Consider the following 55,280-nt stretch of genomic DNA (forward strand, 5'->3'; position numbering starts at 1 on the left):
AGGCACGCACGCTGATGACCAAGCTGATCGGCGGCTAGTCCGAGCCCCGCTCCGGCAGGTCGAACTTGCCTTCCTTCACATCATCGAGGAAGGCGCCGAACGCGTCGTCATCGAAGTCGAGCACGGGGCCGGAGCGGTCCTTGGTGTCGCGCATCAGGGCCCGCTCGCCGTCTCTGTTGATCTCGACGCAGTTCCCTCCGGCGCTCCTCGTGCTCTTGCGCCATCCAGGCGCGATCCCGTTGTCCACTGTGCCTCCCGTGAACGGTCGCCCATGGAATCGAACGGCCATGTCGCATGGGCGGCGTAGTGGCGTAGTTGAACGCCTTGAACTGTGCTCAGGCTCGACTGCCTGAACGCAGTCGGCCGATCACTCACAGTACCTGAGATTCAGCTCTTTGGATCCTTCGGAGCGGCAACAGCGGCACCATTCGGCCTGTGGCGATAATTGACATCAATCCCATGCGGTAGGATTCTGCGGGTGGGCTTCGGCCACCTGCATATTGCAGATTCGAGCCGTGACTAGTTGCGGTCTCCGGGAGGGTGCTGGCATGTCGGATGCTTCTGACCAGTCCGTCATGCCGTCCGAAGAGGTCGGGCCGAAGATTGCCCGAGCGAACGTGGCGCTGCGCCTGAAGTCCTTGCGCGAGGGGCTGGGTCTCAACGTCGCCGGGGTCGCCAAGATCATGGACTGGTCGGTCTCGAAATTGACCAGAATCGAAAAAGGCGAGGTGACGGTCCAGCCTTTGGAGGTGCGTGCACTTCTGGGGCATTACCACATCACCGACGAAGCGGTCGTCGCCGAATTGTCGCGGCTCGCCCGCACGTCGCGCTCTCGTCAGTGGTACAGCCGGCACCGGCTGACCGGCGCTTTCGCCGATTTTGTCGCGTACGAGAACGAAGCTTCCCGCATTCATACCTGGCAATTGCTGTTTGTCCCCGGACTTTTGCAGACCAAGGAGTACGCGCGGGCTATTACGGCGCGCACATTGCGCACCGACCCGAACGACGAGCAGGTAAGGGCGCGGGTGGATCTGCGGGTCGACCGCCAGCAGGCCCTGTTCGAGCGGCAGCGCGGCGAGAACCCTCCGCAAATGACGATGATGATCGACGAGTCGGCGCTTCGGCGCCCCACCGGCGGACGAGAGGTCATGGCCCGTCAACTCGACCATCTCCTGACGCTGGCCGAAGACCCCGACCGATTCGTCTTCGGCGTGGCCCCACTCGACCTCGAACACCACTCCGGCCTCGGCGGTTCCTTCGAGATTCTCAAGTTCTCCGGCAACACGCACGACGACGTGATGTTCGTGGAGGCCGCCGCCGGATACGACTTTCTCGTCTTCGACCGCGAGGTCACCGACCGGCACAACGCCCTCTTCAAGGATCTGCTCGACTACGGCCGCACCGGTGATCGCGCTCTGCAGATGATCCGGTCCATCCGGGACGAGATGCGGGCGGGCTGAGCCGCGCCGGCCGCCGCCTCCGATCATCGCCATGCGGCGCGACCGGAGCAGCGGCCGGTGATCAGGGCGTCGGCGGGCCGTTGGCCTCGACGGCGCGGACGACTGCCCGGCGGACCTGTTCGAAGACGCGCTGATTGTCCGAAGTGAACAGCACGACTCGGCGCCCCCGATGCATGGCGGTCAGTTCCATGTTGCGCGGGTTGCGGTAGTCGTCGATCCAGATCGCCCCGCCCAGGCCCATGGCGGCGAACACGCCGGCCGCGCAGAGCAGCCATGCCGCCGAGCCGTTGATGGCGGCGACGCCGAGGGTCAGCAGCAGCTCGAGAGCTCCGCAGTAGAGGGCCACCGCTCGCGCCGGGTGGGCGTACAGGTAGGTGGGGTCCTCGACGACGAGATCGCGAACCCGGTAGATCGAGTCTTCCGTCTCGATGTACGTGCGGGTGACCACGATGCCCGGGCCCGGGTAGTAGATCGGCCGACCGGTTGCTGAGGTGTCTGAGTTCAGTGTCATGACGATCCTCCTGACTGTTATCGTCAGGCGTCTGTCGGCCATCAGCAACCCTCTGTCCTGTTCGGGCCGTCGGCAGGACGCTATCTGCGGTTAGCAGATAAGGCAGTATGAGGGCTTTCACCCAGGTTTGAAGCAAAGCAGTTTGTCCGCTTGGCGGTACTTCGCCTCTTGCAACACTGAACGAACGCTAAGTGGCATCGTGCCAACTTGCCAGAGTGTGGCGCCCAGCTGAGTCAAAGCCGCCTGGCAGTCAGAAGCGCGCCAGGCAGAAGCGCGCCCGGCAGGATTCGAACCTGCGACCGACGGATTAGAAGTCCGTTGCTCTATCCGCTGAGCTACGAGCGCATGGGGCCCACAGCTTATCTTGCCGAAGGCGGCCCAGGGGTAACCGCCGTCCGGCCGTTGCCGGAGCGGGCGCGGCTATGTTGACGGGTCGTCAACAGGGGTGCCGGCGGCGTAGGGCGGGCGGTGTCCGGCCGCCGACGTGGGGTCGCCCGCGGCCTCGTACAACGCGGCCAAGCCGGCGTGGGCGCGGGCCTGCTCGGCCGGGTCATCGATCAGACGGGCGGTGCCCAGGGCCACCTGGAAGGTCGTGAAGGCTTCCTCGTTGCGGCCCGCGGCGGCCAAAGCTTCGCCGCGGCCGTTCAGCGCGCACGTCTGCCCATACCGTTCGCCCAGCTCGCCGAAGATCGCGATGGCCTTGTCGTACGAATCGAGCGCGGCCGCGTTGTTGCCCAGCTCGGTGTCGGCGTCGCCCAGGTTGGTCAGGGCCGTCGCCTCGCCGCCGCGGTGCTGCAGGTCGCGGAACAGGGCCAGGGCGCGGCGGTGGTGTTCGGCCGCCTCCGGCACGCGGCCCATCCGCACGTACACGTCGCCCAGGTTGGTCAAGGTGTTCGCCTCGCCCACCCGGTCGCCGATCGCCGCGAACTGTTCGAGCGCCTGCGCGTGATGTGCGGCCGACTGCTCGTGGTTGCCGAACGCGTTGTGCACCACGCCCAGATTGCCGAGCGCGCGCGCCTGACCGCGGCCGTCGCCCAGCCGGCGGAACAGGGTCAGCGCCTCGGTCAACTGCTCGAGCGCCTCCGGATGCCGGCCCAGCTGCCAGTGCACGACGGCCAGGTTGACCAGCGCGTTCGCCTCACCCGCGTGGTCGTCGACGCGCGCTGCGGCATGCCGGGCCTCGGAATGCACGGCGATCGCCGCCGAGGGATAGCCGCCGTTGTCGAGATACGTGTACAACGTCGCGGCCAGACGCACACTGTGTGACGGCCAGCCGTTGCGCGCCGCGTGCAGGCAGATGGCCACCAGGGTCGCGCGTTCGGTGTCCAACCAGTGCAGCGCCGCCTTCGGATCAGACAGATCGGGTCCCCGTACGTCGTGAGGTTCGAGCACGGGACGGCGGTGCTTCTCGGCCGGGTGCAGGGCGTCCATCGCGGCCGAGGCGGCGTACAGGTAATGGTCGAAAAGTCTGGTGAGAGCCGCGCGGCGATCGGCGGGACGCTCCTCGTCGGCGGCCCGTTCGGTCGCGTACGCCCGCACCAGGTCGTGCAGCACGAAACGGCCCGGCACCGGTTGCTGGATCAAATGCTCGGCCGTCAGGCGCCGCAGATGCTCCTCGGTCTCGCCGAGCTCGGCGTCGAGCAGCGCGGCGGCCGCGTACGCGTCAAGATCCTGACCTGGATGACCGGCCAGCCGGCGCAGCAGAATCCGCCGGCGCTCGGGCAACCCCTGCTCGGACAGGTGCAGGGCGAGCTGGACACCGTCGTCGAGCCGATGGTTGCGACGCCGCTCGTCGAGCCGGTCGGCGTGGTCGGCCACCGACCAGCCCGGCGTCGCCGCCATCTGACCGGCAACCACCGTCAGCGCCAGCGGCAGATAACCGCACCGCTGCGCGACCCGCTCGACCGCATCCGAGTCGGCGTCCGGCGGCACCGCGCCCGCCAGCAGCTCGGACGCCTCCTCCGACGAGAACACGTCCAGGTCGATCCGGGTCGCCGGGCCCAGACCGCCGAGGTCGCGACGCGACGTGACCAGCGTCAGCGCATCCGGCGTCAGCAGCGGGCGCACCTGCTCCTCGTCGACGGCGTTGTCCAGGATCACCAGCGCCTGCCGGCCGGCGACCTGATCGCGGAACAACGCGGACCGCGACCGGAGATCGTGCGGAATCTGCCGCGCGGGCACCCCCAGAACGCGCAGAAACCCGTCGAGCACGGCCCCGGGCTCGGCCGGTGGCTGGCTCTCGTCGGGATGGAAGCCGCGCAGATCAACGAAGAGCGTGGTTTCCGCCGTACGCCGGTGACCGGCATGAACGGCCAGCTGAGTCTTGCCGACACCGGCCATTCCGGTGATCACGCAGACCCCGGCGGCCCGCTCGATCGAGGCGAGGTGCGGCTCCCGGCCCACGAACGAGGACGCCTCGGTGGGCAGACCGGCAAGGACGCGTACGTTGGCCGCGGCCTCCCGCTCGGCCAGCAGAACCCGGATCGCCTGCCGCCAGCGGGCCAGATAGGCCTCGTCGTCGTGCAGCGCCGCGGCCACCGCGACCACCAGCTCCGGATTGATGCGGCGGCGGCCGTCGCGGAAACAGTCGACGACCGTGCCCCGGCCCGCCGGCCCGTGACTCGCATTGACGCGCCTCGTGATCGTGTCGTACGAGGGATCGCCCGCCCAGGCCTTGAGCGAGCGCAGGGCCGCGGCCAATTCGTCCAGGCTGCGGCAACCGGCCGGGTCGGGCCGCGGCGAATCCTGTCCGGTACGTCCGTCATCCATCAATCGCGAACGATAGCAATCGATGTTCGGAATCGTTCGGATTTTCCGGCTCGCACTCCGGCCGGAGGACGGAGGGCTATTCCCGTGATCCGCCGCCGTCCTCGGGGGCCGGCGGCACGTCGATCTCGGGGGTGCCCACAGGCGGCACAAACGCGTCGACCCACCGGGCGAGCTCGCGGAAGACTTCGACCCGAACCTCCTTGCCGGAAAGCGTCAAATCGTGCATGCCGCCGTCGAAGCGGGCGATCGTGACCCGCGGTCCGAGGCGCGGCGCCCACCGCACGATGTGCTCGACGTCCAGCACGGAATCGCTGACGTGCAGATCGTCGTGCCAGTCGCGGCCCCGGAACGTACGGGTGGAACAGGCGACCATCACCGGGGCGTCGATGCCCAGCCCGGCCCGCAACCGCCGCTGACCCCGGCGGATCGCCTCCAGCCAGCCGGCCGTGACCGGGAATCCGAACACCGGCTTCCACGCCAGGTCGTATGTCCACTCACCACGGTGGTCGCTGTGCAGGCTCTGCCCGTAAAGGCCCAGTGACGCCATCGGGATCTTCCGATACGGCGTACGGCGGGTGGCCGCGATCGTCGCCGCCATCAGCGGGCGCTTCACCAGCCAGGGCACGTTGAAATCGAAGAACGGGCTGTTCAGGAATAGTCCGTCGACGATGCCCTGCCGCTGGCGCGCGTGCGACCACAACGACGTGATCAGGCCGCCCGTCGAATGGCCGGCCACCAGCAGCTGATCGTGGCCGTCCTGCTCGCGGATGATCCGCGCCGACTCGTCCAGCTCGGGAAAATAGTCGGTCAGGCTGCGGGCGAAGTTCGGCGTCTGATGGGGCAGCAGGCTCCGGCCGTACTTGCGCAGATCGAGCGCATAGAAATCCCATCCGCGCTCGACGAAGAAATCGGCCAGATGGGTCTGAAAGAAGTAGTCCACGAAACCGTGGACATAAAGAACGGCCCGGCGCGACGGGCTCTCGGCGCGCCGCCGCACCAGCGTGGCCACCACCTCGCCCTCGTCGTCACTGCCCAGGTCGATCGTGTGCCGCTCATAGGGCGGTCCCAGGACGTCGATCTCCACGCGACCAGGCTACCGACCGGTACGCGCCCGCGCTCCTTATCAGAAACAGCCCCGGCCCCGGCCGTTGTCCACAGGCCCCCGCCTTGTCCACAGCCCCGGCCCGGAGATCCCCACGACCAGCCCCCGAGCGGCGAAGCTTCCGTCCTCACCGACACACCCCTGGAGGTCACCAGATGTTCGACACCAACCTCGTCGTCGTGGGCAACGTCCTGGCCGCTCCCGAATGGCGGCGCTTCGAGAGCTCCGGCTCCGTCGTGGCCAACTTCCGGATCGCGTCCACGGCACGCCGCTTCGACCGCGAGAGCAACAGCTGGGTCGACGGCAACAGCCTGCGAGTCCGCGTGACCGCATGGCGGCGGCTCGCCGAGGGAGTGATCTCGTCGATCTCCGTCGGCGACCCCGTGATCGTGTACGGGCGCCTCTACACCCGGGACTGGAAGGACGACAGCGGCAACAACCGGATCTCGTACGAGATGGAAGCGTTCTCGATCGGTCACGACCTCGCTCGCGGCCGGGCCAAGTTCGCGCGCAACCGCACCGCGGCCCTGGGCGTCAGCGCGGTCGACGACAACGAGGAGGAGATGTTCGTCGGCGGCGAGATGTCGCTGCCGGTGCCGGCCGACGAGGCGCCGGTCACCTTCGGCGAGGGCGTCCCCGAGGAGGAGGCGCCCGCGTTCGCCGAGGTGGAGGCGGCCGCCGAGGCCGAGTCGCCGGAGCCGGGCGAACCGCCCTCCGACGAGGAGATCGCCCTCGAGGTCGAGCGGCTGACCGCCGAACAGCCGGCTCCGGCCCGCCGCACCCGCCGCACCCGGAAGGAGACCGTCGCAGTCTGACCCGGTCAGGTCCCATGGTCCGGCCGTCGCGCGGCGGCCGGACCGACCCGGGCTGAATCTTTTTCCCGGGCGCTTCCCCCTGACGGATGACACGCCCCCGAACGGGGTGGTCCGATCGTGCCCGAGTTACCGGCCGCCCGGCCGACCTGCCCGGTTGGTCCCCGGCCGGGTCCGACCGGCAGACTGGGGCGCGTGCTGTTGAAGGAGATCCGCGCGATCGCGGGCGAGACGCTGGTGCTCGCCCCGCACGACCAGGACACCGAGACCGCCAACACCAGCTGGTTCGGCGCTCCGCCGCACGAGCGCATGGGCCTGTCGGCCGAGGAAGTGGTCAACGCCTTCGAGGAGACGGTCGCGCAACTGCGCGGTCAGGTCGCCGGCATGGGGCATGCCGGGCCGGCGACGTTCTATGTGTGGCACGACCTGCAGGCGGGGCAGTTGCGCTGCTCGACGGCCTCCTGCGGGCGTGACGAGCTGCCGTTCACGCAGAAGTACCGGACGACCGACGACCTGCGGCCGATCGTCGTGGAGTTCCTGGAGGACCGGGCGCCGGGCGCGATCGTCTGGGGCCAGTTCGACCCTGTGCCGATTCCGGACGGGCCCGGCGCCGGGTCACCGGAAATCCCGGTATGGGTGTGCGACCTGTGCGCATGATCAAGTAGCCGGAGCAGCAATCACGAAAGGATCCAAGGCGTGGCGGGGGCGGGGGCGGGGCCCTGGACAGGGCCCTGGATGGGGCGCGCGGCCCGATGGGCTGGATCTTCGGCCCGGGTGGCGGCTTCGGTCGCGGGGCGGGCGGCGACCCGGCCCGGGACGGCGGACGCGGCGGGACTGGTGACCGGATATCTGCTCGACGCGGTGCTCGGCGACCCTCGGCGGTTCCACCCGGTGGCCGGCTTCGGGACGGCCGCGGCGGCCCTCGAGAAGCGGCTCTACCGGGACAACCGGACCGCCGGCCTCGCGTTCACGGTGATCGCCGTGGGGGTGCCGGCCCTGGCCGGAGTGGCGGCGGCCGCGGCCACCAAGCGGGTGCCTCTGCTCCGGACGGCGCTGGTAGCCGGCGCCACCTGGGCCGTGCTGGGCGGCCGGACGCTACGACGGGAGTCGCGGATCATGGCCGGGCACCTGGCCGGTGACGATCTCGAGTCGGCCCGCGGGCGGCTCAACCACCTGTGCGGGCGGGATCCTTCGGGGCTGGACGAGAGCGAGCTGGCCCGGGCGACCGTGGAGTCGGTGGCCGAGAACACATCGGACGCGGTCGTGGCGCCGCTGCTGTGGGGTGGGGTGTTCGGGCTTCCGGGGCTGCTCGCCTACCGGGCGGCCAACACGCTCGACGCGATGGTCGGGCACCGGTCACCGAGGTACGCGCGGTTCGGGACGGCCTCGGCCCGCCTCGACGACGGGCTCAATCTGCTGCCGTCGCGGCTGACGGGGGTGCTGACGATCGCGGCCGCGCCGGTGGCGGGCGGGTCGCCGCGGGAGACGTCGCGGGTCTGGCGCCGCGATCGCAACGATCATCCGTCGCCCAACGCGGGGCAGTGCGAGTCGGCCATGGCGGGGGCTCTGGGCGTACGGCTGGGGGGTCGCAATGTCTATTTCGGACGCAGCGAGACCCGGCCCTTTCTGGGGGACGGCCCTCGTCCGTCGGCCGTGCACCTGCGCCGGGCCGCCCGCGTCTCCGGCACGGTCGGAGTCGCCGCCGCCGGGATCGCCGCGGGGATCGCGGTGCTGAGGGGCGCGCTCGCCGGGCGAAAGCGGCCGAGGTCATGAGCACCCAGCGGCGAGGGCGACGATCAACGGCCGAGGTCATGAGCACCCAGCGGCGAGGGCGGCGATCAACGGCCGAGGTCATGAGCACTGGGCGGCGATCAACGGCCGACGTCATGGGCACCCGGCAGCGAGGGTTGCGATGAGCGGCGGGCTGCTGGTGGCCGGCACCACCTCGGATGCGGGCAAGAGCATCGTCACGGCGGGCATCTGCCGCTGGCTGCACCGCCGGGGTGTGAAGGTCGCTCCGTTCAAGGCGCAGAACATGTCGAACAACTCGGTTGTCGTGGTCGGGCCGGACGGGCGCGGCGGGGAGATCGGCCGGGCGCAGGCGATGCAGGCGGCCGCGGCCGGGATCGGGCCCGACCTGCGGTTCAATCCGGTGCTGCTCAAGCCGGGCAGCGACCGGGAAAGCCAGGTGGTGCTGCTCGGCGAGGCGATCGACACGGTCACCGCGGGCAACTACCGCTCGATGAAACCCCGGCTGGCCGAGACCGCGTACGCCGCCCTGGACGGACTTCGCACCGAGTACGACGCGGTGATCTGCGAGGGCGCCGGCAGCCCGGCCGAGATCAATCTGCGCGACGGCGACTTCGTCAACATGGGGCTGGCCCGGCAGGCCGGCTTCCCGGCGATCGTGGTCGGCGACATCGACCGGGGCGGCGTGTTCGCGGCCTTCCTCGGCACGGTCGCCCTGCTCAGTCGTGAGGATCAGGCCCTGGTGGCCGGCTTCGTGATCAACAAGTTCCGGGGCAGCCTGGAGATCCTCCGGCCGGGCCTCGACATGATCACCGGCGTCACCGGCCGCCCGGTTCACGGCGTCCTGCCGTTCCACGAGGGAGTGTGGGTCGACGGCGAGGATTCCCTGGCGTACCACAATGTGATCGGGCGGGCCAAGAGTCCGAACGGGACCGAGTGGCTGCGGGTGGCGGTCATCCGGCTGCCACGGATCTCCAACGCCACCGACGCCGAGGCTCTGGCCTCCGAGCCCGGCGTCCGGGTGCATCTGACCACCGACCCGGCCGAGATCATCGACGCCGATCTGGTGGTCCTCCCGGGTTCGAAGGCGACCGTCACCGACCTGGCCTGGCTGCGCGACACGGGTCTGGCCGACGCGGTCCGCACCCACGCCGCCGCCGGGAAACCGCTGCTCGGCATCTGCGGCGGCTTCCAGATGCTGGCCGAGTCGATCCACGACGAGGTCGAGAGCCGCCGGGGAACCGTACGGGGGATGGGTCTTCTGCCCGTCGAAATCACCTTCGAGCGGGTCAAAACGCTCGCCCGCTCGTACGGTGCGGCCCTGGGTGCTCCGGTCAGCGGTTACGAGATCCACCACGGCGTCGTCACCAAGTCCAGTTCCACACCCTTGCTCCGGTACGCCGATGGCCGCCCCGAGGGTGCCGCGGAGGGTAACGTCTTCGGCACTCACTGGCACGGCGCCTTCGAGTCCGACGAGTTCCGCCGCCGGTTCCTCACCACGGCCGCGCGCCTGGCCGGCCGGTCCGGTTTCACCGTCGCTCCCGGCACGCGCTTTACGGCCGTACGGGAAAAGGCTCTTGATCTGCTGGGTGATCTCGTCGAGGAGCATCTCGACACCGGCGCGCTCTGGCGGTTGATCGAGGGCGGGCCGGGAGCCGACCTGCCGTTCCTGCCGCCCGGGGCCCCGACGAGTGCCTGAGCCGAGCTTTCGCGAGCTGGCCGGGCACGTGATGACCCGGAAGCCCCGCCTCGGGAGTACCCGCCTGATCGCCGTGGACGGGCCGAGTGGCGCGGGAAAGACCCGGTTCGCCGATCAGCTCGCCGCGGCGCTGAACTGCCCGGTCGTGCACACCGACGACCTGCTCAATGGCTGGGACGACCAGTTCACCTTCTGGACCCGGCTCGAAGAAAACGTGCTCGCTCCGCTGCGCGAGGGCGTGAGCGCCACCTACCGGCCCTACGACTGGGGCAAAGGCCAATTTTCCGGTACGCCGGTGACGGTGCCCGCCGGGGAAGTCGTCATGTTGGAGGGGGTGAGTGCCGCCCGGCGCGACATTCGTCCCGAACTGAGCCTGGCCGTCTTCGTCCACGCGCCCGCCGGACTTCGCTGGGAGCGCGCGATCACACGCGACGGGGACGACAGCCTTGCCTATCGGAAGTACCTTGAGCGCTGGCGGGCCGCCGAGAACCGGCACTTCGCCACCGACGAGACGGCCGCGCACGCCGACCTGATCGTCGACGGCGCGACATACGCCGCACCGGGCTATTTCTCGAAGGGGTAGGCATGACCGACGAAGAGAACCGCCCGGTCCGCCGGCGGATCACGCTGACCGGCATCAGCTCGCGGGCCTGGGAACACCCGGCCGATCGCGGCGCGCTGACCGCCCTGCGCGAACTGCGCGGCTTCGACGACGTGGTCAAGGCGTTCTTCGGCATGTGGAACGAGCGCGGCTTCCGGCTGCAGTACCTGGCCGGCTCGATCCGCGTCGACCACCGGCAGTACCCGCGGGTCTACCAGCGCTTCACCGAGGCCGCGACCACCCTCGACGTGGTCGAGCTGCCCGAGCTCTACGTCACTCAGGATCCCATCATCAACGGCTCCGCGATCGGCCTCGACAAGCCGTTCATCGTGATCACGACCGGGGCCGTCGAGCGGCTGGACGACGACGAGCTGCGCGCGATGCTCGGTCACGAGATCGGCCACGTCCGCAGCGGTCACGCCGTCTACAAGACGATCATGATGATTCTGACCCGCTGGGCCGCCAGCCTGAGCTGGCTGCCGGTCGGCGCGATCGCGCTGCGGGCGATCATCACGGCGATGTTCGAGTGGTGGCGCAAGGCAGAGCTCTCCGCCGACCGCGCCGGGCTGCTCGCCGGTCAGGATCCGGCCGCGTCCACGCGCCTGCTGATGAAGCTGGCCGGCGGCGGCGACCTGTCGCAGATCGACACCGCGGCCTTCCTCGAGCAGGCGGCGGAGTACGAGAGCGGCGGCGATCTGCGCGACAGCATCCACAAGATCGGCATGACGGCCTGGAGCACCCACCCCGTCCCCGTGGCCCGCGCCTCCGAACTGCGCAAGTGGGTCGACTCCGGGGCGTACGCGGAGATTCTCGGTGGCGACTACCCGCGCCGCGACGGCGACGGCGACGCCTCGATGGCCGACGACGTCAAGGCGGCCGCGAACTCCTACCGCGAGACCTTCAACAACTCGCAGGACCCGCTGGTCGGGCTTTTGCGCAAACTGGGCGACGGCGCGGCCGACCTGGCCGGATCCGCAGCTCGCGGCGCGCGCGGCTGGGTTGGCGACGCGTCCCGTCGCGGCCGCACGGACGGCACCGACTCCTGAACGACCCTTAGGATCACTCCTATGAGCTTGAGTGAGACCGATCTGCGTGCCGCTATCGCGCGGGAGATGCCCGGAGTCCGTGCCGACCTGGAAGGGCTGGTCCGCATTCCGGGCATCGCCTTCGAGGGCTTCGATCACTCCCACGTCGAGCGGTCGGCCGAGGCGGTGGCCGGGCTGCTGCGCGGCTGCGGGCTCGACACGCAGGTCGTCCGGCGTGGCGGCCAGCCCGCCGTGATCGGTCGCAAGGCCGCCCCGGCGGGCGCGCCTACCGTGCTGCTCTACGCCCATCACGACGTGCAGCCCGCGGGCGACGTGGCTCAGTGGGCCAGCGACCCGTTCGAGCCGGTCGAGCGGGACGGCCGGCTCTACGGCCGCGGCGCCGCCGACGACAAGGCCGGCGTGATGGCCCACGTGGCCGCGCTGCGGGCGTTCGGCGACCAGCTGCCGGTCGGCGTGGTCGTCTTCGTCGAGGGCGAGGAGGAGTACGGCTCCGATTCGCTCGACGCGATCCTCGAGGAGTTCCGCGAGGAACTGCGGTCCGACGTGATCGTCATCGCCGACTCCGGCAACTGGGACATCGGGCAGCCCGCCCTGACCACCTCGCTGCGCGGCCTGGTCAACCTGTTCGCCGAGGTCCGGGTGCTCAAGAGCGCGGTGCACAGCGGCATGTTCGGCGGTCCGGTGCCCGACGCGCTCACCACCCTCGCCCGCCTGCTCTCGACCCTGCACGACGACCGCGGCGAGGTCGCCGTCGACGGGCTGGTCGGCCGCGAGGGGGCCAGTGTGGACTATCCGGCCGACCGGTTCCGGCACGAGGCGGGCATGCTCGACGGCGTCGAACTGATCGGCAAGGGCTCGATCACCGACCGCATCTGGACCAAGCCGTCGATCTCGGTGCTCGGCGTCGATGCGCCGCGCACGTTCGAGGCGGCCAACGCCCTGCAGCCCACGGCCAAGGCGAAGATCAGCGTACGGCTGGCGCCCGGCGACGACCCCAAGTCGGCGTACGCGGCCGTCCGCGCTCACCTCGAGAAGCATGTGGCCTGGGGCGCGCAGGTCGAGGTGACCCTCGAGAGCGACGGCTCGCCCTGCGTGATCGACGCGACCGGTCCGGCGTACGAGGCCGCTCGCGCCGCCTTCCGTTCGGCGTGGGACGGCACTGCCCCGGTCGACATGGGCGTGGGTGGCTCGATCCCGTTCATCGCCACCTTCCAGGAACTGTTCCCGCAGGCCGCCATCCTGGTCACGGGCGTGGAAGATCCGTATTCGGGTGCACACGGCCCGAACGAGAGCCTGCACCTCGGCGAGTTCGAGCGCGTCTGCTTCGCCGAGGCCCTGCTCCTCAAGAACGTGGCGGAGACGTTGACTTCGAAGTAGGGAGCGGCCCATGGCCGAGCTGTCGTGTGACGTGCTGGTGGCGGGGGCCGGCCCGACCGGGCTGATGCTCGCCAACTGGCTGGCCAGACTCGGAGCCGCCGTGATCGTCGCGGACGGCAAGGAGGGGCCGACGCGCGAGTCGCGGGCCCTGGTCGTCCAGGCCCGCAGCCTCGAGATCTACGACCAGCTCGGCCTGCGCGATCAGGTGGTCGACGCCGCCCACCGCGCCGAGGCGGTCGCACCCGGCTTCCTCGACCGGGCCTTCGGGCGCATCCCGCTGGGCTCGCTCGGCGGCGAGCTGACGCCGTACCCGTTCATCGAGATCCTCGAACAGAGCCGCAACGAGGAGATCCTGTACGAGAACCTGCAGAAGCTCGGCGCCGACGTGCTCTGGGAGACGCCGGTGACGGCGGTCAAGCAGATCGAGGACGGCGTCGAGGCCAAGGTCGGCAACGACACCGTCCGCGCCCGCTTCTGCGTCGGTTGCGACGGGTCGAACTCGGCGGTCCGCAAGGCTCGGCGCATCCCGTTCGAGGGCGTCACCAACCCGCACCGCTTCTACGTCATCGATGCGCTGGGCGTCGGTGGCCTGGTGGAGAACGCGATCAACGTACGCCCGGGCCCGTCCGACTTCCTGCTCGGTTTCCCGATGCGCGGCCGGCACGCGTGGCGGCTGATCGGTCTCGTCCGCGACGACGACGGCGACGGGCAGCTCACCGAGGAGGACGTGCGCCCGAGGCTCAAGAACTTCGCGGTCACGTACGCCGAGTCGCGCTGGTTCGCGACGTACAAGGTGCACCACCGGGTGGCGGCGACGTTCCGTGACGGCCCGTTCTTCCTGGCCGGGGACGCCGCCCACGTGCACTCGCCGGTCGGCGGACAGGGCATGAACACCGGCCTGCAGGACGCGCACAACCTGGCCTTCAAGCTGGCCGACGTGCTGCAGGGCCGCCGCAAGGACGCCTGGCTCGACCGTTACGAGGCCGAGCGCCGCCCGGTGGCCCTCACGCTGGTCGCCACGACCGACCGGCTCTTCGGGGCGATCACCTCGCAGCGGCCGCTGCCCCGCGCGCTGCGCCGCGTCATCGTGCCGCTGGCCGCTCCGCTCGCCGTCCGTCTGGTGCCCCGCGCGCCGGGCGGCTCGCGGCTGTTCCAGTACGTCTCGCAGACCCGCATCCACTACCGGATGATGCCGGTGCGGGCCGCGGCCCGTGGGCGGCGCGATCCCGTCGTCGGGCGGCGGCTGCCCTGGAGCGGCGGCAACTTCGAGGTGCTCCGCGACCTGCGGTGGCAGATCCACGCGTACGGGGGAGTGGCCGCGGAGGACGTGCCCGACCTGGGCGTGGCCGTGCATCTGTTCCCCGCCGCGCCCGCCGCGACCGGCCTCGAACCGGACCGGCTCTATCTCGTGCGCCCCGACGGATTCGTCGCCGCCGAGGCCGAAGTGGGCGAGGCCGCCGAGCTGTTTCCGGCCCTGATGAGGGCCTGAGTGACGCTGCGTCTCGGGCGGCCCGTCACGCAGAGCAAACCGGTGCGGCCCGAGGTTTCGTCCTGTTAGGATATCGAACATGCGTTCGAATACTGCGTCTGCCTCGGTGTCCTTGGTGGTGCGGCCCAAGCTGGCCGGGCCGCGCAACTCGATCGATCGCCTGCGTTCTCACGACCGTCTCGAGGCCATCGCCCGGCTGCGCGCGGCCGTGCACGCCATGGACGAGGTCGACGTGGCCGACTGGGACGACGGCGCCCTCACCGACCACCTCGAGGAACTCTCGGCCACGCTCTGCGCCATCGACGCCCAGGTGGCCCGCGTGGCCGACGCGGTCCGCGCCCGGGGCTTCCGCATCTCCGAACCCCGGGCCGCCTGACCCGGTGCCCCCCGCCGCCACACCCCGATTGCCGTTCCTCTGCCGCGGCCGGAGTCGGTGGTGGAGGCGCAGGTCGGCGCGATCTTCGGGCCGAAAATGTCAGAGGGTCCTGCCAGGATGAGGGTGTGCGATTTCTGGATCTGGCGGCGACCTCGGCGGCCGTCGCGGCGACCTCCGGGCGCAAGGCGAAGGTCGAGTTGCTGGCCGACGCGCTGCGCAAACTCGACCCGGGCGAGATCGCGCCCGGCTCGGCCTATCTAGCCGGCGAGCTGCGGCAGCGACAGACCGGCGTGGGTTATGCCAGCCTGCGCGAGCGCCCCGCTCCGGCGGCCGAGCCCACGCTGACCGTGGCGGCGGTCGACGCGATGATCGCCGAGATCTCCGTGGTCGCCGGGGCCGGCTCCCAGGCCCGGCGGCGCGATCTGGTGGCGGCCCTGTTCGGTGCGGCCACAGCCGAGGAGCAGCGGCTTCTTGTCGGTTTGTTCAGCGGCGAGCTGCGGCAGGGCGCCCAGGCCGGGCTGCTCGCCGACGCCATCGCCAAGGCGGCCGAGGTGCCACTCACCGCCGTTCGCCGGGCGCTGCTGCTCTCCGGTGATCTCAAGCAGGTCGCCGTGGCCGCGCTGACCGGTGGCGCGGCCGCTCTGGCCGAGTTCAACCTGCGGGTCGGCACCCCGCTCACGCCGATGCTCGCCCAGAGCGCGCCCGACGTCGGCGCCGCGCTGCTGGCCACCGGCACGCCCGCGACCGTCGACGTGAAGCTCGACGGCATCCGCATCCAGGTGCACCGTTCCGGCGACGACGTGGCCGTCTTCACCCGCAGCCTCGACGACATCACCGCCCGCATGCCCGAGGTGGTCGAGGCGGTCCGCAAGCTGCCGCTGCGCGAGGTGGTGCTTGACGGCGAGGCGATGACGCTCGACGCCTCCGGCCGTCCCCGCCCGTTCCAGGAGACGTCGAGCCGGGCCGCCACCCGGGGAGCAGCCTCGGCCGCCCTGGTTCCGTTCTTCTTCGACGTGCTGCACCTCGACGGCGCCGACCTGCTCGACGAGCCGGGCCGGGTCCGCTGGCAGGCGCTGGCCGACGCGCTCCCGTCCGAGCTGATCGTCGGGCGCACGAGCGTGACCAGCGAGGAAGAGGCCGCGGCGGCCTTCGCCGCCGCACTGGCCGCGGGGCAGGAAGGCGTGGTGATCAAGGCGGCCGAGGCGCCCTACGACGTAGGCCGCCGCGGCTCGGCCTGGGTCAAGGTCAAGCCCCGGCACACGCTCGACCTCGTGGTCCTGGCCGTCGAGTGGGGGCACGGGCGGCGCAAGGGCTGGCTGTCCAACCTGCATCTGGGCGCCCGCGATCCGGAGTCGGGCGGCTTCGTCATGCTCGGCAAGACGTTCAAGGGCCTGACCGACGAGCTGCTGCGCTGGCAGACCGAACGCTTCCAGCAGCTGGCGACCGGCGACGACGGCTGGGTGGTGCGGGTGCGCCCCGAGCAGGTGGTCGAGATCGCCTTCGACGGCGTGCAGACCTCACCGCGCTATCCCGGCGGCGTCGCCCTCCGTTTTGCCCGGGTCCTCCGCTACCGCGACGACAAGCCGGCCGCCGAGGCCGACACAATCGACACGGTCCGCGCGATCGGAGGCCACGCCACACCCGAGTGAGAGAGCAATGCGGGCAATGTCGCGCGCGGAACCGGGCACACCCACGCCTCGCCGCGCGGGTCCGGTCAGTCCTGGTGCGGCCGGGGTCCGGTCAGTCCGGCTGCGGCCGGCCCGGACCGGCGGCCTCGCGGGCACGGTCAGCGTCCGACACGCGGTCACCCTGAGTGGCCGTCGCGGCAGCCCGCTCGCGGTCGGCTTCCGCAACGCGGTCACCAGCGGCAGCGCGGCGGCGGTCGGCCTCTTCCACGCGGTCACCGGTGGCGGCTGCGCGGCGGCGGTCGGCTTCCTCAACACGGTCACCTGTGGCTGCGCGGCGGCGGTCGGCTTCTTCTACCCGGTCACCTGTGGTTGCGCGGCGGCGGTCGGCTTCTTCTACCCGGTCGCCGCCGGGGGCGCGGGGGCGGTCGGTCGGGCGGGACGACGGTGAGCGTTCCGGGCCCGGGCCGTGGGCTTCCTTGCGGGCGTAATAGACGTATGCGCCCAGCGCCATCAGCGCGAACAACCACCACTGCACCGCATACCCCCCGTTCTGCCACGAGTCCTCGTGGTCGATCGGGATCCGCGTGAAGGCCGCGTCGGCGGCGGGCGTCTGGGTGGTGAGCAGCACGTAGGCGCCGTACACGGGGTAGGGCATCTCCGGGGCCAGCTTGGGCAGGGAGATCCGCCGCGTGTCCAGCCGCCCGTTGCGCCGCTCGATGGGTGCGGGTCGGCTTTCCGACAAGTGCACCTGGCCGACGACCGTGACCGGGCCGCTCGGCGCGGCGGGCACCACCGGAGCCGCGAGGGCCCCGCCGTCGGGCGCCGGCACCCAGCCCCGGTCGACCAGCACGGCCGTGCCGTCGTCGAGCACGAGCGGCGTGACGATCTCGAACCCGACGTCCCCGTCGACCGTGCGGCCTCGCGCCTGGATCTCGTGTGCCGGGTCATAACGCCCGCTCACTGTGACCTTCGTCCAGGCCAGGCTCTTGCCGGGGGCTTCGCCGGCCGCTCCGGGGCCGGTCGGCCGGGTCAGCACGGAGGTGAGCGGCACGGCGTCGACGGAATCGGCGGCGTCGATGCGATCGTTGATCGCGCTGCGTTCCTCGTAGCGCCGGAGCTGCCAGTTGCCGAGCATCACCATGACCACCGCCGCCGCCACGGCCAGCGCGGCTGCGGCGAGCCAGCGAGGGCTCAGCAGGAAGCGGTACACGCAACGAGGCTACCCGTCGCCCGGATGACCGCCGCCGGACCCGGGTACTGTCCCACTCCGGCAGTCGACAGCAGGCGATACACGCACCGGGAGAGTCATTGATGAGCGCCCAGCCCCGTCTGGTCGTGAGCGCCCCCGCCTCGGGGCACGGCAAGACCGCGATCGCGGTCGGCCTGCTCGCGGCGTGCGCGGCTCGGGGCATCCCGGCGGCCGGGTTCAAGGTCGGCCCGGATCACACCGATGCCGCCTATCTCGGGCTGGCCGCCGGTCGTCCCGGCCGCAACCTGGACCCGAGGCTGGTCGGCGCCCAGCGCATCGCTCCGCTTTTCCTGCACGGCTCGTCCGGCGCGCAGATCTCGGTGATCGAGGGCGCGATGGGCCTGTTCGACTCGCTCACCGGTCAGCCCGAGATCGACGGCACCGCCGCGGTCGCCGCCGTGCTGCACGCCCCGGTCGTGCTGGTGGTCGACGTCGCCGCGATGGGTCATTCGCTGGCCGCCCTGGTGCACGGCTTCCGCATGTTCGACGAGATGGTGCACCTGGGCGGGGTGATCCTCAACCGGGTGGCGTCGCCGCGTCACGAGCAGATGTTGCGTACGGCCCTCGACGACATCGGCATGCCGGTGCTCGGTGCGTTGCGTCGCGGCGAGCTGCCCAACGTGCTGCCCGCGCGGGCACACGGCCCGGTGCCGGTCGCCCACCGTACGGTCGAGGCGATCCGGGCCGTACGCCGCTTGGGCGAGACCGTCGGCGCCGGTCTCGATCTCGACCGCATCATGGCCCTCGCCGGCTCCGCGCCCGCGCTGCCCGGCCCGATCTGGACCCCGGGGGAGGCGGCCGGCGGCGAAGTGTTCGAGCAGCGCCCGGTGGTCGCGCTGGCCGGCGGGACCGGGGCGCCTTACACGTACGTCGAGACGGCCGAACTGCTCACCGCGGCCGGCGCCGACGTCGCCGTGGTCGACCCGCTGCGCGACGAGGGACTGCCGGCCGGCACCCGGGCGCTGGTCGTCGGGGGAGGGCTGCCCGAGGGGTACGCCGAGGAGTTGTCGGCCAACCGCCGCCTGTGCAACGCCGTCGCCCAGTTCGCCGCCGACGGCTGGCCGGTGATCGCCGAGGGCGTGGCGCTGCCGTGGCTCGGCCGCGATTTCGACGGCCGGCCGATGTGTGCCGTCCTCGACGCGTCCGCGGTGACCGGCGAGCAGACCGTGGCCGGCTATCGCGAGGCGACCGCGCCCGCCACCTCGCCGCTGGCCCCGGCCGGCGCGCGCATCACCGGTTACAAGCAGCACCGGGCGATCGTCACGCCGCGTGCGGGCGCCGTTCCGGCCTGGACCTGGTCGGGTGGCAACCCCGAGGGCTTCGTCTGGCGTCAGGTGCACGCCTCTCAGCTGGGCCTGCACTGGGCGGCCGCGCCCGAGATCGCCAAGCGGGTCGTGTCGGCGGCGATCGCCGGCCCCGCGCAGCTGTTGCCGCCCATTCCCGTACGCCCGGTGCCGCCGTTGCAGGCGCAACCCGTGCCGCAGCCCAGCCTCAACGACACGGTCGACATCACCACGTCTTGAAAAGTCCGGGCCGAAATTGCAAGATCGACATGCGGAAATGCAAGTCGCAGGGAAGCATCCGTGAAAACGCCCTTCAGCGAGCGGGAAACTGTCGTACCCCAGCCGTAACGTGGGGTTAACAGGTACGACGCGAAGGAGGATGGCCGTGGCCGATCGTGTTCCTCTGGATTTCGACCCTCCGGTCCGGGGTCTGCGGGCCCTTCTTCTCGGCATCGACGATGGCGAGTTGGCGAATCCCACACCCTGTCCCGGTTGGACCGTGGCCACCCTCCTCGATCATCTGATGGGCCTGTCCGTGGCGTTCACGCAGGCCGCCCACAAACGCGTCGGCGCGGCCGAGACCTCGTCGGCGCCCACCCCGTCCGCCCAGCGTCTGTCCCGCCACTGGCGCAGCCGCCTGCCCGTCCTGCTCGAAGACCTGTCCACCGCCTGGAAGGATCCGGCCGCCTGGACGGGCACCTCGCAGGCCGGCGGCGTCACGATGCCCGCCGCCGCGCTGGGCCACGTCGCGATGAACGAGTTGATCATGCATAGCTGGGATCTCGCTCGCGGCACCGGTCAGGAATACTTCGCCGACCCGCGCACCCTCGAGGTCCTGATCGAGTTTCTGTCCGAGGGGCCGGCCGAGGGCACGCCGGGCTTGTTCGGCCCGGCCGTGCCCACCGACGACGAGGCCACCCTGCTCGACCAGGCTCTGGCCTTGGCCGGCCGCGACGCCAACTGGCGCCCACCACCCCGCCGCCGCCCGGCAGCGGCGTAAGGCGGCCACCGGCACAGAGACGGCACGCGGGCCTCAGTCGCGCTCGTTGTCCTGTCCGTTGTCGCGATCCCGGTCGCGGTCTCGGTCCTGGTCTTGGTCCTGGTCGCGGTCCCGATCCTGACCCCGGTCGCGGTCGCGCCAGCGGGAGACGAGGTCGTCCGAGGGCGGGGTGAACTTCGCCTTCGGCTGGCCCTTGAGGGCGTCCTTCAACGTCTCGGCCACGGTGAACTTGGAGGTGGTCGACCGGTTCGAGCCGACGTTCATCTCCGGGTTGTCCGGGTCGGCCACGAAGGCCGCTGCCGCCAGCTGGGGCGTGAAGCCGCAGAACCAGGCGCTCTTGTTGCTGTCGGTGGTGCCGCTCTTGCCGGCCACCGGACGCCGCAGCGTGCCGTAGACCATCTCGGAGGTGCCCCAGCCGCCGCAGCTGCCGCGGGCCGCGCCGTATCCGGTCACGCATCGGGCCGCGTCGGTGGCCGCGCGGGCGACGTCGGGGCTGACCGCGCGGTGGCAGCGCGGCGCCGCGATCACCTTCCCCTTGTACGTCGCGTCCTTCCCGTCCCGGTTCTTGATCGCCCGTACGGGAAGGGGCTCGCAGTAGTTGCCCTCGGCGGCCAGCGTGGCGAAGACGTTGGCCATCTCGATCGGCGTGACGTCGCTGACGCCCAGCGTGAACGCGCCCCACCCGTCGGCGTGCTCGGGCGAGGCCAGCCGGCGGTCGATGTCCGTACGCCACCGCAGGCCCAGCCGCTCGGCCATCCGGACCGCCTTGTCCGCCCCGACCTTCTGCTCGAGCTGCACGAAGTAGGTGTTGACCGACTTGCCGAACCCGCTCCACATGGTCTGGTCGCCGGTCATCGAGGCCGTCGAGTTCTTCGGGCACCAGTGCACGCCGCAGGTCGCCGGCCCGGGCGCGGTGATGTATTTCGAGTAGAACCGCTGCGGGCTGTAGTACGACGTGCTCAGCGGCATGCCCTCGTCGAGCGCGGCCAGCATCGTGAAGATCTTGAACGTCGATCCGGCCTGGTAGCCGGCCATCGTGCCCCCGCCGAGCAGCGGGTTCACCGTGTTCGGATAGTTGCCCTTGGCGTGGCGGTAGCGGCTGTGCTTCTCGTTGTTCTTCTGGTCGAGCGAGTAGCGCCGGTTGACCGCCATGCTCACCACCCGCCCGGTGTTGGGCTCGATGATGACCTGGCCGTGCGCGATCCGGCTGCGCCGCTTCTCCTTGTCGAGGATGTGCTCCATCGCCGACGCCTGGACCTTGGGGTCGATCGAGGTGATGATCCGGTAGCCGCCGCGGCGCAGGTTCTCCTCGCGTTCCATCGGGCTGCGGCCGAACGCGGGCTGCTCCTTCCACCACGACTTCAGGTAGTCGCAGAAGAAGCCCCAGTCGTTGCGCTTGTCGGCGATGCTGATGCAGTCGTTCGGCGGCGAGCTGAGCTTCAGCTTGATCGGCTCGCGCTTGGCCGCGGACGCCTGCGATGGCGTGATCGACTTGATCTTGAGCATCTGGTCGATCACGTAGTTGCGCCGGCTGGTCGCGGCCTGCCGGTCCTGGGTCGCCGGGTCATAGGCCGAGGGCGCCTTGACCAGGCCGGCCAGCAGGGCGGCCTCGTTCAGGTCCAGGTCCCGCGGCAGCTTCGAGAAGAAGACCTGAGAGGCGGCGAAGATCCCGTACGCCCGGTGGCCGTAGTACGCCGCGTTGAGGTAGCGCTCCAGGATCTCCTGTTTCGGCATGCGCTTCTCGAGCTCGATGGCCATCCGCATCTCGCGCAGTTTGCGCTGGGTGGTCTGCTCGGTGGCCTCCAGCGCCTCCTTCGGCGTCTGCGCGCCGTCCCGCAGCGCCATCCGGACGTACTGCATGGTCAGCGTGGAAGCGCCCTGCGACACCCCGCCGGCCTTCTGGTTGGCCACGAACGCGCGGGCCACGCCCTTGGCGTCCACGCCGTTGTGCTCGTAGAAGCGGGTGTCCTCGGAGGCGACGATCGCCTGGGTGATGTACGGCGACATGTCGGCGATGTCGATCGGCTTCCGGTGTTCTTCGTAGAACATCGTCAGCAGAGTCTTGCCGTCCTTGGCGTACACGTAGGTGGTCTGGGCGGTCGGCACCTCGATCAGCTCTTCGGGTAGGCCCTGAAGTGCCTCGGTGCCCGCCTTGACGCCGAGTCCGGCGAGAGCGGCTAGGGGGTAGGCGAGACCGGCGATCACGAGACCCGCGATCAGGCCGGCACGGACGAGGGGTGCGACTTTTCCGGCTGCCACCATATGAAGGTATGACAAAGACCTTCATATCCGCACGGATCGGCCGAAAGTAAGACGCCGAACGGGTCGGGCATGCTGAGGCCATGACTGTCGACCTCGGCCATCACGGCGACGCGGAGGTGGGCGCCGGGCTGATCGATCTGGCGGTCAACGTGCGCCACGAGCCCATGCCGTCCTGGCTGGCCGAGCCGCTGCGCGAGTCGCTGGGCCACCTCGCGGCCTATCCCGACGCGACCGGGGCGACCGCGGCCGTGGCCGCCCGGCACGGCCGTGACCCGTCCGAGGTTCTGCTCACCGCGGGGGCCGCCCAGGCGTTCGTGCTGCTGGCCCAGGCGCTGCGCGGCGCCCGTCGCCCGGTCGTCGTGCACCCGCAGTTCACCGAGCCCGAAGCGGCCCTGCGCAACGCCGGGCACACCGTCGAGCGGGTGCTGCTGCGCGAGGAGGACGGGTTCCGCCTGGACGCGTCGCTGGTGCCCGCCGACGCCGACCTGGTCTTCGTCGGCAACCCCACCAACCCGACCTCGGTGCTGCACCCGGCGGCCGAGATCGCCCGGCTCGCCCGTCCCGGCCGCGTGCTGGTCGTCGACGAGGCGTTCTCCGACACGACCCACCGTGCGGGGGTGCCGGGCGAACCGGAGACGCTGACCGGCCGGTCCGACCTGCCCGGCCTGGTGGTGCTGCGCAGCCTGACCAAGACCTGGGGACTGGCCGGTCTGCGCATCGGCTACCTGCTCGGACCGGCCGATCTGCTGCCGCGTCTGGCGGTCGCGCAGCCGCTGTGGGCCGTTTCGACGCCCGCGCTGGCCGCCGCCACGGCCTGCGCCTCCCCGGCCGCGGTCGAAGCCGAGCGGGAGATCGCGTCCCGTCTCGCGGCCGAGCGCTCGCATCTGATCCACCGGCTCCGGCACGTGCCGAAGCTCACGCTTGCCGGTGATCCGGCCAGTGCCTTCGTTTCCGTACGCCTGCCGGGCGCCGACAAGGTGCGTCTTGAGCTGCGGGAACGGGGCTATGCGGTACGCCGCGGCGACACCTTTCCCGGGCTGGGCGCCGATTGGCTGCGGATTGCCGTGCGCGACACTGCCACTACCGACGCCTTCGTCGACACCCTGACCACCGTGCTGGAGGAGCGCCCGTGACCGCCCATCCGGAGCAGCCGCCCGTGACCCCCGCCCCTGGCGCTCAGCTGGAGGAGGCGCTGGCCGCGATCGGGCCCGCCGACGAGAAGGCCATGGCGGCCGCCCGCGATCACCAGGCCCGGCTGACCAAGCCGGCCGGTTCGCTGGGCGCGCTCGAGGAGCTTTCCGTACGCCTTTCCGGCCTGGCCGGCGTCTGTCCGCCCCCGCTGCCCACGCCCGCGACCGTGGCCGTCTTCGCCGGTGACCACGGCGTGCACGCCCAGGGCGTCACCCCGTGGCCGCAAGAGGTCACCGCCCAGATGGTGGCGAACTTCGTGGCCGGCGGCGCGGTCGTCAACGCCTTCGCCCGGCAGGCCGGCGCGGACGTGATGGTCATCGACGTCGGCGTGGCGATCCCGCTGCACGGCGGAGCCACCCTGCTCGACGCCAACGTCCGCCGGGGCACCCGCGATCTCTCCACCGGCCCGGCCCTGACCCGCGACGAGGCGCTGGCCGCCGTCGAGGTCGGTCTCGGCGTGGCCCGCGCGCTCATCGACTCCGGCGCTAAATGCCTGCTCACCGGGGATATGGGCATCGCCAACACGACCCCGGCGGCGGCTCTGATCGCCGCCTTCACCGGCAGCGGCCCGGACACGGCGACCGGTCGTGGCACCGGCATCGACGACGCCACCCTCGAGCACAAGATCGACGTCGTGCGGCGCGCGCTCGCCCTGCATCGTCCCGACCCGTCCGACCCGCTCGCGGTGCTGGCCAAGGTCGGCGGTCTCGAGCACGCCGCGCTCACCGGTCTGATCCTGGGCGCGGCCGCCCGGCGGATCCCGGTGATCATCGACGGCGTGATCGCCGCGTCGGCCGCCCTAGCCGCGGCCGCGTTCGCCCCGGACTCGGTGGCCGCGATGGTCGCCGGTCACCGTTCGGCCGAGCCCGGCGCCTCCGTCGCGCTCGCCCACCTCGGCCTCGAGCCCCTGCTCGACCTGGGCATGCGCCTGGGCGAGGGCAGCGGCGCCGCGCTCGCGCTGCCGGTGGTCGAGGCCGCCGTACGGGTGTTGCACGAGGTCGCGACGTTCGACTCGGCCGGAGTGTCGGAGAAGTGAGCAGGCCCGAGGTGGCCGGAGGGGCGGAAGCGGAAGTGTCGGAGAGATGAGCGTGTACCCCCTCGGACTCAAGCTGACCGGCCGCCGCGTGCTGGTCGTGGGCGGCGGCGCGGTGGCCACCCGCCGGGTGCCGGCCCTGCTCGCCGCGGGCGCGGTCGTCGACATCGTGTCGCCCGAGCTCACCCCGGCCCTGCGCGGCCAGGTCGACGCCGGCCGGGCGAGCTGGAGCCCGCGCCGGTTCGAGCCGGCCGACGTCGACGGCGCCTGGCTTGTGCATGTGGCGATCGACGATCCGGCCGCGGCCGAGCTGGTCAGCGCGGCCGCCGAGGAGCGCCGGGTGTTCTGCGTACGGGCCGACGACCGTGACGCCGCGACGGCCTGGACCCCCGCCGTGACCCGGCACGGGCAGGTCACCGTGGCCGTGACCGACGGCGGCGACCGGCGGCGCGCGATGGCCGTACGCGATCTGGTCGCGCACGCCCTCGAAAGCACCCCACCCGCCGCACCCGAGCACAAGGGCGTGGCCCTGGTCGGGGCCGGCCCCGGCGACCCCGAGCTGATCACCGTGAAGGGCCGCCGCCTGCTGGCCGCGGCCGACGTGGTGGTGGCCGACCGGCTCGTGCCCGGCATGCTGCTGGGCGAGCTGCGGCCCGAGGTCGAGTTCGTCGACGCCGCCAAGATCCCGTACGGGCCGGCGGCCGCGCAGGAGGAGATCAACCGGATCCTGGTCGAGCGCGCGCTCGAGGGGAAGTTCGTGGTGCGGCTCAAGGGCGGCGACCCGTTCGTCTTCGGCCGCGGCGGCGAGGAGGCGATCGCCTGCGCCGAGGCCGGTGTGCCGGTGCTCGTCGTGCCCGGCGTGACCAGCTCGATCGCCGCCCCCGCACTGGCCGGCATCCCGGTCACCCACCGCGGGGTGGCGCACGAGTTCACCGTGCTCAGCGGGCACATCCCGCCCGACCACGCGGATTCGCTGGTCGACTGGGCGGCGCTGGCCCGGCTGCGCGGCACCCTGGTCGTGCTGATGGGTCTGAAGAACCTGAGCCGGATCGCCGAGCGGCTGATCGCCGAGGGCCGCCCGGCCACGACACCGGCCGCCGTCGTGCAGGAGGGCTCGACGAACCACCAGCGCTCCCTGCGCAGCACGCTGGGCGAGGTGGCGGGCGCGGTGACCGAGGCGGGCATCCGGCCGCCGGCCGTCGTGGTGATCGGCGAAGTCGTTAACGCAGCGGTATAGAACCGTCACTATGTGGGTAGGTCGTTCGTCATGGACGAACGGCCGCAGATGACGCTGACCGGAGTGGTGCTGGACGCGCCCGACGCTCGCGAGCTGGCCGCCTTCTATCAACGGCTTCTGGGCTGGAGCGCGACCCAGGACGAGGACGACTGGGTGGTGCTCGGCGCGCCCGGTGGCGGCGCCGGGCTGTCCTTCCAGACCGAGAAGCTGTACGTGCGACCGGTGTGGCCCGCCCGCCCGGGCGAACCGCAGATGAGCGTGCACCTCGACATCCGCGTCGAGGATCTGGAAGCGGCGAGCGAGCACGCCACTCAGGCGGGGGCGACGCTCGCCGGCTTCCAGCCGCAGGAGGACGTCCGGGTCTTTTTCGACCCGGCCGGCCACCCGTTCTGCCTCTACGTGGACTGATCCTGGTCGATCTTGGGGTCGCGGCCCTCGGCCGCCTCCTCCAGGGCCTCCAGGAACGTGTGCGCCCACTGCGCCACGTCGTGGGTCCGCAGGTGCCGCTGCATCACGCGCATCCGCCGCTTCAGCTCGGCCGGCTCGGCCGCCACCGCCCGCAGCAGCGCGTCCTTGACCCCGTCGGGGTCGTGCGGGTTGCACAGGAACGACTGACGCAGCTCGGTGGCCGCGCCCGCGAACTCGCTCAGCACCAGCGCCCCGCCCGTGTCGGCCCGGCAGGACACGTACTCCTTGGCGACCAGGTTCATGCCGTCGCGCAGCGGCGTCACCATCATGACGTCGGCCGCCACGTACATCGCCGCGAGTTCCTGCTTGCTGTACGACTGGTGCAGGTAGTGCACGGCAGGCACGCCGACCCGCCCGAACTCGCCGTTGATCCGCCCGACCTCGCGCTCGACCTTGACCCGCAGCGTCTGGTAGTGCTCGACGCGCTCCCGGCTCGGGGTCGCCACCTGCACCATCACCGCGTCGCCGACCTTGAGCTTGCCGTCGGCCAGCAGCTCGCGGAACGCCTTGAGGCGCAGCTCGATGCCCTTGGTGTAGTCGAGGCGGTCGACGCCCAGGATGATCGTCTTGGGGTCGCCGAGCTCAGCCCGGATCTCCTTGGCGCGGGCCTGCACCTTGGGGTCGGCCGCGAGGCGCTCCATCTCCTTGGTGTCGATGCTGATCGGGAACGCGCCCGCCTTGACCTTGCGCCCGTCGACCTGGATCGACTGGCCCTCGTAGCGCAGGCCGAGAAGGTGCCGGGCCAGCCGGACGAAGTTCTGCGCCGCGAGCCGCTGCTGGAAGCCGACCAGGTCGGAGCCGAGCAGGCCGCGCAGCACCTCGGCCCGGAACGGCATCTGCATGAACAGCTCGATCGGCGGGAACGGGATGTGCAGGAAGAACCCGATCTTGAGGTCGGGCCGGAGCTCGCGCAGCATCGCCGGCACCAGCTGGAGCTGGTAGTCCTGCACCCAGACGGTCGCGCCGTCGGCCGCCACCTCGGCCGCGGCCTTGGCGAAACGCTGATTGACCAGCCGGTACGTCTCACGCCAGCGGCGCTTGTAGACCGGGGTCTCGACGGCGTCGTGATAGAGCGGCCAGATTGTCGCGTTGGACTGGCCCTCGTAGTAGCGCTCCAGCTCCTCGCCGCTCAGCGGCACCGGATGGATCCGGATGCCCTCCAGCTCGAAGGGCTCGGGCGCTTCGCCGGTGCCACCGGCCCACCCGATCCAGGTGCCACCGTGCTCGGTGAGCACCGGGTGCAACGCTGTGACCAGGCCACCCGGACTCGTGCGCCACTGGCGCTCCCCGTCCGGGGTGGTGACTTCATCGACGGGCAGACGGTTGGCGACTACGACGAAGGAACTTCGTTCGGCCACGCTGAGTGCACCTCCGGGTCGTTTCTGTTCCCCCTGTGAGCCTACTGTGCGTAGCAGCACGGGGCGTGCCCAGTCTCTGCCTCCGCCGATGGACCTCGGTGGCGGCCGGGTGCCATTCTGGGCGCGTGACACCGTCCGCTGATCTTTCCCCGCCCCGGCGGCCGATCTTCTTCCCTGTGGTCATTGCCACCGTTTTCCTCACGATCATCGCCATGACGGGCGGCTACGTGCTCGGGGAGCAACAGCGGAACGACGACCGGTCGAGCAACGCGGGAACGGTGACTCCCACCGGGACGACCGAGTCGCCCGAGCCGGGCTTCACGCCGCCCGGCGACTTCTGCATCGAGGAAGCGCGGAAAACGGCCGAGGAGGAGAAATACACCTCCGAGCTCTGGCAGGTTCTCAAGGTGCATGTCGACCGGACCAACAGCACGTTCTGGATCTGCACCGACGCTCAGGACAACCTGTACTACCAGGGCTGGACCGACGTCGACGAGCCACTGGTCCAGCACAAGAACGGCCTGTTCCTGCCGGATGTGAAGCGGGTCGGCGAGGACAGTTACAAGGTCACCGCGGCCAACGGGAACGTGATCGAGGTCTCCTCGACCCGGTTGACGGTCACCTTCGCCAGCGGCAAGGCGACGCAGCGGGACAAGGCCCGCCCCATCAGGTGAACGGGGAATCCGGAGGGCCCGGCCGGGGTTGTTGAGAGCGGCCGGAGAGCGACCTGGAAAGATTGCTTCTGCATTCTGCGACCAGTCCGGCCTCATTCGGCTTGAAATCATCGATCACGGAGGTAGGGCGCACCGTGGCCCAGTTCATTTACGTCCTGGAAAAGGCGCGCAAGGCGCACGGCGACAAGGTCGTGCTCGACAACGTGACGCTGAACTTCCTGCCGGGCGCCAAGATCGGCGTTGTCGGTCCGAACGGCGCCGGTAAGTCGACGCTGCTCAAGGTCATGGCCGGCGTCGAGACCCTCAGCAACGGCGAAGCCCGGCTCATGCCCGGCTACACCGTCGGCATGCTCGCTCAGGAACCACCTCTGAACGAGGAGAAGACCGTCCTCGGCAACATCGAGGAGGCGGTCGCCGAGACCAAGGCGAAGCTCGACCGGTTCAACAAGATCGCCGAAGAGATGGCGACCGACTACACCGACGAGCTCATGGAAGAGATGGGCAAGCTGCAGGAGCAGCTCGACAACGTCAACGCCTGGGATCTCGACTCGCAGCTCGAGCTGGCGATGGACGCGCTGCGCTGCCCGCCGCCGGACGCCGACGTCACCCAGCTCTCCGGTGGTGAGCGCCGCCGCGTCGCGCTCTGCAAGTTGCTGCTCGAGGCGCCCGACCTGCTGCTGCTGGACGAGCCCACCAACCACCTCGACGCCGAGAGCGTGAGCTGGCTGGAGCAGCACCTGGCCAAGTACGCCGGCACCGTCATCGCCATCACCCACGACCGGTACTTCCTCGACAACGTGGCCAACTGGATCCTCGAGCTGGACCGCGGCCGGACGTACCCGTACGAGGGCAACTATTCGACCTATCTGGAGAAGAAGGCCCAGCGTCTGGCGGTCGAGGGCCGCAAGGACGCCAAGCTCAAGCGGCGCCTCACCGAGGAGCTCGAGTGGGTGCGGTCGAACGCCAAGGCCCGCCAGACCAAGAGCAAGGCCCGCCTCGACCGGTACGACGAGATGGCCAGCGAGGCCGAGAAGACCCGGAAACTGGACTTCGAGGAGATCCAGATTCCGCCGGGCCCGCGTCTGGGCAGCACGGTCATCGAGGCCAAGGACCTGACCAAGGGCTTCGACGGCCGTACGCTGATCGACCACCTGTCGTTCTCGCTGCCGCGCAACGGGATCGTCGGCATCATCGGCCCGAACGGCGTCGGCAAGACCACGCTGTTCAAGACCATCGTCGGGCTCGAGCAGCCGGACGACGGCTCGGTCCGGGTCGGTGAGACGGTCAAGCTGTCCTACGTGGACCAGAGCCGTGAGGGCCTGCAGGGGCCGCAGACGGTGTGGGAGGTCGTCTCCGACGGTCTCGACCACCTGATGGTCGGCAAGGTCGAGATGCCGTCCCGGGCGTACGTGGCGGCGTTCGGCTTCAAGGGGCCCGACCAGCAGAAGCCGGTCAAGGTGCTCTCCGGCGGCGAGCGCAACCGGCTCAACCTCGCGCTGACGCTCAAGATCGGCGGCAACGTGATCCTGCTCGACGAGCCGACCAACGACCTCGACGTCGAGACCCTGGGCAGCCTGGAGAACGCGCTGCTCGAGTTCCCGGGCTGCGCCGTGGTCATCTCCCACGACCGGATGTTCCTCGACCGGGTCGCCACCCACATGCTCGCGTGGGAGGGCACCGAGGAGGAGCCGGACAAGTGGTTCTGGTTCGAGGGCAACTTCGAGGCGTACGAGAAGAACAAGATCGACCGTCTCGGCGCCGACGCCGCCCGTCCGCACCGCGTGACCTACCGCAAGCTCACGCGTGACTGAGCCGGCCCCGCGGCGCTTTGTGCATCACGTGCCCGTGCGCTGGTCCGACATGGACGCGTACGGGCACGTGAACAACGCGCGCTTCCTCACCCTGTACGAGGAGGCGCGCGTCGCCATGTTCTTCATCGGCGCCCGCGAGCACGGGCTGGGGTCGTTCGAGGAGGGCATCGTCATCGCCCGTCACGAGATCGACTACCTGCGTCCGATCGACTACGGCGATCCCGTACGGGTCGAGATGTGGATTTCCGAGCAGCGCGCGGCCTCGTTCACCGTCTCCTACGAGATGTTCGACGATGACGTGCTGGCCAGCCGGGCCCGTTCCGTCTGCGTGCCCTATCACCTGGCCAACGGGCACCCGCGCCGGTTGTCGGAGGCCGAGCGCGACTTCCTGAAGCCCTACCTCGAGGCGGCCTCATGACCTTGCGTGGCCGGTCATGAGTTCCCACGGCCTGGCCGGCGTGCCCGACGCGGGCGCGTTCCTGGCCCGGCTGACCAGGCTGGACCCCACCGCCCCCGTACGCCTGCGCAACACCGGCGGCCGGGTGGCGCTCTGGGCCCGGCTGCCGTGGGAGGTGCTCGTCACCCGCGAGGTCGCCGGGCACGGCCCCGACGACGCCACCGTCTCGGCCAACGAACTGCTCGCGGTGCTGGCCCGGGGCGGCGACGAGCTGCCCGCCCGGCGCGACGCCCAATGGCGCTGGCCGCTGCCTCCGCCCGCCGGCGAGACGGTCGAGTCGGTGTCCGGCGCCGAGCTGAGCCGTCTGGCCGCCGCCGCCGCGGGCACGCTCCGTGAGGTTTCGACCGGCGGGCTGGCCGGGCGGTCGGTCGGTCAGCGAGCGGTCCGCGACGCCCTGCTCGATCACGTAGCGCTGGTGGCCACCCCGGCCGGCGGACGCCCGGTGGAGGTCTCCCAGCGACTCGTTCAGGCGATCTCCCGGATGGGTTTCCTCGGTCCGGGGGAAGCTGAGGGTCTCGAGGTCCGCGTCCGGGTGGCCGGGAACTGGGTGGGACTTTCTGCACCATATGGAGTGGCGTGGCTACAAGCAGTCAAGAAATTGACCGTTATGCCTATAGGTAGTCACCCGAAAGGGTGATGGTCGATCGGACGTCCGGTCCCGCCCTCCGGTTGGGGGGATGACCTCCGCGACCGGTACGGGTACCGTCGCCATTCGGATCCACTCGCTACGTCCGGCGGTGGGTTCGCTGGGGAGTGAGGTGCACAAAGATGCCGTGGTGGTCATGGCGTCCGGGTTCGGCCGCGGGCAGCGCGCCGGAGACCGACGAGGATTCGACGGTTCGGAGCGGCACGGTGCGTGTCGGAGTTCCGGCGCAACGTGAGCCGAGCCGGCTTCCGGTTCCGGTCGAGTCGGTGGCGACCGAGGAACCCGAAATTGTCGCCCCGGTGACGCTCACGCGCATCGGCAAGGCGCTCGATCTGCTCGACATCCGGTTCCTCGCCGACGGCGGCGGGAGCCTTCTGGCGATGTGGGAGCGGCACGCGGTGCTGTTCACCCTCGAGGGCCCGGACGACGAGATCCTCGTGATGCGCGCCCGCCCGCACGCCACGGTCCCGCCCGACTGGGCCGACCGGGCCTATCGCGTGGTCAACGAGTGGAACCACACCCGCCGTTTCTGCAAGGCCTACGTGGGCGACCCCACCGAGCGAGGCCAGCTCCCCATCTACGCCGAACTGCAAATCCCCTTGGCCGCAGGCACCCACGACCCTCTACTCGTAGAGCTCCTCGACTGCGGAGCAGCAGTAGCCACCAGCTTCGTCGACTGGCTACACGACGAGGGAGCCCTCCTCTAACCCGAAGACCAGCCGGGGTTTCGCAGCAGCGCAAGACGGCGAGGACACCCTGCTCCAGCAACAGCAGCCGGTCTTCCCCAGTTGCGCCGGGACGGCGAGATCAAGTCGGCCAACCCCGTAAAACGCCGCCGGTGAGTTGGCAGCTATTTTCCCGACGTCCGCCGGGTTTGCGGACGGCGGGAAAATACCTGCCAACTCACCGGTTACAAGGCGTTTTACACGGCGGAGCGAAGCGAAGCCCAGAACGACAGTTGCTCTTGTAGACGCCCTAGGTTCTTGCTTCTAGGCGCGGCCACAAAGGTCTCGAGCTTGCAGACCCCGCACTGCTCAGCGCATAGGAAACAACCCCACCCGCCCGTGGAACTCCCGCCCCAGCTCATCAGTATCCGACCCGACCAGCAGCCCCTGAGGAACCGCCACAAACACCCGAACCCCCACCCCACGCTTCCGGGTCGGGTTCCACGACAGAGCCCGCCCCGTACTAGGGCTGACCGCTCCGATGCCCGGCCGTGACACTGCTCCCGGCCCCGGCCCCTTGGCGTCGGTGCCGTACGGGTTGTCGAAGTAGCGCTGGTGCCCGCCGAGGTAGACGGCCGATCCGGTCACCGCGACCGCGTAGAGCGAGTCACCCCCCGTGCGCTGAACCCAGGTCGGGTTGTGCCGGCCGCTGCCGCCGGTTTCGAAGCGCGCCGCCGAGTCGCAGAGCCGGTCCGGCGAGGACGCGCGTCCGGTCGCCGCGACCACGATGTACGAGCCGTCGGGCGAGAACTTCACCTGGCGCAGGTAGGTGTCGAAGCCCTTCATGCACTGCGGCTTGTACGCGTCGGTGTACCAGCTGGTCAGCTGGGCCGAGGAGCCGCCGACGTCGAACATGGCGATCTGCGTACGGTCGTATCCGCCGGCCCGCAGGAGGGCGCCCACCGCGACGAGTTTGCGTCCGTCGGGGGAGATGTCGAAGTGCTCGACGCGGGTGCGGGTGAGGCCGGGGGCGGTCAGGCGGGCGTCGAATCCGGTGTCGACGGCCCCGGTGTCGGCGTTCAGCCGGGCGAGTCCGGCCCGGTTCACGCCGTTGATCACCTGGAAGGTGCCCGAGGCGTACAGGCGGGAGCCGCGGGTCTGCAGCGACCGCACGTCTCCCCAGCCGATCCGGGCCGAGAAGGCGCTGACCCGCTGGCCGCCGAGGGTGAGCCGGGTGAGGCCGCGCTGGGCGGCGCCGTTGACGGTCTTGAACGCGCCGCCGGCGTAGACCGTCCCGCCGGCGCCGGGCGTGAGCGAGTAGACCGCGCCGTCGACCTGCGGGGCGAAGGTGCGGATGGCCCCGTCGTGCAGGTCGAACGCGAAGAGGTTCTTGCGGGCGAAGGTGGTCCGGCGGGTGCTGTCGGCGACCTTGGTGAAGGATCCACCGACGATCACGGTGTCGCCGACCACGGTCATCGACCAGACCGTTCCGTCCATGACGTGGGGTGTGTAGTCGACCGGGTTGGTCGACACCACCGTGGAGTGGGCCATGTCGGCCGCGGCGGGGTGCGCGCACGCCACGGCGGCGGCAACGACGGTGGCGGCGGCGAGCAGGCGGCGGCGCATGGCGGGGCTCCCTGGTCGTAGCACCCGAATGATCAGGTGATCGGCGGGTTTGTCACCCGATCAACGACCGACTGGTGCTCCGGGGAACTGGGATCAGGCGTTGACCATGAAGTACGCGGCGCGTTCCAGGTAGTTCCACAGCTCGTCGTGCTGAGGCTGGGGGAGTTCCAGGGAGTCGACGGCGTCGCGCATGTGCTTGAGCCAGGCGTCGCGCGCGGCCGCGTCGACCTGGAAGGGCGCGTGCCGCATCCGCAGCCGTGGGTGCCCGCGACTGGCCGAGTACGTGTTCGGGCCGCCCCAGTACTGCATCAGGAACAGCGTCAGCCGCTCGGCCGCCGGACCGAGGTCCTCCTCGGGATACATCGGCTTCAGCAGCGGATCGTCGGCGACGCCCTGGTAGAACCGGTCGACGAGGCGCCGGAACGTGGGCTCGCCGCCGATGGCGTCGAAGAAGCTGGCCTCTTTCGGAGTTGGCGCGGTCACCCGTCCATCCTGCCAGCCGCGCGGCGCGACGACCGCCGCGGTCAGGGCCGCTCGGGTGTGACGCTGGTCGTGGCCACGATGGGCCGGGGCGCCGCCGGTGCGGGGACGACCGGCGCGGGGGCGGCCTCGGCGGCCTTGGTCGCGGCGGCGAACGTGGCGGGCCGCGGCCACCGCTGCGCCAGCACGGTCAGCGCGACCGTGCCGCCCACGCTCCAGAACCCGACCACCAGCGGCAGCCAGAAGTGGTCGGCCAGCAGCCCGGTGACCATCACCGCGCCGAACTGGCTGAACTGCAGGCCGGTCTGCATGACGCCGTACGCCCGGGCGCGGTACCCGTGCGGCAGGATCAACACGAACTTGCTGTTGAGCGTGGGCATGACCCCGCCCTGGGCGATGCCGGACACGGCCACCAGCATGGCCACGACCGGCGCGGGCGGCGCGGCGATGGCGGGCACCAGGGCGAGCGCCGACAGGACGGCGAGCGGCCGCACCAGGCGGTCGCGCAGGTCGGCCCCGGCCAGCCGGCTGATCAGCAGACCGCCGACCACGAAGCCGATCGGCCCGGCCGCCATGATCATGCCCTGGTCGAGGCCGCGGGTGGCCGGGTCGCCGTTTCCCTCGGCGGCCCAGGCGGCGGCCAGGCCCTCGGGCACGATGGCGAACATCGTCAGGACGAACACCATGATCGCGATGGCGCGCAGGGCGGGGACGCCGAACACCAGCCGGAAGCCCTCGGCCGACTCGCGCAGCAGGTGGCTGCGGTGGCCCGGGGTGTGCGCGGCCGGCCGGTGCTGGACGAAGAGGGCGACCAGGGCGGCCGAGACCGCGAAGGTGGCCACGTCGATGACCAGCGCCACCTGCGGGTTGATCGCGGTGGCCAGGGCCGCGCCGGCCAGGTAGCCGAAGACCTGGGCCGCCTGCACGCTGGTGGCGTTGGTGGCGACGGCGATCGGCAGCTTGTCCCGGCCCACCACGAGCGGCTGGAGGGCCGAGCGGGCCGCCTGCGTGGGTGGCGTGCCCAGGCTGGCCAGGAAGACGATCAGGAGCATGACTGGGATCGGCGTGTGCGGAATCAGCAGCAGCGCGATGAGCGCCATGCGGTAGACGTCGGCCGTGATGAGGACCCGGCGGTACGGATATCGCTCGGCCAGCGCGGAGAGCAGGGTGCCGCCGATGATCCAGGGCAGGAAGCTGACCGCGAACGCCGCCGCCGACAGCAGCACCGACTTGCTCTGCTCGTAGACCAGGACGGTGATGGCGGCGCGGGCCAGATAGTCGCCGATCCAGTTGGTGACCAGGGAGAGATAGAGCGCCCGATACTCACGGATGGCGAACAGATCACGAAAAGTGATCGGGCGTTCGCCCTCCGTGGTCGCGCGATGCCGACCGATCGGACGCGCATCGGGGTCCTCGGACACCAGGCCCTCCATCGCTCTCGGCGTTCCGCCAGGTCACAGCGGTCACCGGGCACGCCCACTTCGAGGTCTGTGCCCGAAAGGAACGTGATGCCGCAAGTGCAGATGCTCAAGCGGATTCTGCCCGATCGTCCGAGCCGATGCTAGGGCGTACGGGCGAATTGTCGGCCGTTCGGTCGGGCCGGACCTCACCCGGAAGAACTAATCCCAGCTCAGGTCGCCCCGCCCGGCTGCCGGTCGCTCCCCGAATTCTGGAAGTAGGCGGGCGGCACCGCGCCGCGCGGAAGCAATCGAGAGGCGGCGATGCGCTCGGACAGCCCCGAGGTCTCCAGCGACTCGGTGAGCGCTCGCCGGAGGTCGCGCTGCACGGCCACCTGACCGTCGGCGGTGGTCTTGGCGATCGTCCGGATCACCGCGCCGTCGACGGTCAGCTGCTCGACGCCGATCACGTCCGGCGGCTCGAGGAACTCGGTCTGGTGCTCGGCCTGGTTGGCCACGGCCCCGGCGGCGTCGCGCAGCACCGCGATCGCCTCTTCCGAGCTGACGAAGCCGATCGGAATGTCGATCACCACCATGGCCCAGCCCTGGCTCTTGTTGCCGACCCGGACGATCTCACCGTTGCGGATGTACCAGAGCACGCCGCGCGCGTCGCGGATCTGGGTGATGCGCAGGCCGACCGTCTCGACCACGCCGGTCGCCTCGCCCACGTCCACCGTGTCGCCCACGCCGTACTGGTCCTCGAGCAGCATGAACAGTCCGGCTATCAGGTCCTTGACCAGGCTCTGCGCGCCGAAGCCGAGCGCGACGCCGACGATGCCGGCGCTGGCCAGCAGCGGGCCCAGGTTGAAGCCGAGCTCGCCGAAGACCAGCAGCGCCGCCATCGTGAAGACCACCGCGCTGACGAAGCTGCGCAGCACCGACCCGATCGCCTCGGCCCGCTGGCGCCGGCGTTCGGGGATGAACTGGCCCTCCTCGGCGTTCGCCGACACCCGCTCCTTGAGCGGCTTGAGCAGGGCGGGCATCGAGGCCCGGCTGGAACTCGCGGTCAGACGGTCGATGGCCCGGTGGATCATCCAGCGAATGAGCAACGCGATCAGGATGATGCTGATGATCCGCAACGGCTTCACGATGATCACGTAGCTGCTGTTCGCGAGCCACTGGTTGCCGCCTGACCACTCGAAGACACGGCTGCACACCACGTCGGTGTTGCAGATCGCCGTCACGTCGGGCGTGACGTAGACGTCGGTCGGAGTGAACGGGTCGGGGGTGGGGGCTAGCAACAACACGGGGAGCCACCGTACCGGGCGAACCTGGGCCGGCTTTCAGCCACCGCACAGCGCTGTGACCTCAGACGTTTACCGCCCGGCCACGGATTGTGCTCGCAATTTGTCGATTCATCAGGGACTATTGGCGCACGAGGCAGCGTTGACGACGCCTCGCTACTCGACCACGGATTCCACCAGGAGCGGTGACTAGCACTACACCGAAGGGTGATCGCGATGCCTGACATACGACCCACAGTGGGCTCATCCGCGTTGGTTCTGAACGCCACCTACGAGCCGCTGTGCGTCGTATCTGTGCGTCGAGCGACCATCCTCGTCCTGACGGCCAAGGCCGAATGTGTCTCCGACGGCGACGGCATCCTGCACAGCGTGCACACCAACCTCCCGGTCCCGTCCGTGGTGCGCCTGACCCGGTACGTCAAGGTCCCCTACCGCACCCATGTCGGGCTCTCCCGCCGCGCGATCTTCGCCCGGGACGGCGGCCGCTGCGCCTACTGCCGCGGTTCGGCCGAGACCATCGACCACGTCTTCCCCCGCAGCCGGGGTGGCCTGCACGCGTGGGACAACGTGGTCGCCGCCTGCGCCAAGTGCAATCACAGCAAGGGCGACAAGACCCCGGCCGAGCTCGGCTGGCGGCTGCATCAGATACCGGCGGCGCCCCGGGGGGTGGCCTGGCGCGTGCTCGGGCACCGCACGCCCGACCCTCGTTGGGCTGATTGGCTCGACCTTCCCGCCGCCCCGGCCGCACAAGCCGAGGCGGCGTAATTTTTGCCCTCCTCAGGGCTTGGCGGAGACCAGGGAGGCGAAGACGACGATGTTGTCGGAGTAGCCCGTGCTGCCCCCGACCCATCGCCCGCCGCAGGTCATGAGCCGCAGTGACGGCCGGCTGAAGTCGCCGTAGACCCGCTGCACCGGCAGCTTGCCCTTGTCGAAGTGCTCGACCGAGTTCACCTCGAACACCGCGACCGAGTCGTCGGCCCGGGTCACCTCGATGCGCTGGCCCGGCTTGAGCTTGGGCAGTTGTTTGAAGACCGAGGGTCCCGTACGGGTGTCCGCGTGCCCGACGATCAGGGCCGGCCCGAACTGACCGGGGGTCGGCCCGCCGTCGAACCAGCCGGCCTCGTTGTGCCGCTTCAGGGGCGGCACGCCGACCGAACCGTCCGCGGCCAGGCCCACCTCGAGGATCGGCGCCTGCACGTTGATCGCCGGGATGCTCAGCCGCTCGGGGCGGCTCGGGTCGAGCACCGGGAAGGCGCGTGGCGGCGGCCGGTTGCTCTCGGAGCCGCTGAAAATGCCGCTCAGGTCGAGGTTGGTGGCCGCGCCGAGGCCCATCGCGACCACGAAGAGGCCGAGGAAGAGCAGCGCCAGCGCGATCAGCCCGATCGGCCACGGCTTGCGGCCGCGCATGGGCCGGGGTGGCGCCTTGGGCTGGGGCCGCGGCGCGGGGGCGCGAAAGGGCGGACGCCCGGGGGCCGGCCGCGGGGCCGGCAGCGGGCCCGTGATGACACCGGGCGGCGGGGCGAGGATCTGGGCCGGGCGCTTGCGCAGCACCGACTCGGGCATGCGGGGCCCGTTCGCGTGGGGTGACTGACGGCCGGCCATCCGGGCCTCAGCCGAGTCGCCGCCGGCGCAGCGAGACCGCGCCCAGTCCGATGGCCGCCGCGACGATGGCCAGGCCGCCGCCGATCAGCATGGGGGCGTGGCGTCCGGGTGCCGTGCCGCCGGCCCCCGTCGCCGGGCCGCGGGCGGGCTTCACCTTGGCCACCACGTGCAGGGTGGCCGCGGCCTCGGCGCCGTCCGGGCAGCTCAGGTCGACCCGGTAGTCGCCCGGGCGGGTGCTGCCGGGCACCTGTGCGGTCGCGGTCAGGAACCCGTACCGCGGCGCCACCGTGACCGCCCCGAACAATCCCGAGGTGACCGTGGCCGCCTTGAGATTGTCGTCACACGAGGCGCGCAGCCCGACCTCGTCGCCGGCCGGGACCGTGCTCGGGCTCAGTTCGAGGAAGATGGCCGCGCGGGCGGCCGCCGCGGGCCGGGCTTCGAGGGCCGGGACGAACAGGACAGAAAACCCCAGAACGAGCACCGCCAGGGCGGCGGGGACGGGCAGGCGCATCGGTTCCCCCTCCTGCCGCCCGTGGACGCGTGGGCACGAACGGCTCGTGAGGGTGATTTTCGCACCCCGGGGCCGATTCCGCGTAGATCCCGACGGCGTGAGAACCCGGTTCGACACCCGACGCTCCGGGACGACCAGCGCTCCGCTACCGTGACAGTTGTTCGGATCAACTGGGAATACAGACGCCTGGGGGCGTTGAGGTTGTCGATTTCTATCACCGTTCTGGTCTACGTGATCATTCCGGCTGCCGTGATCGGGCTGATCGCCGCGCTCTCGCTCGCGGGCACGCGTGACGAGAAGCAGCCGGATCGCCGTTACCGGCCCGGCCGTCCCTACGAGTTCCGGCCGATCTGGTTCCTGGCCGCGCCGGAGCAGGTCGTCGGCCCGGCCGGCCACAGCCCGGCCGGCGAGGGCCGGATGGCCCTGACCGGTCCCGTGCTCGAGGACAGCAGCGGCACCCGCGTCAAGCCCGGTTCCACAGGAGGCGCAAGTGACAGCTGGTGACCTGGCCCGGCAGGGTGGGCAGGATCAGCCCCTGACCGAGCTCGAGCACGCGGGCGGCGACACGATCGTCGCCCATCAAGGGCACGACGTGGCCGCCGCCGAGGGTCCGTTCACGACCCGCCAGCTGCTGCGGCTCGACCACGCGTTGCGCATCGCCAACACCGAGACCGGTCTGACGTTCAGCGTCTACATCGGCGAGTTCGAGACGACGCCGGCCCGCGATTACGCCGAGCAGCTGCACAGGCAGATCGACCGGGCCGACACCGCCGTGCTCATCGCGATCTCGCCCAACCAGCGCAAGCTCGAGATCGTGACCGGCCGGGAAGCGCGCAAGCGCATCTCCGACCGCGACGCCAAGCTGGCCGGCCTGTCGATGGCGGCCGCCTTCGCCGGTGGCGACCTGGCCGGCGGCGTGGTCGCCGGTATCGACCAGCTGGCCAGTCACGCCGGACGTTCATAGTCGGATCTAGGACAGAGCCCTCGCCCCGCCGCTGGTGGGACGGGGGCTCTTGTCGTGCCCGGGCAAGCTTTTCGCGGGCGAAACGCGGCGGTAACAACGGGGTGTAGGTAGGCTCGTTACTCCGCGCGACGACGCGTCGGGTGGCCGTGGAGGTGGTCCCGTTGGTGATGACGAGTCCGGCTACGAGCACAGTGCCGCACCGGTGGACGACACCGGACGGCCGCTGGACCGAACCCGATCTTCACCTGTTCCCGCAGGACGGTCACCGCTACGAGATCGTCGACGGCAGCCTGCACGTCGCCCCGCCCGAGCCCGAGTCGCACGAGGCGATCGTCCGCTCGGTGGTCGCCACGCTGCGGGCCGCCGCCCCGGACGGCTGGTGGGTCTGTGACCGGCTCGGCGTCGGGATCGGCGACAGCAACCTGGTGCCCGACGTGACGGTGCTGCGCCCCCGCTCGTCCGGGTCGATCTGGAGCGACCCGGAGGACGTGGCCCTGGTGGTCGAGGTCGAGACGGTGGCCACCCGGCGTTTCGACCGCCTGCTCAAGCCCTCCCTGTACGCGGAGGCGGGCATCGCCGCGTTCTGGCGGGTCGAGCCGGGCCGGACGAGCCCGATGCTGCGCACGTACGAGCTGGGGGCCGCCCGCTACCGGGCCGTGCACAGCATCGAGGGCGCCGAGCCGGTCAAGCTCGACGCCCCCTATCCCGTCCAGGTCGCCCCGGCGACGTGGATCTAGCTCAGTTACCGCCCGCGGCCTTGTCCTTGGCGCGGGCCTTGAGAGCGCGCACGACGCCGTCGCGGCCCTCGGCGACCAGCCGGCGCAGCGAGGCCGGGTTGCCCTCCCGGGCCAGCCAGGCGTCGGTGAACGCCACCGTCTCCTCGCTGATCTGATAAACCGGGTAGCCCATCATCACGAACTCCTGCGCGGGCTCGCTGTCCGAGCGGGCCCACACGTCTGCGACCACGTCGAAGTACTTCTCGGCGTAGGGCGCGGTCAGGTCGGGCCGCTTGGCGCTCTGGAAGCCGCTGAGCAACGACCGGTTGAGCCAGTTGGGCACGTCCTTCTCGCCGGTCAGCTCGGCCCACACGCGGGCCTTGTTCTCGGCCGTGGGCACCAGCGCGCGGGCGATCGCCGCCTCGCGCTCGCCGCTGGCCGTGCGGTCCGAGTTCAGCTCGTTCTCGATCTGCTCGTCGGTCGCCTCGCCCAGCGACGCCAGCGCCTGCAGCAGTGACCAGCGCAGCTCGGTGTCGACGACCAGGCCCTCGGGCACGCCCTCGCCGTCGAGCCAGCCGCGCAGCACGGCCTGCTCCTCCGGAGTGCGGGCGGCGCCGATGAACGACCGGGCCCAGGTGAGCTGCCAGCCGCTGCCGGGCTCGGCCGAGGCCAGCGACGTGCGGGCCAGCTCGGCCAGCTGGGCCCAGCCGGTGGGCTGCCAGGCCGGGTCGGCGTACTGCGCGACGGCGGTGGCCGCCTGCCGGGCCGTCCAGGTGGTCAGGTTGATGTCGGTCTCGGCGGGCAGGCCCGAGCAGACCAGCGTCACGTAGTCGCGGGCGGCGAGCTCGGCGTCGCGCAGCATGTCCCAGGCCGCGTTCCAGCAGAGCGCGCGCGACAGCGACGAGTCGAGCCCGTCGATGTGCCGCACCACGGTGGCCATCGAACGCTCGTCGAGCCGCAGTTTCGCGTACGAGAGGTCGTCGTCGTTGAGCAGCAGCACGTCGGCCGCCTTGACGCCGGCCAGCGCGGGAATCTCGGTGCGCTCGCCGGTGACGTCGATCTCGAGCAGGTCGCGCCGCACCAGACGGTCACCCTCGAGGTCGTAGAGGCCGACCCCGATGCGGTGGGTGCGCAGCGTCGGATAGTCGGCCGGCGCCTCCTGGTGCACGACCACCTTGTCGTACGTGCCGTCGGAGCCGATCTCGACGAGCGGGCGCAGCGTGTTGACCTGAGCCGTCTCGAGCCACTGGGCGGCGAACTTGCGCAGCTCGCGGCCGGACGCCGTCTCGAGCTCGCTGAGCAGGTCGTCGAAGGTGGCGTTGCCCCAGGCGTGCTTGCCGAAATATGCCCGCAGGCCGGTACGGAAGGAGTCGAGCCCCACGTACGCGACCAGCTGCTTGATGACGCTGGCGCCCTTGGCGTACGTGATGCCGTCGAAGTTGACCTCGACGGCCTCGAGGTCGGGCATCTCGGTGTAGACCGGGTGCGTCGACGACAGCTGGTCCTGGCGGTAGCCCCAGCTCTTGCGGACCGACAGGAACGTCGTCCAGGCGTCGGTGAAACGGGTGGCGTGCGTGTTGCACCAGTGGCTGGCCCACTCGGCGAACGACTCGTTCAGCCACAGGTCGTTCCACCAGCGCATGGTCACGAGGTCGCCGAACCACATGTGGGCCATCTCGTGCAGGATCGTGTTCGCGCGCTGCTCGTACTCGAAGTCGGTGACCTGCGAGCGGTAGATGTAGTGCGCCTCGGCGTGCGTGACGCAGCCGAAGTTCTCCATCGCGCCCGCGTTGAAGTCGGGCACCCACAGCTGGTCGTATTTGGGCAGCGGGTAACGCACCCCGAACTGCTCGTGGAAGAAGTCGAAGCCCTGCTTGGTCACCAGGAACAGGTCGTCCGGGTCGAGATATTGCGCCATCGACGCCCGGCAGAAGACGCCGAGCGAGATGCCGTCGTGCTCGTCGCGCACCTCGTGGTACGGGCCGGCGCAGAGCGCGGTGATGTAGGTGCTCATCCGGGCCGACGTCTGGAAGTGCACGGTCTTGGCGCCCGGGCCCGCGGCCTCGTCGCGCTCGACCGGCATGTTCGAGATGACCTTCCAGTGCTTCGGAACGGTCGCGTGCCAGGTGTAGACGCTCTTCAGGTCGGGCTGGTCGAAGCACGCGTAGACCCGCTGGGCATCGGCCGTCTCGAACTGGCTGTAGAGGTAGACCTCCTTGTCGACCGGGTCGGCGCTGCGCTGCAGGCCCTGGCCGCTCGCCGAATAAGCGAAGTCGGCGTCCACCACCAGCTCGTTCTCGGCGGCCAGCCCGGTCAGGGTCAGGCCTTTCTCGGCCGAGAAGCCGGTGAGGTCGATCGCCTCGCCGTTCAGCGTGGCCGACCGCACCGAGGCGGCCGCGGTCTCGATGAAGGTCTCCGCACCGGGCTCGCGGCAGGCGAACGTCACCACCGTGGTGCTGCGGAAGGTGCCGTCGCCGGGATTGCCGTGGCCGTCGGTCAGATCCAAGGTGATGTCGTACCCGGTGACATCCAGCAGGCGCGCCCTCTCGGCTGCCTCCACCTGGGTCAAATTACGAACTCCGGCCACAGTCACTCTCCTCTGAGCGCACAAGCTTTCCCCTGCCAGCCTAGGCGTCACCCTGGTGTCGCACCTCACCCGGAGTCAGGCTGCTCCCCACGGGACACCAGATAGTTGCGGGGAGGAGTATCTGATTCATGACTGAACGCGCCACGGTCGACATGTGGTTCGACCCCGCCTGTCCGTGGGCATGGATCACCTCACGCTGGCTGCTCGAGGTCGAGAAGGTGCGCCCCCTCGACATCCGCTTCAACGTGATGAGCCTGTCCGTCCTCAACGAGGGCCGCGACCTGCCCGACAACTACACGTCCTTCCTGGCCCAGGCCTGGGGCCCGGTGCGGGTGTGCATCGCCGCCGAGGAGGCGGCCGGCCCGCAGGTGCTCCGCGATCTCTACACGGCGCTGGGCACCCGTATCCATCTGGGCAAGTACGAGTTCGGCCCGCAGCTCTACACCGAGGCGCTGACCGAGGTCGGCCTGGACCCGGCGCTGGCCGACGCGGCCGGCAGCAACGCCTGGGACGACGCCCTGCGCGGCAGCCACGACGCAGGCATGAAGCCGGTCGGCATGGACGTCGGCACCCCGGTGATCCACGCGCCCGGACCGCGAGGTGGCGACGACAAGATCGCGTTCTTCGGCCCGGTCGTCACGCCCGCTCCCAAGGGCGAGGACGCGGGACGGCTCTGGGACGGCGTGATGCTGGTCGCCGGAACTCCCGGGTTCTTCGAGATCAAGCGCACACGTGACATCGGTCCCATATTTGACTGAACATTCGGTGTCGCGGCGAAAGCGACACCCGGGCCTCCGCCATCTCGTTGGATGAGGTGATGCACACCTCATCCAACACGGAGGCGAAGATGGCGGACTCCGACGCCGTCGCCCTTTCCAGCATCGCCGTTCACCGCGGTGACTGGACGAATCTGCCGGACGACCTGGCCGCCCTGGTGGCGCCGCCGGTGACGGTCTCGGCGATCCCTCTCGAGCGCCCGGTCGGAAGCTGGCGCCGGGGTCAGCTGGCCAGGTCACGCGGCAACATGCCCGTCGGCAAGCACGCCCGGGCCGCCCGGTAGTTTCGTCCCCATGACGGTCGTGCACCCGATCAGCCGCGCCTGGGTCACCACAGGTGGCACCGGCGCCCAGAACTACGACGAATTCGCCGACGACGCCGAAATCACGTCCATCATCGCCGACAATCCGCATAGTTCTCTCGCGATCGAGATGCCGCACCTGGCTCCCGATTCCCTCGGCCGGTCCTTCCCGCAGTCGCTGCCGGACGCGGTGGCCCGGCTCGCGCTGCAGCGGGCCGAGGGCCTCTACACCCCGGCCGACGAGGTCGTCGTGCTCTACCGGATCACGGCGCCCGGTGAGCCCGCGGCGTACGGGCTCTGGAGCATGGTCGACACCGATCAGATCTCCACCCGCGCCGACGAGCCCGGCCTGGTGATCCGCAACGAGGACGTGTTCCTCGAGAAGGTCCGCGAGCGGGTGGCCCTGGCCGAGGCGGTCGCGACGCTGCTGTCGCCGGTCCTGCTGCTGCAGACCACCAAGGGCGAGGAGCTGCACGCGGCCCTGGCCGCCGCCACCGAGCAGGCGGGCGCGCCCGCGGCCACCGACGTCGACCAGACCGGCCGCACCCACGCCATCTGGGTTCTCGGCCCGGGCCCGCTGCAGTCCCAGCTGACCGCGCTGGCCGGCGGGGGCGAACTCGTCGTGGCCGACGGCAACCACCGCAGCCTGGCCGCGCAGTCCGCGGGCCTGCCCCGCTTCCTGGCCGTCGTGACGACGCCCGCCTCGGTCGCCATCCAGCCCTACAACCGGCTGGTCACCGAGCTGCCGGTCAGCGTGGAAGACCTGCTGGCGCGGCTGCGCGCGGCCGGAGCGACGGTCACCGAGGTGCCGCGACCGGCGCAGATCCCGGCCAAGGGCACCGTGGAGCTCTACTCGGCGGGCCGCTCGTTCACCGTCGGGCTGCCGGTCGACACCAGCCTCGCCGACGTCGACAACCTCGACCACGCGCTGGTCGAGCGGGTCCTGCTGCGCGACGCGCTCGGCCTCGAACCGGGCGACAAGCGGATCAACTACGTGGGCGGCGACTACCCGGCCGAGTGGCTGCGCGGCGAGGTCGACGGCGGGCGGTCCGAGCTGGCCGTGCTGATCGCGCCGGTGACCGTGGACGACTTCGTCCGGGTCAACCTCGAGCGGCAGAAGCTGCCCCGCAAGAGCACCTGGTTCACGCCCAAGGCGCGCGGCGGTCTCGTCCTCGCCCAGCTCGACTAGAGATGCTCAACCCTCAGATCACCGCGGCGGGCGGGGTGCGGGCCCCCCCCCCCGCCTCGCTGACCGAGCCGAACGAGGTTCTGGCCTTCATCCGGCAGGCGATGGAGGACGCGAACGAGGCCGAGTGCGGCCCGGCGCTCCCCCTGCCGGTGGTGGTCGACGTCGACGCCGGGGGAGTCCCGGCCCGCCTCTACGCCACCCGGGTCGACGCACCGCTGTTCGTCTATGTGCACGGCGGCGGCTGGTGCTACGGCAGCATCGAGACCGTCGACCGGTTCTGCCGCCGGGTCGCCGACCGGTCCGGCTGCGCGGTGCTCTCGGTGGGCTACCGGCTCGCCCCCGAGCATCCCTTCCCGGCCGCCCTCCAGGACGTCGAGGCGGCTCTGGCCTACGTGCGCAAGGCCGGCGCGGCCGAGCTCGGCGTGGACCCGTCCCGGCTGGCGATCGGCGGTGACAGCGCGGGCGGCCAGCTCGCCACGGTCGTGGCCCGGCGGCAGCGCGACGCGGCCGTCCCGCTCGACCTGCAGGTGCTGATCTACCCCGCGATCGACCCGATGACCGCCTCGGAGTCGTTCGACGAGGTCGGCTCGTACGGGCTGGACCGCGCCTCGATGAAGCTGGCCTGGGAGACGTACGTGCCGGACGCGATGACCCGGTTCACGCCGGACGTGGCGCCGCTGGCCGCCGAGGACCTGTCCGGCCTGCCGCCCACCCTGATCATCACGGCCGAGTACGACGCCCTGCGCGACGAGGGCGCCGACTACGCCGACGCGCTGCTGGCGGCCGGCGTGCCCGTCGTGCACACCCGCTACATGGGGGTGAATCATGGGTTTGCCCGCAAGCTCGCGGTGATCGACGACGCCCGGGTGGCCGCCGATCAGGTCGCCGCGTACCTGCGCGCCGGCTTGACCTTCTGACCTCCGAATTTTTGAGAGAGTGAGACCATGCGCGTCTACCTGGGTTCCGACCACGCCGGTTACGAGCTGAAGATGCACCTCGTGAACCACTTGATCAAGCAGGGGCACGACGTCGTGGACGTCGGACCGCACGTCTACGACCCGGAGGACGACTACCCGGCGTTCTGCCTGCACACGGGGGCCAAGGTCGTCGCCGACCCGGGCTCGCTGGGCATCGTGATCGGCGGTTCGGGCAACGGCGAGCAGATCGCCGCCAACAAGATCGACGGCGTCCGGGCCGCCCTGGTCTGGCGCACCGAGATCGCCCAGCTCGCCCGTCAGCACAACGACGCCAACGTGATCAGCATCGGCGCCCGCGAGCACACCCTCGACGAGGCCACGGCGTTCGTCGAGACGTTCCTGGCCACCTCGTTCTCGGGCAACCCGCGCCACGCCCGCCGCATCGGCCAGCTCGCCGAGTACGAGGCCGGCCGCCCCGAGCTTCCGGCCCTGCCCGCGGGCAACTGACCGGTCACCGGTTCCGGGGCAGCTCCTCGCGGGGCACCCAGTTGCGGCGGACGATCGTGAGGTTGGCGTCGGCGTCGGCCAGGTCTTGATCGGTGGGGCGGGCGGCGTCACGGGCGCGCAGCGCCGCGCCCACGCTGACCTGCGACGATCCCGACCCGACGAGGCCGCGCAGCCCGCGCTCGACCTCGCGGTCGTCGCCGTTGCCGGGCCCGGGGCGACGAACGCCGCCGTTGCGGGGCGGGCGCACGACCCGCTCGACCGGCACGGGCGCCGGCACGGGCGCCTCCACCTCCGCCGGGTCCTCGATCGGCCCGGTCAGGGCCGAACCCGCGGCCGGCTCGGCGGTCTCGTCGGCGACCGGCGGCGGGGCCGGCGTGGCGCCGGAGGAGGAGGGACGCAGGCGGCGGCGTCGGCGTTCGGGCTCACCCATGACGCCGACGCTACCCCGGGCCGGCTCAGAACACCTCGATGGCGCTGGGCTGGCGATACCAGGTGAACGCGGTCGAGGGCAGGTTGTCGGTGAACTGCCGGATCCGGCCCGCCGTGACCAGCGTGGCCAGGGTCGTCCCGCCCAGATAGGCCGCGCCCAGTTCGGTGATCGAACACGCGAGGTCGGGCGCGTCCTGAGTGCGTACGCAGGAGGCCTTGTCCGGACCCCCGGTGAGCCGCCACCGGCCGTTGTTGGCCTCGATGATCGGGTCGGTCACCTCGATCACCGCGTCGAGCGGCGACGCGTAGCGCCGGGCCTCGAGCGCCGCCGGCAGGTCGACCAGGCGCACCCAGAGCGAGTCCTGGAAGCTGCGGCCGAGCTTGCGGGGCTCGTCGACCATGAACTGGAGCTGCTCGTCGATCGCGCCGAACTGGTACGACGCCGTGCGGGCCAGGTCGAGGCTGAGCAGGAAGCGCCAGAGTTCGGCGTAGACGCCCGGGTCGCCCGCCACCACCTCGCGCACGCGCACCTCGGCGGCGGGGCCGTGCATGCCCCAGTCGTCTTTCACGCGCCACAGCGCGTACCCGAGGGGCCCGTCGGCGCTCTCGTAGAGCACGGCGTGCATCTCGGTGCCGCCGTTGCGCTGGTTGTCGAGGTCGGCGAGCAGGTAGTCCCACCAGTACCCGGGGCGGCTCGACCAGCCGACCCGGTGAACGCGCAGCCGATCGTGCAGGGCGGTCAGCTCGGCCTGCACGGCCTTGGGCTCGGCCAGCCGCAGCCGGCCGGCCGGAGCGGCCGGGCCGGTGATCCGCACCTCGCGGTTGAGGATCTCGAAGCGCAGGCGGCTCGCGGCCGGACCGTACCCGAAGCGCGGGTAGATCGCGGTCTCGCTGGCCCACAGCACGGCCAGCGGCTCGCGCCCGGCCTCGGCGATCTCCGTCAGCTGGCGGCGCATCATCGAGGTCAGAATGCCGCGGCGGCGATGGGTGGGGGAGACGCCCACCCCGGTCACGTGGGCGGCCGGGACGACCGCGCCGGGAACGGTCAGATCGCGGGTCTGGACGGCCGCCGTGCCGACGACGAGGCCCGCGTCCTCGGCCACCAGCGAGCGCCCGGGTTCGATGATCGACTTCTCGAGCCGGCGGGCCTCGTCGGTGGCGTGCTCGTGGAAAACGTGGAGCAGCAGGTCGGCGATCGCGCGCCGATCATCCTCGGTGGCTGCGCGCACCGGTACGGATTGGTCCATGGGCACTTGTGTAACGGAACGCGGCCACGAGGGCGAACGATTTGCCGGCTCGCTACTCTCGATGTGGTGGGCGGTACGCACCGCTGACCGGAGGGGGATTCGATGCCTGAGCAACCGCAGTGGTCGGAGCGGACGCTCGACATGCCACCGCAAGATCCGTGGGCCGACGCGCCGACGACGCCGACGCAGGGTCCGCCGCCACCGACGGCGCCCTTCCCGGCCGTGGAAAACGAGCCGCAAGCGCCGCGGGCGCCATTCAGCCGGGGCCGCGCCCAGGTGAACGCGCGGCCCCATCAGCCGTTCGCCGAGCATGAGCCGACCGGCACGGGCTGGCCTGCCACCGCCCCGCCCGCCGCGCACCCCAGCATGAGCTGGAAGTGGAGCGAGTTGCGCCTGGGCAGCGAGTGGACCAGCGCCGCGGTGCTGTTCGCGTTCGTCTGCTGGGGCATCTGGGCGCTGTCCGGCGACGGCCCGTTCGGCACGCCGACGGTCGTGCTGGTCGTGACGCTCGCGGTCGCCGTCGGTGTCTTCTGCCTGGCCCGCCTGGTCGGTCACCTGGTGCTGGAACGCCAGTTGGGCCGTGTCCGGCGCACCGCACGCGGATCGCACCTGGTCACGGCCCTCTTCCTGGCCGGTGTCGGCGTCGCCTGGCTGCAGCAGACCGAGTGGGTCGTGGACGCCTTCAACTGGGTTACCGGGCTGTTCTCTAACTGACCGGCTTGCCGCCCGTCACACCCAGCACCTCGCCGGTCGTGTAACTCGATTCCGGGCTGGCGAAATAGACGTACGCGGGGGCGAGCTCGGCCGGCTGGCCGGGCCGCCCGAGCGGCGTGTCCGAGCCGAAGCTCTCGACCTTCTGGGGCGTCATGGTGGCCGGGATCAGCGGCGTCCAGATCGGGCCGGGCGCGACCGCGTTGACCCGGATGCCCTTTTCGGCCAGATCCTCGGCCAGCGCCTTGGTGAACGCGACGATGCCGCCCTTGGTGGTGGCGTAGTCGAGCAGGTGGCTGGACGACTGGTAGGCCTGGATCGACGCCGTGTTGATGATCGTCGAGCCAGCTCCCATGTGCGGCACCGCGGCCCGGCAGAGCCAGAACATGGCGTACAGGTTGGTCTTCATCACCCGGTCGAACTGCTCGTCGGTGATCTCGGTGATCCCGCCCGGCTGGGACATCTGGTACGCCGCGTTGTTGACCAGGATGTCGACGCCGCCGAGGTCGGACAGCGCGCGGTCGATGATCGTCCGGCAGTGCGCCTCGTCCCGGATGTCGCCCGGCACCCGGACGGCCTTCTGACCGGCCTTCTCGATGAGCTGAGCGGTGTCGGCCGCGTCCTCCTCTTCCTCCGCCAGATAGGAGATCAGGACATCGGCGCCCTCGCGCGCGAACGCGATGGCCACCGCCCGGCCGATGCCCGAGTCGCCGCCAGTGATGATCGCCTTGCGTCCGGCCAGGCGCCCGGAGCCCTTGTAGCTCTCCTCGCCGTGGTCGGGACGGTCGGGCATCGCCTCGGTGGAGCCGGGCGGCTGCTGCTTTCCGCCATCAAGAGGTGACTCCGGGTATTGGTTGCGCGGGTCCACGCGTGGCCTCCTCGTCATTGTGGGAACGAGCACGGTATGCCCGGAAGAGGTCCGGGTAATCCGGCCGCCGTGATTGATCAGCGGATAGGCGTCGTCGTCATTACGTGGCAGCGGCGCGACGAGGCGGTGGCGGCCGTCCGGCGTCTTCGCGAGCTTCCCGAGCAGCCCCCGGTCGTGCTGGTGGACAACGGCTCGACCGACGGCACGGCCGAGGCCGTACGGGCGGAGTTCCCGGAGGTCGACGTGGTCGCCCTGACCGAGAACCTGGGTGCGGTCGGCCGCAACATCGGGGTCGAGCGGCTGCGTACGCCGTACGTGGCGTTCTGCGACGACGACACCTGGTGGGAGCCGGGCTCGCTGACCCGGGCGGCCGACGTCCTCGACGCGTACCCCCGGCTGGCCCTGGTGAACGCCCGGATCGTGGTCGAGCCGTCCGGCGTCGAGGACCCGATCGTCGAGGAGCTGCGGGACTCGCCGGTGCCCGGTCCCGACTGGCTGCCCGGCCCGGCGATCGGCAGTTTCCTGGCCGGCGCCTCGGTGGTCCGGCGGGAGGCATTCGTGCGGGCGGGCGGGTTCAGCGCGCGGCTGTGGCTCGGCGGCGAGGAGGAGCTGCTGGCCACCGATCTGCTCAGCACGGGCTGGGAGCTGTGTTACCTGGAGGACCTGGTCGTGCACCACCGGGCGTCGGTGCTGCGCGACGCCACCCATCGGCGGCGGGTCGGCCTGCGCAACACGCTGTGGTTCGTCTGGCTGCGCCGTCCCCTGGGCCCGGCCCTGCGCCGGTCGGCCTTCCTGGCCCGCACGGTGCCGCGGGACCGGACCTCGGCGCTGGCGGTGTGGGACGCCGTACGCGGTCTGCCGTGGTTGCTGCGTTCGCGGCAGCCCCGCCCGGCCGACGTCGAGGCCCGGCTGGCCGTGCTGGACGAGACTCAGCGCCGGTCGCGGGCGCGGCGTTACGTCGGCTGACCGAGCGGCTCGGAGACGTGGGCGGCCACGATGCGCCAGCCCTCGGGGAGCCGCACCCACGTCTGGGACTGGCGGCCCAGCACCTCACGGCCGGGATATCCGAACTGCGTGTTCACGACGACGACCTGGTCACCGTACGCCCGGATGATCGTGTCCTTGAGGTAGCGGCCGGCCGGCAGCGGGGGCTGGGCGAGCCGCCAGCGTCGCTGCTCCTCCAGGCCGACCTGCTGATCGGCCAGGCCGTAGCGGACGGCGTCCTCGGCGAAGAAGCCGAGCATCGCCTCGACGTCGTTGCGGACCAGGGCTTCCTCGTACGCCTCGAAGGCCGCGGCCACCTCGTGCTGCATGTCTCTCCCTGTCGTCGTCGGGGGTGGCGACCCGGCTCGGCAACGCCGGGCCGCCACGCTCATCACTAGATCGCCTTGACCGGGACCCCGCCCTCGGGCGCCTCGGTGAAGGCGTTGCCCTGCACCTCCTCCTCGCGCAGCAGCTTCAGCTCGTCCTCGTCGGGCTCGCGCGGGGCCGGCTTGCTCAGCGCGAACAGCACGCACACCACCCCGAGGAACAGGTAGCCCAGCGCCACCTGCCCGTCCGCGTTCCACTGCACCTTCTCGGCGTGGATCAGGCCGACGAAGCTCAGCACCGCCCCCGACCCGGCGAAGATCGCCGCGTGCCAGAACCGTTTGTCGATGATGAACGCGACGATCGCACCGAGGACCAGACCGGCCAGGATCGCGCCCTCGCCGAGCGTCTTGAGCCCGTCATAGACCACCCCCGCCCCGGCCAGCGCGCTCACGCCGACCTCGGAAGCCGTCGTGCCAGCGGCGGCCAGCGCGTTGTCCATCTGCCCGGTGGCCCATTGGGCGATGTTCGGGATGAGCGCCGCGACCACCGCCGCCGCGTGCGCCCGGGGCGTCGCCTGGAAGGCCTGGGCGCCGATCAGCAACCCGATGTAGAGCAGGATCGGCACGATCGCCGGGGTCGGGAAGATCGCGCCCAGCAGCCCGAACAGCCCGAAGAAGCAGAGCAGCGCGATCACGATGCCGGTGGCCATCGAATAGCCCGTGCGGCCGCCCGCCGCCTTCCAGCCCGGGTGCCCGACATAGACGGCCGGCGGGAACGGCGAGCCCAGGCAGGAGCCGATGATCGCGCCCGCGCCGTCGGCCAGCAGCACGCTGCGCAGGTTGTACCGGTCACCCGCCGTCGACGCGCTCTCCACGTTGGTCATCGCCTCGGTGAAGTTGTAGACGCCCAGCGGGATGGCCGTGGCCAGCAGCGGGGCCATGTCGGCCAGGCCGTCGAACAGCAGGTCGAACTTGAGATGCGGGAAGGCGAACGCGATGTCCCGCGCGGCCGAGGTCACGTCGGGCACCGACATGGCCCCGCCGACCCAGCCGACCGCCGTGCCGACGAGCAGCGCGGCCAGCCCGATCGGGAAGTTGTAGGGCAGCTTGATGTCGGTCAGCAGGCCGATCAGCAGCAGGGCGAGCACCGGCAGCGCGATCCACGCGTAGTTCCACATGGTCGCGGCCGGGTTCATCGAGATGAACGTGATCGAGATGCCGGCCAGGGTGCCGAGCAGGGCCGCGCGCGGGGCGTACTTGCGGATGTACGGGCCGACGAACGCGCCGATCAGCACGATGACGCCGATGATGAACGCCCACGCGATGCCCGCCGTCCACGCGGCGATCGGGTTGCGGGTGGTCAGATAGATCGGCAGCATGATCACGAAGATGACGATGAACATGTGGGGCACGCTCGGCCCGTACGGCAGCGCCGTCACGTCGGAACGCCCCTCGCGCGCGGCCAGGCGCCGGGCCAGGAACGTGTAGTAGACGTTGCCGGCGACCAGGGCGATGCCGAGCGCGGGCAGGATGACGCCGAAGACGTCGGAGGCCGGCATCTGGATGACTCCGATGCACAAGGCGGTCAGCGTCAGCACGTTGACCAGCACGTTGACGCCGAAACCGAAGAAGGCGTTGGTGTCCCCGCGCACCCACAGGGGCAGCCGGGCGGGTGTCGTTGTCGTCATTTCCGCTCCTCGAGGGCAGCGATGAGGGTGGGGGAGTCGGCGACCCAGCCGAAGATGCCGCCCTGCGCGGCGATCATCTCCAGCCCGACGCGCTGGAATTCCGGGAAGTACGAGCCGACGCAGTCGGACAGGACCAGGCAGTCGTAGCCGCGGTCGTTCGCCTCACGGACCGTGGTGTGCACGCACACCTCGGTCGTGACCCCCGTGACGACCAGCTTCCCGACGCCGAGCTTGTCGAGGATCTGCGCGAGATCGGTCGCGTAGAACGCGCCCTTGCCGGGTTTGTCGACGACGACCTCGTCGCCCCGGGGTGCGAGTTCGTCGACGATGTCGTGGCCGTACTCCCCGCGTACGAGAATCCGGCCGAAGGCGCCCTTCTCGCCGATGCCACCGCGCGCCAGCTTGGACGGTGGGCAGTCGGACAGATCGGGCAGATGTCCCTCGCGCGTGTGGATGACCGGCAGACCGGCCGCCCGCCAGACCGCGAGCAGGGCGCTGAGCGGCTCGATCGTGCGGCTGAGCTGGGATACGTCGTTGCCCAGGCTCTCGCCGAAGCCGCCGGGCAACAGGAAGTCACGCTGCATGTCGATGACGAGCAGGGCGACGGAATCGAGTTCGAAGGAGAAGGGTCGGGGCAGGGCGTCGACTGCAGGCATTCAGGCCTCCGTAGCCGAGATCACGTCGTCCGAGGTGGCGACGCAGCCGAAGACGCCGCCCTGCATGGTGACCATGTGCAGGGCCGCGGTGTGGTTGGACGGGTCGGTGGCGCCCGTGCAGTCGCTCAGGATCAGGCACTCGTAACCGCGGTCGTTGGCCTCGCGCATGGTGGTGTGCACGCAGACGTCCGTGGTGATCCCGGTCAGAATCAAGTGCGTGATGCCGTGCGTACGCAGCACGAGGTCGAGATTGGTGGCGTAGAAGGCGCCCTTGCCCGGCTTGTCGACGATCACCTCGCCGGCCACGGGCGCGACCTCGGGCACGATCTCCCAGCCCGGCTCGCCCTTGATCAGGATCCGGCCGCACGGCCCGTCGCTGCCGATCTCGGCCCCGATCCGCGCCGACCGCCAGCGCTTGTTGGGCGGCAGGTCGGAAAGGTCGGCGTCGTGGCCCTCGCGCGTGTGGATCACGAGCATGCCGATCTCCCGCGCGTGGTCGAGCAGCCGCGCGGTGGCCGGCAGCCCGGCCCGGGTGAGCTCGATGTCGTAGCCCATCGAGTCGACGTAGCCGCCCTTGCCGCAGAAGTCGGTCTGCCAGTCGATGCAGATCAGCGCCGTGTTCGGCACGGGCACCGACCCGTCGTACGGCCAGCGGTAGGGGTTCGCTTCCACCGGCCCGATGCGTGCGGTCATAACGGTCCTTCCGAGCGGTAGTTCCGCCAGCCACCGCTGGCGGTGATGTCCGGGGCGCCGGCCACCGCGTACGCCTCGCAGAGGAAGCCGGTGACTTCGGTGCCGTCCTCGAGGGCGATCCGGCCCAGCGACAGCGGCGCGGGGATGCCGGCCAGGAACCCGCCGACCTGCGCGGCGGGCAGCTGCCAGAGTTCGACCTCGATGCTGGTGGCCGAGGCGGCGTCGCGGACCAGTCCCGGCGCACCCGACGGCAGCAGATGGAGCCGGTAGCAGGGCGCGGTGCGGACGGCGCCGACCAGGGTGGCGCCGCGGTCGAGCAGCTCACCGTTGCGCGGCTCACCGCTGAGGTGCAGCCCGGCGACGGCCAGCGTCATGGTGTCGTCGACGGGCATCGTCCGGGCCAGCAGCGCGAGCGTGTCGTCGCTGAAAGCCGGCCCGAACAGCGTGATCGACGCGGGCCGCCCGTCCGCGGTGAACCCGTTCGGCACGGTCACGGCGGCCATGTCGAGCAGGTTCGCGAACTGCGTGTACCGGCCCAGATTCAGATTCCGCCCGATCGGGTCCCCGGCGATCTCGGCGTGCGTGTAGGTGGTGCCGATCGTCGGCAGCGCCAGCACGTCGATCCGCTCCCACATGCGGCCGGCCGCGTTCCTCAGCTCCTGCAGCCGATGCCGGCCCCGGAACGCGTCGGCCGCGGTGAACCCGAGCCCGGTCTCCAGCACAGTCCGCGTCACCGGCAGCACGGATTCCGGATGCGCGGCCAGGAACTCCCCGAGATCGGCCAGCCGCTCGGCCACCCAGGGCCCCCGATAGAGCAGGTCACCGGCCTCCAGCAGCGGTCCGATGT

The 55,280-nt window shown here is 70.8% G+C and carries 55 protein-coding genes, 1 tRNA gene and 1 pseudogene (2 of these 57 only partly in view); 34 read left to right on the forward strand and 23 right to left on the reverse strand.

What is annotated here, in order from left to right; translation table 11 throughout:
• A protein-coding gene (locus ACZ3I4_RS35925) for a DUF5753 domain-containing protein (RefSeq protein ID WP_465386543.1) crosses the window boundary here: on the forward strand, nucleotides 1-38 show its final stretch. Its footprint begins 547 nt before the window's first position; only the last 38 of its 585 coding nucleotides appear in the window; the start codon falls outside the window, past its left edge; the stop codon is at nucleotides 36-38.
• Here the strand turns inward: ACZ3I4_RS35925 and ACZ3I4_RS35930 are convergent.
• Nucleotides 35-247 (reverse strand): DUF397 domain-containing protein, encoded by a 213-nt coding sequence (locus ACZ3I4_RS35930; protein WP_465386544.1) that lies wholly within the window; start codon nucleotides 245-247, stop codon nucleotides 35-37. The genes ACZ3I4_RS35925 and ACZ3I4_RS35930 overlap by 4 nt on opposite strands.
• Nucleotides 248-548: 301 nt before the next feature.
• Here ACZ3I4_RS35930 and ACZ3I4_RS35935 point away from each other — a divergent pair, with 301 nt between their 5' ends.
• Nucleotides 549-1,460, forward strand: coding sequence for a helix-turn-helix domain-containing protein (locus ACZ3I4_RS35935; protein ID WP_465386545.1), 912 nt, complete (start codon nucleotides 549-551; stop codon nucleotides 1,458-1,460).
• A gap of 61 nt (nucleotides 1,461-1,521) precedes the next feature.
• On the opposite strand, the gene ACZ3I4_RS35940 is transcribed toward ACZ3I4_RS35935, so the two are convergent.
• The 4 genes from ACZ3I4_RS35940 to ACZ3I4_RS35955 form a co-directional block, all read right to left on the reverse strand.
• Nucleotides 1,522-1,971, reverse strand: a complete 450-nt coding sequence (locus ACZ3I4_RS35940; RefSeq protein WP_465386546.1) for a DUF6232 family protein — start codon at nucleotides 1,969-1,971, stop codon at nucleotides 1,522-1,524.
• Between the two features lie 272 nt (nucleotides 1,972-2,243).
• Nucleotides 2,244-2,316, reverse strand: a tRNA-Arg gene (locus tag ACZ3I4_RS35945).
• 75 nt (nucleotides 2,317-2,391) lie between these two features.
• The gene (locus tag ACZ3I4_RS35950) at nucleotides 2,392-4,740 is read right to left on the reverse strand and encodes a tetratricopeptide repeat protein (protein ID WP_465386547.1); all 2,349 of its coding nucleotides are present in this window, start codon (nucleotides 4,738-4,740) and stop codon (nucleotides 2,392-2,394) included.
• A 76-nt stretch (nucleotides 4,741-4,816) separates the two neighbouring features.
• A complete protein-coding gene (locus ACZ3I4_RS35955) occupies nucleotides 4,817-5,824 on the reverse strand; it encodes an alpha/beta hydrolase (RefSeq protein ID WP_465386548.1) in 1,008 nt (335 codons plus the stop codon).
• A gap of 173 nt (nucleotides 5,825-5,997) precedes the next feature.
• On the opposite strand from ACZ3I4_RS35955, the gene ACZ3I4_RS35960 reads away from it, so the two are divergent.
• The 10 genes from ACZ3I4_RS35960 to ACZ3I4_RS36005 all read left to right on the forward strand — a co-directional run bounded on the left by ACZ3I4_RS35960 (nucleotide 5,998) and on the right by ACZ3I4_RS36005 (nucleotide 16,640).
• Nucleotides 5,998-6,657: a single-stranded DNA-binding protein gene (locus tag ACZ3I4_RS35960; protein WP_465386549.1), complete on the forward strand. Its 660-nt coding sequence runs from the start codon at nucleotides 5,998-6,000 to the stop codon at nucleotides 6,655-6,657.
• 192 nt (nucleotides 6,658-6,849) lie between these two features.
• Nucleotides 6,850-7,311: a hypothetical protein gene (locus tag ACZ3I4_RS35965; RefSeq protein ID WP_465386550.1), complete on the forward strand. Its 462-nt coding sequence runs from the start codon at nucleotides 6,850-6,852 to the stop codon at nucleotides 7,309-7,311.
• Between the two features lie 117 nt (nucleotides 7,312-7,428).
• Nucleotides 7,429-8,427 (forward strand): cobalamin biosynthesis protein, encoded by a 999-nt coding sequence (locus ACZ3I4_RS35970; RefSeq protein ID WP_465386551.1) that lies wholly within the window; start codon nucleotides 7,429-7,431, stop codon nucleotides 8,425-8,427.
• A 139-nt stretch (nucleotides 8,428-8,566) separates the two neighbouring features.
• Nucleotides 8,567-10,102 (forward strand): cobyric acid synthase, encoded by a 1,536-nt coding sequence (locus ACZ3I4_RS35975; RefSeq protein ID WP_465386552.1) that lies wholly within the window; start codon nucleotides 8,567-8,569, stop codon nucleotides 10,100-10,102.
• On the forward strand, nucleotides 10,095-10,685 hold the full coding sequence (locus ACZ3I4_RS35980; RefSeq protein WP_465386553.1) for a uridine kinase family protein: 591 nt from the start codon (nucleotides 10,095-10,097) through the stop codon (nucleotides 10,683-10,685). The genes ACZ3I4_RS35975 and ACZ3I4_RS35980 overlap by 8 nt, the downstream gene beginning before the upstream one ends.
• A gap of 2 nt (nucleotides 10,686-10,687) precedes the next feature.
• A complete protein-coding gene (locus ACZ3I4_RS35985) occupies nucleotides 10,688-11,749 on the forward strand; it encodes a M48 family metallopeptidase (RefSeq protein WP_465386554.1) in 1,062 nt (353 codons plus the stop codon).
• A 21-nt stretch (nucleotides 11,750-11,770) separates the two neighbouring features.
• Entirely contained in the window at nucleotides 11,771-13,126 is a 1,356-nt protein-coding gene (locus ACZ3I4_RS35990; protein ID WP_465386555.1) for a M20/M25/M40 family metallo-hydrolase, read from the forward strand.
• Between the two features lie 10 nt (nucleotides 13,127-13,136).
• Nucleotides 13,137-14,615, forward strand: coding sequence for an FAD-dependent monooxygenase (locus tag ACZ3I4_RS35995; protein ID WP_465386556.1), 1,479 nt, complete (start codon nucleotides 13,137-13,139; stop codon nucleotides 14,613-14,615).
• 79 nt (nucleotides 14,616-14,694) lie between these two features.
• Nucleotides 14,695-14,991, forward strand: coding sequence for a hypothetical protein (locus tag ACZ3I4_RS36000; RefSeq protein ID WP_465386557.1), 297 nt, complete (start codon nucleotides 14,695-14,697; stop codon nucleotides 14,989-14,991).
• Nucleotides 14,992-15,116: 125 nt separating this feature from the next.
• A complete protein-coding gene (locus tag ACZ3I4_RS36005; RefSeq protein WP_465386558.1) occupies nucleotides 15,117-16,640 on the forward strand; it encodes an ATP-dependent DNA ligase in 1,524 nt (507 codons plus the stop codon).
• Nucleotides 16,641-17,040: 400 nt separating this feature from the next.
• Here the strand turns inward: ACZ3I4_RS36005 and ACZ3I4_RS36010 are convergent.
• Nucleotides 17,041-17,829, reverse strand: a pseudogene (locus tag ACZ3I4_RS36010) (SURF1 family cytochrome oxidase biogenesis protein); the annotation flags it as partial.
• A 101-nt stretch (nucleotides 17,830-17,930) separates the two neighbouring features.
• On the opposite strand from ACZ3I4_RS36010, the gene ACZ3I4_RS36015 reads away from it, so the two are divergent.
• Nucleotides 17,931-19,391, forward strand: coding sequence for a cobyrinate a,c-diamide synthase (locus tag ACZ3I4_RS36015; protein ID WP_465386559.1), 1,461 nt, complete (start codon nucleotides 17,931-17,933; stop codon nucleotides 19,389-19,391).
• Nucleotides 19,392-19,536: 145 nt separating this feature from the next.
• Nucleotides 19,537-20,151, forward strand: coding sequence for a TIGR03086 family metal-binding protein (locus tag ACZ3I4_RS36020; protein ID WP_465386560.1), 615 nt, complete (start codon nucleotides 19,537-19,539; stop codon nucleotides 20,149-20,151).
• Nucleotides 20,152-20,184: 33 nt separating this feature from the next.
• On the opposite strand, the gene ACZ3I4_RS36025 is transcribed toward ACZ3I4_RS36020, so the two are convergent.
• Entirely contained in the window at nucleotides 20,185-22,428 is a 2,244-nt protein-coding gene (locus ACZ3I4_RS36025; RefSeq protein WP_465386561.1) for a transglycosylase domain-containing protein, read from the reverse strand.
• Between the two features lie 65 nt (nucleotides 22,429-22,493).
• On the opposite strand from ACZ3I4_RS36025, the gene cobC reads away from it, so the two are divergent.
• From cobC to ACZ3I4_RS36045, 4 genes are all read left to right on the forward strand, one after another.
• A complete protein-coding gene (cobC, locus tag ACZ3I4_RS36030) occupies nucleotides 22,494-23,546 on the forward strand; it encodes an Rv2231c family pyridoxal phosphate-dependent protein CobC (protein ID WP_465386562.1) in 1,053 nt (350 codons plus the stop codon).
• Nucleotides 23,547-23,638: 92 nt separating this feature from the next.
• Nucleotides 23,639-24,640, forward strand: coding sequence for a nicotinate-nucleotide--dimethylbenzimidazole phosphoribosyltransferase (cobT, locus tag ACZ3I4_RS36035; protein WP_465386612.1), 1,002 nt, complete (start codon nucleotides 23,639-23,641; stop codon nucleotides 24,638-24,640).
• A gap of 46 nt (nucleotides 24,641-24,686) precedes the next feature.
• Entirely contained in the window at nucleotides 24,687-25,874 is a 1,188-nt protein-coding gene (gene cobA, locus ACZ3I4_RS36040) for a uroporphyrinogen-III C-methyltransferase (protein ID WP_465386563.1), read from the forward strand.
• A gap of 30 nt (nucleotides 25,875-25,904) precedes the next feature.
• Nucleotides 25,905-26,282 carry a VOC family protein gene (locus ACZ3I4_RS36045; protein ID WP_465386564.1) on the forward strand — a complete coding sequence of 126 codons (378 nt, stop codon included), beginning with the start codon at nucleotides 25,905-25,907 and terminating at the stop codon, nucleotides 26,280-26,282.
• Here the strand turns inward: ACZ3I4_RS36045 and ACZ3I4_RS36050 are convergent.
• Nucleotides 26,270-27,700 carry an alpha,alpha-trehalose-phosphate synthase (UDP-forming) gene (locus tag ACZ3I4_RS36050; RefSeq protein ID WP_465386565.1) on the reverse strand — a complete coding sequence of 477 codons (1,431 nt, stop codon included), beginning with the start codon at nucleotides 27,698-27,700 and terminating at the stop codon, nucleotides 26,270-26,272. The genes ACZ3I4_RS36045 and ACZ3I4_RS36050 overlap by 13 nt on opposite strands.
• A 125-nt stretch (nucleotides 27,701-27,825) precedes the next feature.
• On the opposite strand from ACZ3I4_RS36050, the gene ACZ3I4_RS36055 reads away from it, so the two are divergent.
• The 5 genes from ACZ3I4_RS36055 to ACZ3I4_RS36075 all read left to right on the forward strand — a co-directional run bounded on the left by ACZ3I4_RS36055 (nucleotide 27,826) and on the right by ACZ3I4_RS36075 (nucleotide 31,995).
• A complete protein-coding gene (locus ACZ3I4_RS36055) occupies nucleotides 27,826-28,374 on the forward strand; it encodes a hypothetical protein (RefSeq protein ID WP_465386566.1) in 549 nt (182 codons plus the stop codon).
• Between the two features lie 134 nt (nucleotides 28,375-28,508).
• On the forward strand, nucleotides 28,509-30,185 hold the full coding sequence (ettA, locus tag ACZ3I4_RS36060) for an energy-dependent translational throttle protein EttA (RefSeq protein ID WP_465386567.1): 1,677 nt from the start codon (nucleotides 28,509-28,511) through the stop codon (nucleotides 30,183-30,185).
• Nucleotides 30,186-30,204: 19 nt separating this feature from the next.
• Nucleotides 30,205-30,603 (forward strand): acyl-CoA thioesterase, encoded by a 399-nt coding sequence (locus ACZ3I4_RS36065; RefSeq protein ID WP_465386613.1) that lies wholly within the window; start codon nucleotides 30,205-30,207, stop codon nucleotides 30,601-30,603.
• 16 nt (nucleotides 30,604-30,619) lie between these two features.
• Nucleotides 30,620-31,279 carry a DUF8185 domain-containing protein gene (locus ACZ3I4_RS36070; RefSeq protein WP_465386568.1) on the forward strand — a complete coding sequence of 220 codons (660 nt, stop codon included), beginning with the start codon at nucleotides 30,620-30,622 and terminating at the stop codon, nucleotides 31,277-31,279.
• A gap of 131 nt (nucleotides 31,280-31,410) precedes the next feature.
• Complete coding sequence (locus tag ACZ3I4_RS36075) at nucleotides 31,411-31,995, forward strand: type III secretion system chaperone family protein (RefSeq protein WP_465386569.1); 585 nt, start codon at nucleotides 31,411-31,413, stop codon at nucleotides 31,993-31,995.
• Between the two features lie 327 nt (nucleotides 31,996-32,322).
• Here the strand turns inward: ACZ3I4_RS36075 and ACZ3I4_RS36080 are convergent, their stop codons facing one another.
• From ACZ3I4_RS36080 to ACZ3I4_RS36095, 4 genes are all read right to left on the reverse strand, one after another.
• Complete coding sequence (locus ACZ3I4_RS36080; protein ID WP_465386570.1) at nucleotides 32,323-33,579, reverse strand: delta-60 repeat domain-containing protein; 1,257 nt, start codon at nucleotides 33,577-33,579, stop codon at nucleotides 32,323-32,325.
• 93 nt (nucleotides 33,580-33,672) lie between these two features.
• Nucleotides 33,673-34,062, reverse strand: coding sequence for a globin (locus ACZ3I4_RS36085; RefSeq protein WP_465386571.1), 390 nt, complete (start codon nucleotides 34,060-34,062; stop codon nucleotides 33,673-33,675).
• Between the two features lie 41 nt (nucleotides 34,063-34,103).
• Complete coding sequence (locus ACZ3I4_RS36090; protein ID WP_465386572.1) at nucleotides 34,104-35,480, reverse strand: MFS transporter; 1,377 nt, start codon at nucleotides 35,478-35,480, stop codon at nucleotides 34,104-34,106.
• A 209-nt stretch (nucleotides 35,481-35,689) separates the two neighbouring features.
• Nucleotides 35,690-36,763, reverse strand: coding sequence for a mechanosensitive ion channel family protein (locus ACZ3I4_RS36095; protein WP_465386573.1), 1,074 nt, complete (start codon nucleotides 36,761-36,763; stop codon nucleotides 35,690-35,692).
• A gap of 213 nt (nucleotides 36,764-36,976) precedes the next feature.
• On the opposite strand from ACZ3I4_RS36095, the gene ACZ3I4_RS36100 reads away from it, so the two are divergent.
• On the forward strand, nucleotides 36,977-37,525 hold the full coding sequence (locus tag ACZ3I4_RS36100) for an HNH endonuclease (RefSeq protein ID WP_465386574.1): 549 nt from the start codon (nucleotides 36,977-36,979) through the stop codon (nucleotides 37,523-37,525).
• A gap of 12 nt (nucleotides 37,526-37,537) precedes the next feature.
• On the opposite strand, the gene ACZ3I4_RS36105 is transcribed toward ACZ3I4_RS36100, so the two are convergent.
• Both ACZ3I4_RS36105 and ACZ3I4_RS36110 read right to left on the reverse strand, forming a co-directional pair.
• Complete coding sequence (locus tag ACZ3I4_RS36105; RefSeq protein WP_465386575.1) at nucleotides 37,538-38,323, reverse strand: class F sortase; 786 nt, start codon at nucleotides 38,321-38,323, stop codon at nucleotides 37,538-37,540.
• Nucleotides 38,324-38,369: 46 nt separating this feature from the next.
• Nucleotides 38,370-38,873 carry a hypothetical protein gene (locus ACZ3I4_RS36110; RefSeq protein WP_465386576.1) on the reverse strand — a complete coding sequence of 168 codons (504 nt, stop codon included), beginning with the start codon at nucleotides 38,871-38,873 and terminating at the stop codon, nucleotides 38,370-38,372.
• A gap of 201 nt (nucleotides 38,874-39,074) precedes the next feature.
• Between ACZ3I4_RS36110 and ctaJ the strand changes: the two genes are divergently transcribed.
• From ctaJ to ACZ3I4_RS36125, 3 genes are all read left to right on the forward strand, one after another.
• Nucleotides 39,075-39,377 carry an aa3-type cytochrome oxidase subunit CtaJ gene (gene ctaJ, locus ACZ3I4_RS36115; RefSeq protein WP_465386577.1) on the forward strand — a complete coding sequence of 101 codons (303 nt, stop codon included), beginning with the start codon at nucleotides 39,075-39,077 and terminating at the stop codon, nucleotides 39,375-39,377.
• A gap of 64 nt (nucleotides 39,378-39,441) precedes the next feature.
• Entirely contained in the window at nucleotides 39,442-39,837 is a 396-nt protein-coding gene (locus ACZ3I4_RS36120) for a DUF5130 family protein (RefSeq protein ID WP_465386614.1), read from the forward strand.
• Between the two features lie 167 nt (nucleotides 39,838-40,004).
• Complete coding sequence (locus ACZ3I4_RS36125; RefSeq protein WP_465386578.1) at nucleotides 40,005-40,574, forward strand: Uma2 family endonuclease; 570 nt, start codon at nucleotides 40,005-40,007, stop codon at nucleotides 40,572-40,574.
• 1 nt (nucleotide 40,575) lies between these two features.
• On the opposite strand, the gene pepN is transcribed toward ACZ3I4_RS36125, so the two are convergent.
• The gene (gene pepN / locus ACZ3I4_RS36130; protein ID WP_465386579.1) at nucleotides 40,576-43,140 is read right to left on the reverse strand and encodes an aminopeptidase N; all 2,565 of its coding nucleotides are present in this window, start codon (nucleotides 43,138-43,140) and stop codon (nucleotides 40,576-40,578) included.
• Between the two features lie 128 nt (nucleotides 43,141-43,268).
• Here pepN and ACZ3I4_RS36135 point away from each other — a divergent pair, with 128 nt between their 5' ends.
• From ACZ3I4_RS36135 to ACZ3I4_RS36155, 5 genes are all read left to right on the forward strand, one after another.
• Nucleotides 43,269-43,898 (forward strand): DsbA family protein, encoded by a 630-nt coding sequence (locus tag ACZ3I4_RS36135; RefSeq protein ID WP_465386580.1) that lies wholly within the window; start codon nucleotides 43,269-43,271, stop codon nucleotides 43,896-43,898.
• A gap of 89 nt (nucleotides 43,899-43,987) precedes the next feature.
• Complete coding sequence (locus ACZ3I4_RS36140) at nucleotides 43,988-44,200, forward strand: hypothetical protein (protein WP_465386581.1); 213 nt, start codon at nucleotides 43,988-43,990, stop codon at nucleotides 44,198-44,200.
• Between the two features lie 10 nt (nucleotides 44,201-44,210).
• On the forward strand, nucleotides 44,211-45,407 hold the full coding sequence (locus ACZ3I4_RS36145; RefSeq protein ID WP_465386582.1) for a DUF1015 family protein: 1,197 nt from the start codon (nucleotides 44,211-44,213) through the stop codon (nucleotides 45,405-45,407).
• Between the two features lie 35 nt (nucleotides 45,408-45,442).
• The gene (locus ACZ3I4_RS36150) at nucleotides 45,443-46,324 is read left to right on the forward strand and encodes an alpha/beta hydrolase (RefSeq protein WP_465386583.1); all 882 of its coding nucleotides are present in this window, start codon (nucleotides 45,443-45,445) and stop codon (nucleotides 46,322-46,324) included.
• 27 nt (nucleotides 46,325-46,351) lie between these two features.
• On the forward strand, nucleotides 46,352-46,831 hold the full coding sequence (locus ACZ3I4_RS36155) for a ribose-5-phosphate isomerase (RefSeq protein WP_465386584.1): 480 nt from the start codon (nucleotides 46,352-46,354) through the stop codon (nucleotides 46,829-46,831).
• Nucleotides 46,832-46,835: 4 nt separating this feature from the next.
• Here the strand turns inward: ACZ3I4_RS36155 and ACZ3I4_RS36160 are convergent, their stop codons facing one another.
• Both ACZ3I4_RS36160 and ACZ3I4_RS36165 read right to left on the reverse strand, forming a co-directional pair.
• On the reverse strand, nucleotides 46,836-47,261 hold the full coding sequence (locus ACZ3I4_RS36160) for a hypothetical protein (RefSeq protein WP_465386585.1): 426 nt from the start codon (nucleotides 47,259-47,261) through the stop codon (nucleotides 46,836-46,838).
• A 25-nt stretch (nucleotides 47,262-47,286) separates the two neighbouring features.
• Nucleotides 47,287-48,507: a GNAT family N-acetyltransferase gene (locus ACZ3I4_RS36165; RefSeq protein ID WP_465386586.1), complete on the reverse strand. Its 1,221-nt coding sequence runs from the start codon at nucleotides 48,505-48,507 to the stop codon at nucleotides 47,287-47,289.
• A 102-nt stretch (nucleotides 48,508-48,609) separates the two neighbouring features.
• On the opposite strand from ACZ3I4_RS36165, the gene ACZ3I4_RS36170 reads away from it, so the two are divergent.
• Nucleotides 48,610-49,221 carry a DNA-directed RNA polymerase II gene (locus ACZ3I4_RS36170; protein WP_465386587.1) on the forward strand — a complete coding sequence of 204 codons (612 nt, stop codon included), beginning with the start codon at nucleotides 48,610-48,612 and terminating at the stop codon, nucleotides 49,219-49,221.
• On the opposite strand, the gene ACZ3I4_RS36175 is transcribed toward ACZ3I4_RS36170, so the two are convergent.
• Entirely contained in the window at nucleotides 49,214-50,086 is an 873-nt protein-coding gene (locus ACZ3I4_RS36175) for an SDR family oxidoreductase (protein WP_465386588.1), read from the reverse strand. The two genes, ACZ3I4_RS36170 and ACZ3I4_RS36175, sit on opposite strands and share 8 nt — an antisense overlap.
• Before the next feature lie 69 nt (nucleotides 50,087-50,155).
• Here ACZ3I4_RS36175 and ACZ3I4_RS36180 point away from each other — a divergent pair, with 69 nt between their 5' ends.
• On the forward strand, nucleotides 50,156-51,052 hold the full coding sequence (locus ACZ3I4_RS36180) for a glycosyltransferase family 2 protein (protein WP_465386589.1): 897 nt from the start codon (nucleotides 50,156-50,158) through the stop codon (nucleotides 51,050-51,052).
• Here the strand turns inward: ACZ3I4_RS36180 and ACZ3I4_RS36185 are convergent.
• The 5 genes from ACZ3I4_RS36185 to atzF form a co-directional block, all read right to left on the reverse strand.
• Nucleotides 51,040-51,399, reverse strand: coding sequence for an AtzH-like domain-containing protein (locus ACZ3I4_RS36185; protein WP_465386590.1), 360 nt, complete (start codon nucleotides 51,397-51,399; stop codon nucleotides 51,040-51,042). The two genes, ACZ3I4_RS36180 and ACZ3I4_RS36185, sit on opposite strands and share 13 nt — an antisense overlap.
• Nucleotides 51,400-51,464: 65 nt before the next feature.
• Nucleotides 51,465-53,084: a permease family protein gene (locus tag ACZ3I4_RS36190; RefSeq protein WP_465386591.1), complete on the reverse strand. Its 1,620-nt coding sequence runs from the start codon at nucleotides 53,082-53,084 to the stop codon at nucleotides 51,465-51,467.
• Nucleotides 53,081-53,740, reverse strand: a complete 660-nt coding sequence (locus ACZ3I4_RS36195; protein WP_465386592.1) for a cysteine hydrolase family protein — start codon at nucleotides 53,738-53,740, stop codon at nucleotides 53,081-53,083. The genes ACZ3I4_RS36190 and ACZ3I4_RS36195 overlap by 4 nt, the downstream gene beginning before the upstream one ends.
• The gene (gene biuH / locus ACZ3I4_RS36200) at nucleotides 53,741-54,433 is read right to left on the reverse strand and encodes a biuret amidohydrolase (RefSeq protein ID WP_465386593.1); all 693 of its coding nucleotides are present in this window, start codon (nucleotides 54,431-54,433) and stop codon (nucleotides 53,741-53,743) included.
• Nucleotides 54,430-55,280, reverse strand: partial view of an allophanate hydrolase gene (atzF, locus tag ACZ3I4_RS36205; protein WP_465386594.1) — the 3' portion only. 742 nt of this gene lie beyond the right edge of the window; 851 of the gene's 1,593 nt are visible here — the last part of the coding sequence; its start codon lies beyond the right edge, outside the window — the gene reads right to left on this strand; its stop codon occupies nucleotides 54,430-54,432. The genes biuH and atzF overlap by 4 nt, the downstream gene beginning before the upstream one ends.

This window comes from Actinoplanes sp. NPDC021490, from assembly GCF_055562135.1.

What these genes read in the sequence shown, in the direction of transcription:
- biuH (WP_465386593.1), bottom strand. Translation starts at nt 54,433, where the DNA reads ATGACCGCACGCATCGGGCCGGTGGAAGCGAACCCCTACCGCTGGCCG.
- ACZ3I4_RS35950 (WP_465386547.1), bottom strand. Translation starts at nt 4,740, where the DNA reads ATGGATGACGGACGTACCGGACAGGATTCGCCGCGGCCCGACCCGGCC.
- ACZ3I4_RS36145 (WP_465386582.1), top strand. Translation starts at nt 44,211, where the DNA reads ATGACGGTCGTGCACCCGATCAGCCGCGCCTGGGTCACCACAGGTGGC.
- ACZ3I4_RS36160 (WP_465386585.1), bottom strand. Translation starts at nt 47,261, where the DNA reads ATGGGTGAGCCCGAACGCCGACGCCGCCGCCTGCGTCCCTCCTCCTCC.
- ACZ3I4_RS36195 (WP_465386592.1), bottom strand. Translation starts at nt 53,740, where the DNA reads ATGCCTGCAGTCGACGCCCTGCCCCGACCCTTCTCCTTCGAACTCGAT.
- ACZ3I4_RS36015 (WP_465386559.1), top strand. Translation starts at nt 17,931, where the DNA reads ATGAGCGCCCAGCCCCGTCTGGTCGTGAGCGCCCCCGCCTCGGGGCAC.
- ACZ3I4_RS35990 (WP_465386555.1), top strand. Translation starts at nt 11,771, where the DNA reads ATGAGCTTGAGTGAGACCGATCTGCGTGCCGCTATCGCGCGGGAGATG.
- ACZ3I4_RS35995 (WP_465386556.1), top strand. Translation starts at nt 13,137, where the DNA reads ATGGCCGAGCTGTCGTGTGACGTGCTGGTGGCGGGGGCCGGCCCGACC.
- ACZ3I4_RS36155 (WP_465386584.1), top strand. Translation starts at nt 46,352, where the DNA reads ATGCGCGTCTACCTGGGTTCCGACCACGCCGGTTACGAGCTGAAGATG.
- ACZ3I4_RS36135 (WP_465386580.1), top strand. Translation starts at nt 43,269, where the DNA reads ATGACTGAACGCGCCACGGTCGACATGTGGTTCGACCCCGCCTGTCCG.
- ACZ3I4_RS36000 (WP_465386557.1), top strand. Translation starts at nt 14,695, where the DNA reads ATGCGTTCGAATACTGCGTCTGCCTCGGTGTCCTTGGTGGTGCGGCCC.
- ACZ3I4_RS36070 (WP_465386568.1), top strand. Translation starts at nt 30,620, where the DNA reads ATGAGTTCCCACGGCCTGGCCGGCGTGCCCGACGCGGGCGCGTTCCTG.
- ACZ3I4_RS36105 (WP_465386575.1), bottom strand. Translation starts at nt 38,323, where the DNA reads ATGCCCGAGTCGGTGCTGCGCAAGCGCCCGGCCCAGATCCTCGCCCCG.
- ACZ3I4_RS36170 (WP_465386587.1), top strand. Translation starts at nt 48,610, where the DNA reads ATGCCTGAGCAACCGCAGTGGTCGGAGCGGACGCTCGACATGCCACCG.
- cobT (WP_465386612.1), top strand. Translation starts at nt 23,639, where the DNA reads ATGGCGGCCGCCCGCGATCACCAGGCCCGGCTGACCAAGCCGGCCGGT.
- ACZ3I4_RS36165 (WP_465386586.1), bottom strand. Translation starts at nt 48,507, where the DNA reads ATGGACCAATCCGTACCGGTGCGCGCAGCCACCGAGGATGATCGGCGC.
- ACZ3I4_RS36045 (WP_465386564.1), top strand. Translation starts at nt 25,905, where the DNA reads ATGGACGAACGGCCGCAGATGACGCTGACCGGAGTGGTGCTGGACGCG.
- ACZ3I4_RS35935 (WP_465386545.1), top strand. Translation starts at nt 549, where the DNA reads ATGTCGGATGCTTCTGACCAGTCCGTCATGCCGTCCGAAGAGGTCGGG.
- cobA (WP_465386563.1), top strand. Translation starts at nt 24,687, where the DNA reads ATGAGCGTGTACCCCCTCGGACTCAAGCTGACCGGCCGCCGCGTGCTG.
- ACZ3I4_RS36125 (WP_465386578.1), top strand. Translation starts at nt 40,005, where the DNA reads ATGACGAGTCCGGCTACGAGCACAGTGCCGCACCGGTGGACGACACCG.
- ACZ3I4_RS36190 (WP_465386591.1), bottom strand. Translation starts at nt 53,084, where the DNA reads ATGACGACAACGACACCCGCCCGGCTGCCCCTGTGGGTGCGCGGGGAC.
- ACZ3I4_RS36075 (WP_465386569.1), top strand. Translation starts at nt 31,411, where the DNA reads ATGCCGTGGTGGTCATGGCGTCCGGGTTCGGCCGCGGGCAGCGCGCCG.
- ACZ3I4_RS35985 (WP_465386554.1), top strand. Translation starts at nt 10,688, where the DNA reads ATGACCGACGAAGAGAACCGCCCGGTCCGCCGGCGGATCACGCTGACC.
- ACZ3I4_RS36185 (WP_465386590.1), bottom strand. Translation starts at nt 51,399, where the DNA reads ATGCAGCACGAGGTGGCCGCGGCCTTCGAGGCGTACGAGGAAGCCCTG.
- cobC (WP_465386562.1), top strand. Translation starts at nt 22,494, where the DNA reads ATGACTGTCGACCTCGGCCATCACGGCGACGCGGAGGTGGGCGCCGGG.
- ACZ3I4_RS35940 (WP_465386546.1), bottom strand. Translation starts at nt 1,971, where the DNA reads ATGACACTGAACTCAGACACCTCAGCAACCGGTCGGCCGATCTACTAC.
- ACZ3I4_RS36080 (WP_465386570.1), bottom strand. Translation starts at nt 33,579, where the DNA reads ATGCGCCGCCGCCTGCTCGCCGCCGCCACCGTCGTTGCCGCCGCCGTG.
- ACZ3I4_RS35960 (WP_465386549.1), top strand. Translation starts at nt 5,998, where the DNA reads ATGTTCGACACCAACCTCGTCGTCGTGGGCAACGTCCTGGCCGCTCCC.
- ACZ3I4_RS36140 (WP_465386581.1), top strand. Translation starts at nt 43,988, where the DNA reads ATGGCGGACTCCGACGCCGTCGCCCTTTCCAGCATCGCCGTTCACCGC.
- ACZ3I4_RS36100 (WP_465386574.1), top strand. Translation starts at nt 36,977, where the DNA reads ATGCCTGACATACGACCCACAGTGGGCTCATCCGCGTTGGTTCTGAAC.
- ACZ3I4_RS35975 (WP_465386552.1), top strand. Translation starts at nt 8,567, where the DNA reads ATGAGCGGCGGGCTGCTGGTGGCCGGCACCACCTCGGATGCGGGCAAG.
- ACZ3I4_RS36110 (WP_465386576.1), bottom strand. Translation starts at nt 38,873, where the DNA reads ATGCGCCTGCCCGTCCCCGCCGCCCTGGCGGTGCTCGTTCTGGGGTTT.